53 protein-coding genes (1 of these 53 running past the window's edge) are annotated in these 57,671 nt (G+C 39.6%); 41 read left to right on the top strand and 12 right to left on the bottom strand.

The features are described 5' to 3' along the window. The 23 genes from atpE to spoIID all read left to right on the top strand — a co-directional run. Window positions 1-32: the final stretch of a F0F1 ATP synthase subunit C gene (atpE, locus tag G4Z05_RS04950; protein WP_006838507.1), read on the top strand. 181 nt of this gene lie to the left of the window's left edge; 32 of the gene's 213 nt are visible here — the last part of the coding sequence; the start codon falls outside the window, past its left edge; its stop codon occupies window positions 30-32. Window positions 33-211: 179 nt separating this feature from the next. Then, a complete protein-coding gene (locus G4Z05_RS04945; RefSeq protein WP_163250813.1) occupies window positions 212-739 on the top strand; it encodes a F0F1 ATP synthase subunit B in 528 nt (175 codons plus the stop codon). Next, window positions 736-1,272, top strand: coding sequence for a F0F1 ATP synthase subunit delta (locus G4Z05_RS04940; RefSeq protein ID WP_163250738.1), 537 nt, complete (start codon window positions 736-738; stop codon window positions 1,270-1,272). Before G4Z05_RS04945 ends, G4Z05_RS04940 begins: the two co-directional genes overlap by 4 nt. A 25-nt stretch (window positions 1,273-1,297) precedes the next feature. Beyond that, a complete protein-coding gene (atpA, locus tag G4Z05_RS04935; protein ID WP_163250737.1) occupies window positions 1,298-2,806 on the top strand; it encodes a F0F1 ATP synthase subunit alpha in 1,509 nt (502 codons plus the stop codon). Between the two features lie 122 nt (window positions 2,807-2,928). Beyond that, window positions 2,929-3,789 (top strand): ATP synthase F1 subunit gamma, encoded by an 861-nt coding sequence (gene atpG / locus G4Z05_RS04930; RefSeq protein ID WP_163250736.1) that lies wholly within the window; start codon window positions 2,929-2,931, stop codon window positions 3,787-3,789. Between the two features lie 99 nt (window positions 3,790-3,888). Next, window positions 3,889-5,310 (top strand): F0F1 ATP synthase subunit beta, encoded by a 1,422-nt coding sequence (gene atpD / locus G4Z05_RS04925; RefSeq protein WP_038537770.1) that lies wholly within the window; start codon window positions 3,889-3,891, stop codon window positions 5,308-5,310. 21 nt (window positions 5,311-5,331) lie between these two features. Continuing rightward, a complete protein-coding gene (locus G4Z05_RS04920; protein ID WP_038537768.1) occupies window positions 5,332-5,736 on the top strand; it encodes a F0F1 ATP synthase subunit epsilon in 405 nt (134 codons plus the stop codon). A 528-nt stretch (window positions 5,737-6,264) separates the two neighbouring features. Next, window positions 6,265-6,639 (top strand): NADH-quinone oxidoreductase subunit A, encoded by a 375-nt coding sequence (locus G4Z05_RS04915; RefSeq protein WP_163250735.1) that lies wholly within the window; start codon window positions 6,265-6,267, stop codon window positions 6,637-6,639. After that, a complete protein-coding gene (locus tag G4Z05_RS04910) occupies window positions 6,630-7,142 on the top strand; it encodes a NuoB/complex I 20 kDa subunit family protein (RefSeq protein WP_038537763.1) in 513 nt (170 codons plus the stop codon). The genes G4Z05_RS04915 and G4Z05_RS04910 overlap by 10 nt, the downstream gene beginning before the upstream one ends. 3 nt (window positions 7,143-7,145) lie before the next feature. Next, window positions 7,146-8,429 carry an NADH-quinone oxidoreductase subunit C gene (locus tag G4Z05_RS04905; protein WP_163250734.1) on the top strand — a complete coding sequence of 428 codons (1,284 nt, stop codon included), beginning with the start codon at window positions 7,146-7,148 and terminating at the stop codon, window positions 8,427-8,429. Between the two features lie 3 nt (window positions 8,430-8,432). Then, the gene (locus G4Z05_RS04900) at window positions 8,433-9,533 is read left to right on the top strand and encodes an NADH-quinone oxidoreductase subunit D (protein ID WP_163250733.1); all 1,101 of its coding nucleotides are present in this window, start codon (window positions 8,433-8,435) and stop codon (window positions 9,531-9,533) included. Beyond that, window positions 9,533-10,537 (top strand): NADH-quinone oxidoreductase subunit NuoH, encoded by a 1,005-nt coding sequence (gene nuoH / locus G4Z05_RS04895; protein ID WP_038537754.1) that lies wholly within the window; start codon window positions 9,533-9,535, stop codon window positions 10,535-10,537. Before G4Z05_RS04900 ends, nuoH begins: the two co-directional genes overlap by 1 nt. A 120-nt stretch (window positions 10,538-10,657) precedes the next feature. Further along, window positions 10,658-11,077, top strand: coding sequence for an NADH-quinone oxidoreductase subunit NuoI (gene nuoI, locus G4Z05_RS04890; RefSeq protein WP_038537750.1), 420 nt, complete (start codon window positions 10,658-10,660; stop codon window positions 11,075-11,077). Then, a complete protein-coding gene (locus G4Z05_RS04885; protein WP_038537748.1) occupies window positions 11,074-11,595 on the top strand; it encodes an NADH-quinone oxidoreductase subunit J in 522 nt (173 codons plus the stop codon). The genes nuoI and G4Z05_RS04885 overlap by 4 nt, the downstream gene beginning before the upstream one ends. After that, complete coding sequence (nuoK, locus tag G4Z05_RS04880; RefSeq protein WP_038537745.1) at window positions 11,592-11,906, top strand: NADH-quinone oxidoreductase subunit NuoK; 315 nt, start codon at window positions 11,592-11,594, stop codon at window positions 11,904-11,906. The genes G4Z05_RS04885 and nuoK overlap by 4 nt, the downstream gene beginning before the upstream one ends. A 47-nt stretch (window positions 11,907-11,953) precedes the next feature. Then, the gene (locus G4Z05_RS16605) at window positions 11,954-12,079 is read left to right on the top strand and encodes a hypothetical protein (RefSeq protein WP_276207627.1); all 126 of its coding nucleotides are present in this window, start codon (window positions 11,954-11,956) and stop codon (window positions 12,077-12,079) included. 4 nt (window positions 12,080-12,083) lie between these two features. Then, window positions 12,084-13,952 carry an NADH-quinone oxidoreductase subunit L gene (gene nuoL, locus G4Z05_RS04875; RefSeq protein ID WP_163250812.1) on the top strand — a complete coding sequence of 623 codons (1,869 nt, stop codon included), beginning with the start codon at window positions 12,084-12,086 and terminating at the stop codon, window positions 13,950-13,952. Continuing rightward, window positions 13,949-15,454, top strand: coding sequence for an NADH-quinone oxidoreductase subunit M (locus G4Z05_RS04870; RefSeq protein WP_163250732.1), 1,506 nt, complete (start codon window positions 13,949-13,951; stop codon window positions 15,452-15,454). Before nuoL ends, G4Z05_RS04870 begins: the two co-directional genes overlap by 4 nt. Before the next feature lie 6 nt (window positions 15,455-15,460). Beyond that, window positions 15,461-16,972 carry an NADH-quinone oxidoreductase subunit NuoN gene (gene nuoN / locus G4Z05_RS04865; protein ID WP_163250731.1) on the top strand — a complete coding sequence of 504 codons (1,512 nt, stop codon included), beginning with the start codon at window positions 15,461-15,463 and terminating at the stop codon, window positions 16,970-16,972. A 556-nt stretch (window positions 16,973-17,528) separates the two neighbouring features. Then, window positions 17,529-17,768, top strand: coding sequence for a DUF1146 family protein (locus G4Z05_RS04860; RefSeq protein WP_163250730.1), 240 nt, complete (start codon window positions 17,529-17,531; stop codon window positions 17,766-17,768). A 247-nt stretch (window positions 17,769-18,015) separates the two neighbouring features. Continuing rightward, a complete protein-coding gene (locus G4Z05_RS04855; RefSeq protein ID WP_163250729.1) occupies window positions 18,016-18,915 on the top strand; it encodes a YwmB family TATA-box binding protein in 900 nt (299 codons plus the stop codon). Window positions 18,916-18,947: 32 nt separating this feature from the next. Beyond that, a complete protein-coding gene (gene murA, locus G4Z05_RS04850) occupies window positions 18,948-20,258 on the top strand; it encodes a UDP-N-acetylglucosamine 1-carboxyvinyltransferase (RefSeq protein ID WP_163250728.1) in 1,311 nt (436 codons plus the stop codon). A gap of 404 nt (window positions 20,259-20,662) precedes the next feature. Next, a complete protein-coding gene (gene spoIID, locus G4Z05_RS04845) occupies window positions 20,663-21,706 on the top strand; it encodes a stage II sporulation protein D (RefSeq protein ID WP_163250727.1) in 1,044 nt (347 codons plus the stop codon). Between the two features lie 274 nt (window positions 21,707-21,980). Here the strand turns inward: spoIID and G4Z05_RS04840 are convergent, their stop codons facing one another. After that, window positions 21,981-22,409, bottom strand: a complete 429-nt coding sequence (locus G4Z05_RS04840) for a VanZ family protein (protein ID WP_163250726.1) — start codon at window positions 22,407-22,409, stop codon at window positions 21,981-21,983. 159 nt (window positions 22,410-22,568) lie between these two features. Here G4Z05_RS04840 and G4Z05_RS04835 point away from each other — a divergent pair, with 159 nt between their 5' ends. The 7 genes from G4Z05_RS04835 to G4Z05_RS04805 all read left to right on the top strand — a co-directional run bounded on the left by G4Z05_RS04835 (window position 22,569) and on the right by G4Z05_RS04805 (window position 29,667). Then, window positions 22,569-23,468: a stage II sporulation protein SpoIIQ gene (locus G4Z05_RS04835; protein ID WP_163250725.1), complete on the top strand. Its 900-nt coding sequence runs from the start codon at window positions 22,569-22,571 to the stop codon at window positions 23,466-23,468. 436 nt (window positions 23,469-23,904) lie between these two features. Continuing rightward, complete coding sequence (locus G4Z05_RS04830; protein WP_338036745.1) at window positions 23,905-25,902, top strand: penicillin-binding transpeptidase domain-containing protein; 1,998 nt, start codon at window positions 23,905-23,907, stop codon at window positions 25,900-25,902. Window positions 25,903-26,492: 590 nt separating this feature from the next. Next, window positions 26,493-26,768, top strand: coding sequence for a sporulation transcriptional regulator SpoIIID (gene spoIIID / locus G4Z05_RS04825; protein WP_038537714.1), 276 nt, complete (start codon window positions 26,493-26,495; stop codon window positions 26,766-26,768). Window positions 26,769-26,972: 204 nt separating this feature from the next. Further along, on the top strand, window positions 26,973-27,974 hold the full coding sequence (mreB, locus tag G4Z05_RS04820; RefSeq protein ID WP_163250724.1) for a rod shape-determining protein: 1,002 nt from the start codon (window positions 26,973-26,975) through the stop codon (window positions 27,972-27,974). A gap of 316 nt (window positions 27,975-28,290) precedes the next feature. Next, window positions 28,291-28,608 (top strand): DNA-directed RNA polymerase subunit beta, encoded by a 318-nt coding sequence (locus G4Z05_RS04815; RefSeq protein WP_163250723.1) that lies wholly within the window; start codon window positions 28,291-28,293, stop codon window positions 28,606-28,608. A gap of 102 nt (window positions 28,609-28,710) precedes the next feature. Then, on the top strand, window positions 28,711-29,145 hold the full coding sequence (fabZ, locus tag G4Z05_RS04810) for a 3-hydroxyacyl-ACP dehydratase FabZ (RefSeq protein WP_038537708.1): 435 nt from the start codon (window positions 28,711-28,713) through the stop codon (window positions 29,143-29,145). 198 nt (window positions 29,146-29,343) lie between these two features. After that, complete coding sequence (locus G4Z05_RS04805) at window positions 29,344-29,667, top strand: hypothetical protein (protein WP_163250722.1); 324 nt, start codon at window positions 29,344-29,346, stop codon at window positions 29,665-29,667. Window positions 29,668-29,712: 45 nt separating this feature from the next. Here G4Z05_RS04805 and G4Z05_RS04800 read toward each other — a convergent pair whose 3' ends face one another. Both G4Z05_RS04800 and G4Z05_RS04795 read right to left on the bottom strand, forming a co-directional pair. Beyond that, window positions 29,713-29,964: a hypothetical protein gene (locus G4Z05_RS04800; RefSeq protein WP_163250721.1), complete on the bottom strand. Its 252-nt coding sequence runs from the start codon at window positions 29,962-29,964 to the stop codon at window positions 29,713-29,715. A gap of 56 nt (window positions 29,965-30,020) precedes the next feature. After that, window positions 30,021-30,455 (bottom strand): YwpF-like family protein, encoded by a 435-nt coding sequence (locus G4Z05_RS04795; protein ID WP_163250720.1) that lies wholly within the window; start codon window positions 30,453-30,455, stop codon window positions 30,021-30,023. 390 nt (window positions 30,456-30,845) lie between these two features. Here G4Z05_RS04795 and G4Z05_RS04790 point away from each other — a divergent pair, with 390 nt between their 5' ends. Continuing rightward, window positions 30,846-31,238 carry a single-stranded DNA-binding protein gene (locus G4Z05_RS04790; RefSeq protein ID WP_038537697.1) on the top strand — a complete coding sequence of 131 codons (393 nt, stop codon included), beginning with the start codon at window positions 30,846-30,848 and terminating at the stop codon, window positions 31,236-31,238. A 19-nt stretch (window positions 31,239-31,257) separates the two neighbouring features. Next, on the top strand, window positions 31,258-31,410 hold the full coding sequence (locus G4Z05_RS04785) for a hypothetical protein (protein WP_158332812.1): 153 nt from the start codon (window positions 31,258-31,260) through the stop codon (window positions 31,408-31,410). A gap of 605 nt (window positions 31,411-32,015) precedes the next feature. Here the strand turns inward: G4Z05_RS04785 and G4Z05_RS04780 are convergent. The 3 genes from G4Z05_RS04780 to G4Z05_RS04770 all read right to left on the bottom strand — a co-directional run bounded on the left by G4Z05_RS04780 (window position 32,016) and on the right by G4Z05_RS04770 (window position 34,273). After that, window positions 32,016-32,753, bottom strand: coding sequence for an amino acid ABC transporter ATP-binding protein (locus G4Z05_RS04780; protein ID WP_163250719.1), 738 nt, complete (start codon window positions 32,751-32,753; stop codon window positions 32,016-32,018). A gap of 14 nt (window positions 32,754-32,767) precedes the next feature. After that, window positions 32,768-33,415 (bottom strand): amino acid ABC transporter permease, encoded by a 648-nt coding sequence (locus G4Z05_RS04775; RefSeq protein ID WP_163182646.1) that lies wholly within the window; start codon window positions 33,413-33,415, stop codon window positions 32,768-32,770. 75 nt (window positions 33,416-33,490) lie between these two features. Then, window positions 33,491-34,273, bottom strand: coding sequence for a transporter substrate-binding domain-containing protein (locus G4Z05_RS04770; RefSeq protein ID WP_163250718.1), 783 nt, complete (start codon window positions 34,271-34,273; stop codon window positions 33,491-33,493). A gap of 1,043 nt (window positions 34,274-35,316) precedes the next feature. On the opposite strand from G4Z05_RS04770, the gene G4Z05_RS04765 reads away from it, so the two are divergent. Continuing rightward, the gene (locus G4Z05_RS04765; RefSeq protein ID WP_163250717.1) at window positions 35,317-36,444 is read left to right on the top strand and encodes a 3D domain-containing protein; all 1,128 of its coding nucleotides are present in this window, start codon (window positions 35,317-35,319) and stop codon (window positions 36,442-36,444) included. A 272-nt stretch (window positions 36,445-36,716) separates the two neighbouring features. Here G4Z05_RS04765 and G4Z05_RS04760 read toward each other — a convergent pair whose 3' ends face one another. The 3 genes from G4Z05_RS04760 to G4Z05_RS04750 all read right to left on the bottom strand — a co-directional run bounded on the left by G4Z05_RS04760 (window position 36,717) and on the right by G4Z05_RS04750 (window position 42,384). Beyond that, window positions 36,717-37,487, bottom strand: coding sequence for a TatD family hydrolase (locus tag G4Z05_RS04760; protein WP_163250716.1), 771 nt, complete (start codon window positions 37,485-37,487; stop codon window positions 36,717-36,719). 174 nt (window positions 37,488-37,661) lie between these two features. After that, on the bottom strand, window positions 37,662-40,589 hold the full coding sequence (locus G4Z05_RS04755) for a DEAD/DEAH box helicase (protein ID WP_163250715.1): 2,928 nt from the start codon (window positions 40,587-40,589) through the stop codon (window positions 37,662-37,664). Window positions 40,590-40,758: 169 nt separating this feature from the next. Next, the gene (locus tag G4Z05_RS04750; RefSeq protein WP_338036744.1) at window positions 40,759-42,384 is read right to left on the bottom strand and encodes an SWIM zinc finger family protein; all 1,626 of its coding nucleotides are present in this window, start codon (window positions 42,382-42,384) and stop codon (window positions 40,759-40,761) included. A gap of 194 nt (window positions 42,385-42,578) precedes the next feature. Between G4Z05_RS04750 and G4Z05_RS04745 the strand changes: the two genes are divergently transcribed. Then, complete coding sequence (locus tag G4Z05_RS04745) at window positions 42,579-43,130, top strand: cupin domain-containing protein (RefSeq protein WP_163250714.1); 552 nt, start codon at window positions 42,579-42,581, stop codon at window positions 43,128-43,130. A 49-nt stretch (window positions 43,131-43,179) separates the two neighbouring features. Here G4Z05_RS04745 and G4Z05_RS04740 read toward each other — a convergent pair whose 3' ends face one another. Further along, window positions 43,180-43,596, bottom strand: a complete 417-nt coding sequence (locus G4Z05_RS04740; RefSeq protein WP_163250713.1) for a DUF1284 domain-containing protein — start codon at window positions 43,594-43,596, stop codon at window positions 43,180-43,182. 231 nt (window positions 43,597-43,827) lie between these two features. Between G4Z05_RS04740 and G4Z05_RS04735 the strand changes: the two genes are divergently transcribed. Next, complete coding sequence (locus G4Z05_RS04735) at window positions 43,828-44,013, top strand: YwzD family small protein (RefSeq protein ID WP_163250712.1); 186 nt, start codon at window positions 43,828-43,830, stop codon at window positions 44,011-44,013. A gap of 126 nt (window positions 44,014-44,139) precedes the next feature. On the opposite strand, the gene G4Z05_RS04730 is transcribed toward G4Z05_RS04735, so the two are convergent. Continuing rightward, window positions 44,140-45,195: a C40 family peptidase gene (locus tag G4Z05_RS04730; protein ID WP_163250711.1), complete on the bottom strand. Its 1,056-nt coding sequence runs from the start codon at window positions 45,193-45,195 to the stop codon at window positions 44,140-44,142. 915 nt (window positions 45,196-46,110) lie between these two features. On the opposite strand from G4Z05_RS04730, the gene G4Z05_RS04725 reads away from it, so the two are divergent. The 6 genes from G4Z05_RS04725 (at window position 46,111) to G4Z05_RS04700 (ending at window position 55,319) form a co-directional block, all read left to right on the top strand. After that, a complete protein-coding gene (locus tag G4Z05_RS04725; RefSeq protein WP_163250710.1) occupies window positions 46,111-47,295 on the top strand; it encodes a glycosyltransferase in 1,185 nt (394 codons plus the stop codon). Window positions 47,296-47,319: 24 nt separating this feature from the next. Then, window positions 47,320-48,645, top strand: coding sequence for a glycosyltransferase (locus tag G4Z05_RS04720; RefSeq protein ID WP_163250709.1), 1,326 nt, complete (start codon window positions 47,320-47,322; stop codon window positions 48,643-48,645). A 12-nt stretch (window positions 48,646-48,657) separates the two neighbouring features. Beyond that, entirely contained in the window at window positions 48,658-49,806 is a 1,149-nt protein-coding gene (gene wecB / locus G4Z05_RS04715) for a non-hydrolyzing UDP-N-acetylglucosamine 2-epimerase (protein ID WP_163250708.1), read from the top strand. Between the two features lie 104 nt (window positions 49,807-49,910). Further along, window positions 49,911-51,188 carry a nucleotide sugar dehydrogenase gene (locus G4Z05_RS04710; protein WP_163250707.1) on the top strand — a complete coding sequence of 426 codons (1,278 nt, stop codon included), beginning with the start codon at window positions 49,911-49,913 and terminating at the stop codon, window positions 51,186-51,188. Between the two features lie 91 nt (window positions 51,189-51,279). After that, window positions 51,280-52,620 (top strand): methyltransferase domain-containing protein, encoded by a 1,341-nt coding sequence (locus G4Z05_RS04705; protein WP_163250706.1) that lies wholly within the window; start codon window positions 51,280-51,282, stop codon window positions 52,618-52,620. A 2-nt stretch (window positions 52,621-52,622) separates the two neighbouring features. Next, complete coding sequence (locus G4Z05_RS04700; protein ID WP_163250705.1) at window positions 52,623-55,319, top strand: glycosyltransferase; 2,697 nt, start codon at window positions 52,623-52,625, stop codon at window positions 55,317-55,319. Between the two features lie 330 nt (window positions 55,320-55,649). Here G4Z05_RS04700 and G4Z05_RS04695 read toward each other — a convergent pair whose 3' ends face one another. Then, a complete protein-coding gene (locus G4Z05_RS04695) occupies window positions 55,650-57,452 on the bottom strand; it encodes a hypothetical protein (RefSeq protein WP_163250704.1) in 1,803 nt (600 codons plus the stop codon). Window positions 57,453-57,671: the final 219 nt, after the last annotated feature.

Genomic DNA, 57,671 nt, shown 5'->3' with positions numbered 1-57,671 from the left:
TTGTAATTGCATTCATGGTACAAGGTCAATAATCAATAGTAATTGACGTCAAAAGATGGCGAAGATCATTCATGAGAACCTTCGCCATTCGTTTATGTCTAAGGTGGTACTTAACACCTAAAATAGATACAAGTAACTTATATTATCTTTTAACAATGAAAATTAATGGATTGGATATAGAGGAATGACTCTTGAAGGGAGTGATCTCGAGGTGTTAACAAGCGGATTATTACTTGGGGCTGCAGCAAGTCACGAGGGTATTAATACTGGTGATATTGTATTCCAGCTACTTATGTTTATCATTTTGATGGCATTACTTAAGAAGTATGCTTGGGGTCCATTAATGGGCATCATGAAGCAACGGGAAGAGTACGTGGCAGGAGAAATTACTGCAGCAGAAAACAGCCGTAAAGAAGCAGAGAAATTACTAGAAGAACAACGCAATCTATTAAAAGAAGCGCGAACTGAAGCGCAAAACCTTATAGAAAATGCGAAAAAGCAAGGCGATGTGCAGCGTGAAGAAATCATAGCTGCAGCTCGTGCAGAAGCTGAGCGCTTAAAAGAAGGTGCGAAGCTGGAAATTGAGCAACAGAAGGAAAGAGCGGTTGCAGCCATTCGTGAACAAGTGGCTCACTTATCTGTATTAATTGCCTCTAAAGTGATTGAAAAAGAGTTGAGTGCTGAAGATCAGGACAAGCTCATTAATGAATACATTCAAGAGGCGGGAGATATCCGATGAGTAACTCCATGGTAGCGAAGCGCTATGCATCAGCACTTTTACAAATTGCGAAAGAACAGCAGCTTCTTGGAGTGATTGAGGAGGAACTTCGCGTCGTCAAAGAAGTGATTCAATACACGCCGGAGTTAAGGGCCGTTCTAAAATCTTCTAGACTAACAATAGAGAAGAAAAAAGAAGTAGTCAAGCAGGCATTTGCAACAGTTAATCCGTATGTACTTAACACGCTTTTACTACTTATTGACCGTCACCGTGCAAATGAAATTGTGGAAGTGGCGAATCAATTTATTGAGTTAGCAAATGAAGAAATGGGTATTGCTGAAGCAAAAGTTTACAGCACACGTGCGTTAACGGATGAAGAACGTGAGGCATTATCAGCTGTTTTTGCTGCAAAAGTAGGCAAAAGCTCACTTAAGATTGAAAATATCGTAGATTCCGATTTGCTTGGCGGATTAAAGCTACGTATCGGAAATCGTATATATGACGGATCATTGCGCGGTAAGCTGGAACGTCTAGAACGTAAACTGCTAGGTTAAGATTTTTGAGATAGGGGTGAAACTCATGAGCATCAAAGCTGAAGAAATTAGTGCCCTGATAAAAAAGCAGATCGAAAACTATCAGGCAGAAATTCAAGTATCTGATGTTGGTACTGTTATCTCTGTTGGTGACGGTATCGCACGTGTTCATGGCCTTGACAATGTCATGGCAGGAGAACTTGTTGAATTCTCAAACGGCGTTATGGGTATGGCACAAAACCTAGAAGAAAATAACGTCGGTATTATCATCCTTGGACCTTTTACGGACATTCGTGAAGGTGACGAGGTTCGCCGTACAGGACGCATCATGGAGGTTCCGGTTGGTGAGGAACTAATTGGACGTGTAGTAAACCCATTAGGACAGCCAATCGATGGCATGGGTCCAATCAATACAACAAAAACTCGCCCAGTAGAGCAAATTGCTCCAGGCGTAATGGCTCGTAAGTCCGTTCATGAGCCGCTTCAAACAGGTATTAAAGCAATTGACGCACTTGTGCCTATTGGCCGTGGTCAGCGTGAGTTAATCATCGGTGACCGTCAAACAGGTAAAACATCTGTTGCGATCGATACCATTTTGAACCAAAAAGGCCAAGACATGATCTGTATCTATGTTGCCATCGGTCAAAAGGAGTCTACTGTTCGTAATGCGGTTGAAACCCTTCGCAAGCATGGCGCATTAGAATACTCCATCGTTGTATCTGCATCTGCATCACAACCTGCACCGCTATTATTCTTAGCACCATATTCAGGTGTTGCGATGGCAGAAGAATTCATGTACCAAGGTAAACATGTCTTAATTGTATATGATGATCTATCTAAGCAAGCGGCAGCATACCGTGAGCTTTCCCTATTACTTCGCCGTCCTCCAGGTCGTGAAGCTTACCCAGGGGATGTATTCTACTTACACAGCCGCTTACTTGAGCGTGCAGCGAAGTTAAATGATTCACTTGGTGGTGGTTCTATCACAGCACTACCATTTATTGAAACACAAGCAGGGGACGTTTCTGCTTATATCCCAACAAACGTAATCTCTATCACGGATGGACAGATCTTCTTACAATCTGACCTATTCTTCTCCGGTGTTCGTCCGGCAATCAACGCAGGTCTTTCCGTATCTCGTGTAGGTGGTTCTGCACAGATCAAGGCGATGAAAAAGGTTTCAGGTACATTGCGTCTTGACCTTGCTTCCTACCGTGAGTTAGAAGCATTTGCTCAGTTCGGTTCTGACCTTGATAAGGCTACTCAAGCAAAACTTGCTCGCGGTGCACGTACAGTTGAAGTTCTTAAACAAGATCTTCACAAACCGCTTCCTGTTGAAAAACAAGTAGCAATCCTTTATGCATTAACACGCGGTTTCCTAGATGACATTCCATTACAGGATATTCGCCGTTTTGAATCTGAATTCCTAAATTGGTTAGACCACAACCGCAAAGATCTGTTAGACCATATCACCAAAACGAAGGACCTTCCGTCCGACAAAGACATGGCTGAAGCAATTAACGCTTTCAAAAAGACGTTTGCTGCTTCTGAATAATTGATGGTCTGACAATTGGAACGGTATCGGTGTCAGCACCTCCATCGGGGATCGAAATATTCCTGATGGGGGTGCACAGCCGCCGAAACCAGACATTCTTTGAATGAGGGTGGTGAGAACCTATGGCTTCATTACGTGATATAAAAACTCGTATCAATTCGACGAAAAAGACGAGTCAAATTACAAAGGCGATGGAGATGACTTCGGCTGCTAAGTGGAACCGCGGTGTCATGAAAGCGAAAACGTTTGTTCCTTATATGGAGAAGATCCAGGAGGTAACAGCGTCTATCGCAGGTGGAGCAGGTGGAGCTGTTCATCCGATGCTCATTTCACGTCCAGTCAAGAAGACCGGATATGTCGTCATCACATCTGACCGAGGATTGGCCGGTGCTTACAATAGTAACGTCATCCGCCGTGTCTATCAAACAATCCAAAGCCGACACAAATCGAATGATGAGTTTGCAATTATCGCCATCGGACGTGTGGGTCGTGACTTCTTTGTCAAGAAAGGCTATAACGTGATCAAGGATATCATCGGGATTTCTGACCAGCCGAGCTTTGCTGATATTAAAGAACTTGCTAGCTCAACCGTTGGGATGTTCACAGACGGCACATTCGATGAAATTTATATTTACTACAGTCACTATATTAGTGCGATTTCCCAGGAAGTAACCGAGAAAAAGCTTCTCCCATTAACGGATTTACGCACATCGGAGCAAAAGCTTACTTCCTATGAATTTGAGCCAAGTGCGGAAGAAATTCTTGATGTTCTCCTGCCGCAATACGCAGAGAGCTTAATTTACGGTGCGCTTCTTGACAGTAAAGCTAGTGAGCACGCCGCTCGCATGACAGCAATGAAAAACGCAACCGATAACGCAAACGAACTTATTCGCAACTATACACTTAGTTACAACCGTGCGCGCCAAGCAGCGATTACACAGGAAATCACTGAGATTGTTGGCGGTGCCGCAGCGTTAGAATAGTTTTATCGTGCCTGACACCTTTTTATATTTATTGGTTGAAGGTGCCTGACACTTATGTCCGGTTTTTTTGTTTTATAAAGTAAGTTAGGAGGGAAAATGATGAGCAAAGGACGCGTTCTTCAGATCATGGGTCCGGTTGTTGACGTTAAGTTTGAAAATGGTCATCTGCCAGAGATCTATAATGCATTAAAAGTTGTCCGCAAAGCGCAAAATGCGTCAGAAGTTGATATCAACTTAACCCTTGAAGTAGCCCTTCATTTAGGTGATGATACAGTTCGTACAATCGCGATGTCCTCAACTGATGGATTAACTCGCGGTTTAGAAGTTATTGATACAGGTAAGCCGATTTCAGTTCCAGTTGGGGAACCGACTCTAGGCCGTGTATTTAACGTATTAGGTGAACCAATTGACTTAAAAGAGGATGTACCTGAAACGGCACGCCGAGATTCCATTCACCGTGAAGCACCAAAATTTGAAGATCTTTCTACTGAGGTAGAAATCTTAGAGACAGGTATTAAAGTAGTTGACCTTCTTGCTCCATACATTAAAGGTGGTAAGATCGGTCTGTTCGGTGGTGCTGGTGTAGGTAAAACCGTATTAATTCAGGAGTTAATTAACAATATCGCTCAAGAGCACGGTGGTATTTCCGTATTTGCCGGTGTAGGGGAGCGTACTCGTGAAGGGAACGACCTTTACCATGAAATGAGTGATTCAGGTGTTATCAATAAAACAGCGATGGTATTCGGTCAGATGAACGAACCACCAGGAGCACGTATGCGTGTTGCTTTAACTGGTTTGACAATGGCTGAATATTTCCGTGATGAAGAAGGTCAAGACGTATTGCTCTTCATCGATAACATCTTCCGTTTCACACAAGCAGGTTCAGAGGTTTCCGCATTACTTGGTCGTATGCCATCTGCGGTAGGTTATCAGCCAACACTTGCTACAGAAATGGGTAAGTTACAAGAACGTATTACCTCTACGAAAAAAGGTTCTGTTACATCTATTCAAGCGATTTACGTACCAGCTGACGACTACACTGACCCGGCACCTGCTACGACATTCGCACACTTAGATGCAACAACAAACCTTGAGCGTAAGCTTTCTGAGATGGGTATCTATCCTGCGGTGGACCCTCTTGCATCAACTTCTCGTGCATTAACACCTGAGATCGTTGGTGAAGAGCATTACAATGTTGCACGTAGAGTACAGCAAACATTACAACGTTACCGTGAATTACAGGATATCATCGCGATCCTCGGTATGGACGAGCTTTCTGAAGAAGATAAGTTAGTCGTTGCCCGTGCGCGTCGTATCCAGTTCTTCTTATCTCAAAACTTCCACGTTGCTGAACAATTCACAGGTCAGCCAGGTTCATACGTACCTATTAAAGAAACTGTTCGTGGATTTAAGGAAATCCTTGAAGGGAAATATGACCATATTCCTGAAGATGCGTTCCGTCTTGTTGGTCGCATTGAAGAAGTCGTTGAGAAAGCAAAACGCATGGGCGTAGAGGTATAATCTGAGCCAGGAGGGTAAAAAATGAAGACGATCAAAGTCAATGTTGTTACTCCCGATGGCCCGGTGTATGAATCAGATGTGGAAATGGTAAGCACGAAAGCCAAAAGCGGTGAGCTAGGGATTTTACCTGGTCACATTCCTTTGGTTGCCCCGTTAGAAATTGGTTCTGTACGTTTAAAAAAGGGCGGAAATACTGAAATTATAGCTGTGAGCGGTGGATTTTTAGAGGTCCGTCCGGATACAGTAACCGTTTTAGCGCAGGCTGCTGAAAAAGCATCTGATATTGATGTGGAACGTGCTAAAAGAGCAAAAGAACGAGCTGAGAAGCGCCTTCGAGCCCAGCAGCAAGAGAATATTGACTTCAAACGTGCTGAGCTTGCACTGCGCCGAGCTATCAATCGCCTCGCCGTATCGGAAAAGAAATAAATTTTTATAAGTAATGCAATCCCCTTTCTGGGTAGTCTTTATTTGGCTATCTGGAAGGGGTTTTTTCATTTTTATTAAAAACTTAAGATATAAAAATAAAGAGAACGTGGGATGAATATGATGGTAAGGAAATGACCATTCAAAAGTGAAGGTGAATGAAAAATTTTTTTCAAAAAATTCTTTGAATGATTTATGACAAATCTCACTGACATTTGTCTAGTTTTATTATTTAATATTGCTTGCTATGAATTCGTTGGCATGGATGATGAGAAAGGGGATGGGGATTTCGTTCAATCTGTGTCTATAAAAATAAAAATTATTGAAATACTAGTCCCATGCCTCTAAAGTTCGAAAAATTCACTACTTTATATTTGAGGTTAGTGGTAAGGGGGAAAATTGGAAACTTTAGGAGTATAGAATTCCAATAAATAGTTATTGCTTTGTCGACACAAGATTGTAACAATGCTATAATGTATTCGGTTACAGTTTCATTAGTATGAAAATTTTTAACATTGGAGGGGGATAGACATGGAACTTTTGAATATATATCAGAATAATTATCTGATTGTTTTTGTGTTCCTATGTCTTGGGGTATTGCTGCCAGTGGTAGCGTTATATTTAGGGAAGCTACTGCGTCCTCATAAGCCAAGTGAGGCGAAGCTAACCACATATGAGAGCGGTGTTGAGCCATTTCACGATTCACGTGTACAGTTCAATGTCCGCTATTATATTTTTGCCCTTATGTTTGTCATTTTTGATGTAGAAACCGTGTTTTTATATCCATGGGCGGTTGCCTATGACAAGCTTGGTGTGTTTGCACTGATCGAAATGTTAATTTTCGTAGTCATGCTACTCATTGGCTTAGTGTATGCTTGGAAGAAGAAGGTGCTACGATGGATTTAAAATTAGAAGGAATTTCCCCTCAAGAAATGGAAGAGTTAAAGCAGAATGTATTTTTGACTACGTTAGAGCAAGTGAAGGCCTGGGCGCGAAGTAGTTCACTGTACCCCGTAACATTTGGTCTGGCCTGTTGTGCAATAGAAATGATGGGTGTAGGGGCCGCCCACTATGATTTAGACCGTTTTGGCTCGTTTTTCCGTCCTTCGCCAAGACAATCGGACTGTATGATTGTTTCAGGTACAGTGACGAAAAAAATGGCACCGATTTTACGTCGTCTATACGATCAGATGCCGGAGCCGAAGTGGGTCATTGCCATGGGTTCCTGTGCAACGGCAGGAGGTCCTTATATAAAGTCCTATTCCGTTGTTAAGGGTGTTGACCAGATCGTACCTGTTGATGTATACATTCCTGGCTGTCCTCCAAACCCAGCAGCTTTAATTTATGGAATTAATAAATTAAAGGAAAAAATTCGATATGAAGCGAAGACTGGGAAGAAGGTGACATAATAAATGAGCGAGGAGAAAGATCTCGAACAGTTAAAGCGAGAGGCTGCAGAAAAGGCGAAAGCAGCAATGGCAAAGCGCAAGGCGAAGGAAATGGCCGCAAAGCAGGAGGAAGCGCCGAAATCAGAAGAGCCAACTCAAGCGCAAACGCCTGATGCTGATGATTTGGCTAAAAAGAAAGCGGCAGCCGCAGCGAAAGCAAAGGCGGCAGCGTTAGCGAAGAAGAAACGCGAAGGAATGGTTGATGAGGCGGCAGTAGAGTCGGAATCACCAGTAGCAAAAGAGGCGACAGAAGCTGATGACCTTGCGAAGAAAAAAGCCGCGGCCGCAGCAAAGGCAAAAGCAGCAGCGTTAGCGAAGAAGAAACGCGAAGGAATGGTTGATGAGGCGGCAGTAGAGTCGGAATCACCAGCAGCAAAAGAGACGACAGAAGCTGATGACCTCGCAAAGAAAAAAGCCGCAGCCGTAGCGAAAGCAAAAGCGGCGGCAGCGGCAAAACGGAAGGCGATGGAACTTGCTGCAGGCGGAGGAAAAACGGAAGGAGCAGTAGCAGATGATGGAGATGATGCGAAAGCAAAAGCAATAGCCGCAGCCAAGGCAAAGGCGGCCGCAGCAGCGAAAGCGAAAGCGGCGGCAGCAGCAAAAGCAAAGGCAGCTCGTGAGGCTGGTGGAGCAACTTCGGATGATGAAAAGGCAAAAGCCATTGCAGCGGCGAAAGCGAAAGCAGCAGCTGCAGCCAAGGCAAAAGCAGCCTTAGTGGCAAAAGGAGGAAAGGCAGCTGGAGCTGAACCAGAAGCGGAAGCAACGCCTTCACCAAATCAGAAATATTTAGATAAGTACTTAAAAGTCATTGAAGAAAACATGGGTACGGAAGTTTTGGAAGATTCCTATATTAATAAATTATCCAAAGATGTTCCGACCCTTGTGGTAAAGAGAGAATACTATTTTAAACTGGCACAATTTTTAAAATATAATGAGCTTTTAGGGTTTGATTACCTGTCAGAGCTTCATGGAACGGACTTTGAAACCCATATGGAAGTGTATGTTCACTTGTATTCATACCGAAACCGACAATCGGTCGCTTTTAAAACGAAGATTGACCGTGATGACCCGACAATCGAATCCTTGCAGCCAATTTGGGCGGGGGCTGACTGGCCTGAATGTGAAGCATATGATTTACTTGGCATAAAGTTTATCGGACATCCGAATTTACATCGAATTTTTCTTGGAGAAGATTGGGTTGGCCATCCACTGAGAAAAGATTATGAGCCGTATGATGTGGAGGTGTAGCCAATGATCAGAACAGAAGAAATGATACTAAACGTCGGTCCCCAGCATCCAAGTACCCACGGCGTATTCCGGCTCGTGGTAAAACTGGATGGAGAAATTATTACCGAAGCAACGCCAGTCATCGGCTACTTGCACCGCGGGACAGAGAAAATAGCTGAGAACTTGCAATACACACAAATCATTCCTTATACCGACCGAATGGACTACCTATCAGCAATGACCAACAATTATGTCATCTGCCATGCAGTGGAAACAATGATGGGGATTCAGGTGCCGGAACGGGCAGAATACTTGCGTGTCATTGCTATGGAACTTGGGCGGATTGCAAGCCACCTTGTTTGGTGGGGTACATACCTGCTGGACCTTGGGGCGACGAGTCCATTCATTTATGCGTTCCGTGAACGTGAGATGATTATCAATATGTTAAATGAGCTTTCAGGCGCTCGTTTGACCTTTAACTATATGCGTGTCGGTGGCGTGAAGTGGGATGCACCAGATGGTTGGATTGAAAAAGTTAAAGATTTCGTCCCTTATATGCGTGAACAGTTAAAAGGGTACCACAACCTTGTAACAGGAAACGAAATCTTTTTAAATCGCGTAAAAGGGATAGGAAAGTATACAAAAGAAGAGGCCATTCAATATTCATTAAGTGGAGTCAACTTACGCTGTACGGGCGTAAAATGGGATCTTCGCAAAGATGAGCCATATTCAATCTATGATCGTTTTGAATTTAATGTACCGACAAGAGAAACAGGAGATGCATGGGCTCGTTACCAATGCCGTCTTGAGGAAATTGAGGAGTCTTTAAAAATTTTGGAGCAGGCGTGTGAGCAATTTCCGGCAGAAGGTGACATCATGGCGAAGGTGCCAAAAATTATTAAACCTCCAAAAGGGGAAGCCTTCGTTCGCATTGAGTCGCCACGCGGGGAAATCGGCTGCTACATTTACAGCGACGGGAAAAAAGAACCGTATCGCTTAAAGTTTAGAAGACCTTCCTTCTATAACTTGCAAATCTTACCGAAGCTGTTAGTCGGTGAAAATATCGCTAACATGATCGCGATTTTAGGAGCAATTGACATTGTTCTAGGAGAGGTGGATGGCTAATGATTCAAGATATGCTGCAGTCGAGTCCCGGTTTGGGCAACTTTGTCATCTTCTTCATCTTAGGACTTGTCTTACTCTTAATCGTGTTAGGGTTTGTTACCTTTTCCATTTTGGCGGAACGGAAGGTGATGGGGTACATCCAACTCCGTCATGGACCAAACCAAGTCGGTGGCCGTTGGGGTTTGCTTCAAACCGTTGCTGACGTTCTAAAGCTTTTATTAAAAGAAGATATTATTCCAAAATTGGCTGACCGTCCACTATTTATTCTGGCACCAATAATTGCCTTTGCACCATCGTTTATGGTTTTGGCAACCATTCCATTTACGGAGAATTTCCAATTTGCTGATTTAAATGTCGGATTGCTCTATTATGTTGCCATTTCCGGCATGACTGTATTCGGTGTTTTGCTAGGTGGATGGGCTTCAAACAATAAATATTCCCTATTGGGGGGCGCTCGTGCAACCGCGCAGATGATTTCTTATGAAATCCCGCTAGTCATGTCAGTTCTTGGGGTTATTCTTCTGTCAGGAAGTTTAAATTTAAATGAGATTGTAGAGGCACAGAAAAATGGCTGGTTTATTTTACTACAGCCAATTGGTTTTATTGTATTCTTTATCGCATCTGTTGCTGAATTGAGCAGGACGCCGTTTGACCTTCCAGAATCAGAGTCTGAACTGGTTGCTGGATACCATACGGAATATACCGGTTTCCGTTGGGCATTCTTCATGCTAGCTGAATATGTATATCTTTTTGCCATGTCAGCATTAATTACCGTACTATTTCTTGGTGGATGGATGGCACCATTCGGATTCTTGGACTTCATCCCAGGATCAGTTTGGTTCTCAATTAAATTCTTCTTCGTACTATTTGTCTACTTATGGCTACGAAGCACATTCCCGCGGATGCGTGCCGACAAACTCATGGAATTTGCTTGGAAAGTACTCCTTCCAATTGCGTTAGGAAATATTTTCTTAACGGCATTGATTAAGTCCTTGTTCTTTTAAAAAGTGTCAGGCACCATTATGGACATTGTCCGTAAGAAGTGGACGTGGTAAACGTATTTTGATTTACTAGGGCATCCGCTATGTGTTTGAATGGAAACCTAATTTAAAGGGGTGAAAAACGTGCTTGGATTAGCTAAAGGTTTGAAGTATACCCTAAAACAGTTATCGCGTGAGAAGGTAACATATGATTATCCGAATGAGCCGTTACCACTGCCGGATCGGTTCCGTGGGATTCAAAAGTTTTATCCGGAAAAATGTATCGTTTGTAATCAATGCATGAACATTTGTCCGACTGAATGTATCAATTTGACAGGTAAAAAACATCCAGACCCGACGAAAAAAGGGAAAATCATTGACACCTATGATATTAACTTTGAGATTTGTATCCTTTGTGACCTATGTACGGAGGTTTGTCCGACAGAGGCCATCGTCATGACCAACAACTTTGAGCTTGCTGAATACAGCCGGGACATGTTATTTAAAAACCTTGAATATTTGGATGAAAATGATGAAAACGTACGGCAGGTGAATAAACCGTGACAATTTCAGGCGAATTTTTCGCATTTATGGGCCTGGCGCTTGTGGCAATTATTGGCGGTGTTCTCTTGCTCAACCTGAATAAAGTCGTACACATGGTCGTGGCACTCATCTTTACGTTTGTCAGCATTGCAGGCATATATATTCTTTTATCAGCGGAATTTGTTGCGGCTGTACAGATATTAATTTATTCAGGAGCGATCACCATCATCATGTTGTTCGGAATCATGCTGACGAAACCATATGATGATGAGAGTGAATCAAAGGGAGGCAAGTGGAAAAAAATTCTGCTGTTTTTAGGGGTTATTGGATTTGCCTTTGCGGTATACGTAGGCATTTATAATTTTCCAATTGAACAGGTACCATCCGCTTTACATGAAAACAATACGATGGAAATAGGGAAAGCCATTTATACGAAATTTATTATTCCGTTTGAATTAGTATCAGTATTACTTTTAGCCGCGTTAGTCGGCGCCATTATCTTGGCCAAACGAGAAGATAAGGAGGCAGATAAGGAATGAGCTCAGTTCCAGCTTCAGCCTTCTTGGCACTAGCACTCATCTTATTCTGTATCGGATTATTCGGTGCATTGACAAAGAAAAATACAGTGATTGTTTTGATCTCCATTGAATTGATGCTGAACGCAGTGAATATCAACCTTGTCACCTTCAGCAAATACGGCATGGCACCATCCATTACCGGGCAAGTCTTTGCCCTATTCGCAATGGCCGTTGCCGCCGCCGAAGCAGCAGTTGGTCTCGCCATCCTCATGGCCCTGTACCGCAACCGCAAGACCGTCAACATTGACGATATGGACACTATGAAAAACTAAAGTGTTAATAATGTTCAAGTTCATGGCTATTTAGGGCGGACATGAAGATGGTGAGGATTTGGCAAGGATTGTTTGCCGTAGAATCACTAATTTGGGTGGTGTCAGGCACCGCCTTAAATCAAATTTCGGGTGGTCAGGCAGACGTTGCCTGCACTGCTCGCAACAAAGGATGATAATTTGATGGAAAATGCATGGCTTATACCGCTTTTCCCGCTATTATCGTTTTTGATTCTTCTTCTTATCGGTAAGCGATTAAGGGAGGCGAGTGCGTATGTGGGTATTCTTCTTACACTTGCGTCACTGGTTTTCTCGATTTTAGTATTAGTTGAACGCTTTTCAGAGCCGACTTATTTAGAACAATTTACTTGGCTCACGATAGGAGATTTTCATCTAACAGCGGGCTTTGAAGTGAATCAATTAAATGCATTGATGCTATTTATTGTATCGCTTGTCAGCTTCTTGGTACATACATACTCCAAGGGCTATATGCATGGTGACGAGCGGTTCCCGGTATTCTATGCTTATTTAGGACTGTTTACGTTTGCAATGCTTGGCCTTGTTCTTTCGCCTAACCTATTGCAAACCTACATTTTCTGGGAGCTTGTCGGTGTCGGTTCCTTTCTATTAATTGGTTTCTATTATTACAAAGAAGAAGCGAAGGCAGCCGCTAAAAAGGCCTTCATTATGACTCGGATCGGGGATGTGGGCCTTTTGATCGGGATGATTCTTCTATTCTGGCAAACCAAAAGTTTTGAATACAGCGAAATTTTTGCCAGCATTGAAGCAGGCGCTGTATCACAAACCATGATTACATTAACGGCAATCTTAATCTTTATCGGGGCAATCGGTAAATCCGGTCAATTTCCGCTTCATACATGGCTTCCGGATGCGATGGAAGGTCCAACACCTGTATCGGCCCTTATCCACGCCGCCACAATGGTTGCAGCCGGTGTCTACTTGGTTGCTGCACTCTTCCCGTTGTTCTCTGCGAGCGAAACAGCCCTTTTAACTGTTGCGACAATTGGTGCCTTTACGGCCATTTTTGCAGCTAGTATTGGTCTTGTCCAAACGGACATTAAACGAGTTCTAGCCTATTCTACCGTAAGCCAGCTTGGTTACATGATGCTTGCACTTGGTTCGGCTGGTTATGTCGCTGGGGTGTTCCATTTGATGACGCACGCATTCTTCAAAGCGCTCTTGTTCTTGGCCGCTGGTTCTGTTATCCATGCGGTACATACCCAGAACATCGAGGAAATGGGTGGACTTTGGAAAAAATTGAGGCTGACAGGACCATTATTCTTAATCGGAACATTGGCGATTGCCGGGGTACCGGGACTATCCGGTTTTTTCAGTAAAGATGAAATTTTAGTTGCTGCATGGGAAGGGGGCCATCCGGTTCTATTCCTACTTGCGCTCATTGCGGCATTCTTTACCGCGTTTTATATGTTCCGCTTGTTCTTCCTGGTATTTACTGGTGAAGCTCGCGGTTTACAAGAAAATGTCCATGAATCACCAACAGTCATGACATTACCAATGGTTGTTCTTGGCATCCTTGCCATTGTTGCCGGTTATGTCAACACACCATGGTTCGGTACATTCCTTGGTGACTGGCTTGTAGACGGCAATGAAGTGCTTGGTCATGGCCATATGGAAGGCCCATCTTGGATTATGATTGCGGCCACTGTTATCTCTTTATTGGGAATCTATTTGGCATGGTTAATCTATGGTAAACGCACGATTGCTCGCGACTGGCTTAGTGGTCAAGGTGGCATGTTGCATACTGTTCTTTACAACAAATATTACATTGATGAATTTTATCAATTGACGGTTATCAGTGTAACACGTGGCATCAGCTACTTCCTGCGATTCATTGATACGTTCCTTGTTGAGGGCGTCGCCAAAGGAATGGTCGGATTCGTTCACGGGCTAGGAAAAACAGGATCGAAATTACAGAACGGCCAGACACAAATGTACGGTACTGTTGCCTTTCTTGGACTTGCGCTGCTCGCTTTCATCTTTGCATTAACAGGGGGGTACTTAAAATGAATTTGAATTGGGTTCTTTCAACATTAGTATTTTCCCCTTTGCTAGGCATTATCCTGTTGGCTTTTTTACCGAAGACGCAGGAAAAATTAATTAAACTTGTCGGCTTATTGGCTACTTTACCGGCATTGGTTTTATCCTTAGCAGCCTATTTTCATTATTTAGCTGGTAAAAAATTATCTGATTTCTCGGTATCAGCTGAGTGGATTCAATTCCGTGGGATGAATGCGAACGAGCCTATTTTCTCGGTGTATTACGAGCTAGGCTTAAGTGGATTTCAGCTGTTGCTCGTCGTTCTGACAGCGATTGTTGCAACACTATCCGCTATTGCTGCCCGATATGTGAAAAAAGAATGGAAAGGCTTCTTTATGCTGTTCCTTCTATTAGAAGTGGGTATGCTTGGCGTATTCACAGCGGAAAACTTAATTTTATTCTTCCTATTTTTTGAGATTACCTTAATCCCAACGTTTTTCCTCATTGGAAAATGGGGTTATTTTGAAAAAGAAAAAGCAGCTTACAGCTTTTTAATTTATAACGGTCTAGGCTCAGCGGTTCTGTTAATTGTCATCATGATTCTTTTTGCGAAAACGGGTACGACTAATGTGGAGCTATTAAGCCAAATGATCGCAGATCCAACAGCACCGCTTTCTGCAGACTTAAAACTAGGACTATTCATTGCATTACTCATTGCTTTTGGCGTAAAACTACCAATTTTCCCACTGCACAGTTGGATGTTGCGCGTACACGTACAAGCGCCGCCGGCAGTGGTTATGATCCACTCTGGAATTCTATTAAAAATTGGAGCATACGGATTAATTCGTTTTGGGATGGGAATTTTTCCAGAGCAGTTTGAAATGCTTGCTGTTTTACTGGCAATTCTTGGCGTCATCAACCTTCTTTACGGGGCGTTCTTGGCGTTTATTCAGTCAGACTTTAAGATGGTATTGGCTTATTCCTCAATATCACACATGGGAATTGTACTAATTGGACTAGCTGCGATGAATGAAGCAGGTATTCAAGGTGCCATTTTCCAAGTGATTTCACACGGCTTAATCTCAGCGCTATTATTCTTCCTTGTTGGGGTTTTATATGAGCGCACCGAGACTTCCATTATTGATCATTTGGGGGGACTTGCCAAAGGGATGCCGATTGCCGCTGGTTTCTTGTTAGCGGGGGCAATGGCATCGTTAGGATTACCAGGCATGTCTGGATTTGTCAGCGAATTTATGGCGTTCTTAGGTCTGTTTAAGGTTCAGCCATGGATTGCCGCTGTCGGAACAATCGGTATTATCATGACAGCCGTCTACTTACTCCGTGCCGTTCTTGGTATGACGTTTGCTCAAGCTCATCGGAAGTTTGACGCGATCGTCGACCTTAAAGGTGTGGAATATGTTCCAGTAATTGTTCTCATGTTGTTAATCGTGTTAATAGGTGTTTACCCAAGTGTCCTTAGCTCACCGCTTCAAGCCACACTTGAGACTATCATGCTTGGGTTAGGAGGGTGATGAAGGATGAGTCTTGATACATTACTATCATACAACTGGGGCATCATGACACCGGAGTTCATCATCCTAGTTGTGATCGCTCTTTTAACCATCTTTGATTTATTTATGCCAAAAACAATGGATCGAAAAATTCTAGGTTGGATCGGTTTGGCAGCGATTTTTGCTGCAATGGTTACCACTGCTAGTTTGGCCGGCGGATCGGTTGAATCGATACTCGATGATACGTTCCGTTTGGATAGCTTTGCTATTGCCTTTAAATTGCTCTTGTTGGCAGGCGCAGGATTAGTGATGTTTCTTGCGGTCAGCCACGAGGCGAAGGAAGGATTAGAAAATTACAAAGGTGAGTTTTACTATTTGTTCTTAACGGCCTTGCTTGGCACGATGATCATGACTTCCAGTGGTGATCTTATTACTCTTTATATCGGCTTAGAATTGCTATCTATTTCTTCTTATATATTAGCTGGTATTCGTAAAAACAACCTGAAGTCCAACGAATCTGCAATGAAATACGTCATTAATGGTAGTATTTCCTCTGCTATTGCGTTGTTCGGGATGAGCTATGTTTATGGGTTAACAGGTACAACAAACTTGTTAGATATCGCTGCACAGCTATCTGTATTAATGGACAGCCAGCACGTCTATTTACTAGGAATTTCGTTTTTGATGATTTTAGTAGGTTTAGCGTTTAAACTAGCGGCGGCACCATTCCATATGTGGGCACCGGACGTATATCAAGGTGCACCAACACCGGTTACAGCATTCTTAAGCGTAGTTTCCAAAACGGCCGGCTTTGTCATAGTCATTCGAATTTTGTTAACCGTCTTTGGGGCTGCAGCGACAGAGGGCCCTGGTTCAGTTCCACTCTTATTGGATATGCAGGACTATATTGCGGTAATTGCGGGGGCAACGATGATTATTGGAAATGTGGTGGCCTTGAAGCAGACAAATATTAAACGCTTGTTTGCCTATTCCAGTATTGCACACGCAGGATACTTGCTTGTAGCTGTAACTACATTATCATCTAATATGTTCTATTCAATCTGGTTTTACCTGCTTGCTTACTTACTCATGAACCTCGGTGTGTTTGCGGTGATACAGGTAGTGGCAGGAAAAACAGGATCAGAAAAAATCACAGATTTTGCGGGGTTATATAGACGATCACCATGGCTTGCTGTAGCAATGGGGATCTTGTTGATTTCCTTAGCGGGATTCCCAGGCACAGCGGGCTTTATTGGTAAGTTGAACATCTTTATGGGGGCATTTGCTACGGAAGGACATTATGTGCTTGCTTCCATTATGATAGCGACTACGGTCATATCCTACTTCTACTATTTTGGCGTGATGACTCAAATATTCTTCCGTCCGGCAGCTGATACAAGCAAATTCCATATACCATTCGGAATTTTAGTTGTTTTAATTATTACCGTGGTCGGCTCGATATGGTTTGGAATTTTTCCAAATACGGCCCTTGACTTTATGCATAACAACTTAAACATTATTGATGACTTTTTTAGTTAGGTGTCAGGCACTACTCATGGGCAATTTGGGGGATTTGTCCTTGTAATGTGGACAGTGCGGCGATTTGGAACATGGGGGGGTTCTCGATATCGCCGCAGTGCTAACACTACGGTTCAATATAGGGATATTTAATATGAAGAAAGAAGGGGTTTCATCCCTTCTTTTTGTTTTATGTGCTTGATATAGGGCTATTTTTTAGGTGGAAGAAATGGAATTTATTAGAAGAGAAAAGGGGGAGGTTTCATACAGCGGAATGGAACACTCATGTCAATGAAGAGAATTGCGTCTATGATTTTTTAGTGAAAAAATAAAGCTAGAATTTCATTAACATAAAGAATGCTATTGTGTAAGAGGGAACTAGGTGGTACTAGACAAGTGGTTTCAACGCTTAGAATGCTTCACCATCGAAGTGACAAGGATGAGAAAATCTCTTTAAGAATGCTATTTTTCATTGTGAAAAATTGGAAAAAAATCTTTGGATAACTAGTATGAATAAGTTACCTTTTTCACTTGTCTGTGATACAATAAGAATGGTTTGCAAAAGGAGGGCAAGTGGATGAATGAATTCGGCCAAATTGCGTTAGTAAGCATATTGATGCATCTTGTGACAATCGCCATTTCTTGGTGGGCGTTGCAAGCCTTGAGACTCGACAAACTGCTGAAACCAAACCATGTGTTTCAAGCACGTTTGTTGTATGTATTATTAGCCATTGTCATTGGATCTTTGGTTGGTAATTTTTTTCTTGATTATCTGCAATGGTCGAAACAATTACCATTCCTTTTACAAAACACCTAACTGGAAAAAATTTAGTACTTGGTACATATTCCAAACTTAGCGGATATTGAGTACAATCTACCTTATGTGAACCAATTTTCTTTACTTGTCAGACGTATTACTGCATAGCTGTCAATGTGAAATCTATCACGTAAACCGAAAAAAGAACATCTCTTTTTGGTGCTTGAAAATGTCTAAAAGTGACGACATTTCCCAAGTATGCTCTCCTTCTCCTTGGAAACAATGGTAGTAAGGGGGAGAAGAGACGATGAAAAGAGATTGGACAACATATTTTTATTTTATTGCAGTTATTTGTTTTTTTCTGGTTGTGATAGGGAATAGAGCTACTGAGGCACATACCGGCCTAGATTTATCAACAAAACTTAGCGGCTTGTTTGCTGCAATGCCTGAAAATACAGATAGTATTGAAAATGGTGACTCGGCAAGGAATGGAGCCTTTCATTCCAATACACTTCATGAACAAGACATCCGCGGGGAGTTTATCCAAAAAAAATCGGACTTGGCCAAAATTGGTGCCATCATGCAAGCCGAAAATATTTTACCCGAGGAATGGTCTTTCTATGCACGTGAAGTTGTGACAGGCCTGAAAAATGAAAAGGACGTTAAGAATTTAGCAGATGAGCTTAAGCGAAAGTTTCCTGATTGGAATTGGACGTTCACATCCACCAATCAGAAATGGGAAGTGACAGCAGTATCTCCAGCATCTAATCACCACACGGAAAAGCTTCAATTCTTGGCGACCCACACAAAACAACCAATCAATGCGTATATCATATATAGTGTGACAGGAAAGGACTGGAATGAGTCTTCAGCGGCCTTTTTAGAGGATGATACTTGGAAAAATAGGCTAGAAGACATATTTCAAGGAAATCCTACAGTTTTTTCTTGTATGAAAGGCATTGCAGGTGATAAGATTGATACGGTTTTATCATCAAAACTGGATCAGTTATTATCTCGTTTTGATGCTAAAGAGATCGAAGCGTTAAAAGAGGAGAATTTCATGTCTGTTTCGGCAACGTCGCCATGGTTCTCAGACATCATAGATACAAAAAATAACATAAATTTGCAAATTGGCATACGCTCCGAACGATTGGGTGGTCAGACTACAGTGGTTGTAGGAACCCCTATCATTACGATTGAATATTAATATAGAGAAAATGGACGCGGAGGGGAATACTCTTGGAAAAGATTATCGTCCGCGGCGGAAAAAGGCTTTATGGAACGGTTAAAGTGGAAGGTGCAAAGAACGCCGTCCTGCCTGTTATCGCTGCAACATTATTAGCAAGTGATGGAAAAAGTGTGATACGTGATGTGCCTACGCTTTCCGATGTATACACAATAAATGAAGTTTTACGCCATTTGAACGCTGATGTTCAGTTTGACAATAATACAGTGATTGTGGATGCATCTCGAGTGCTGAAAGAGGAGGCACCATTTGAATATGTTCGAAAAATGAGAGCTTCTGTACTTGTGATGGGATCATTATTGGCACGCAATGGCCGTGCCCGTGTAGCCCTACCTGGTGGTTGTGCGATTGGATCCCGCCCAATTGACCAGCATCTAAAAGGCTTTGAGGCTATGGGTGCAAAGGTGAAGGTTGGAAATGGCTTCATTGAGGCGGAAGTCGAAGGTCGCCTTCAAGGAACAAAAATTTATTTAGATTTCCCAAGTGTAGGGGCTACAGAAAATATTATGATGGCGGCGACTCTAGCTGAGGGTACGACGATCATCGAGAATGTGGCAAAAGAACCGGAAATTGTAGATTTAGCAAATTTCTTGAATAAAATGGGCGCGCGGGTAAAAGGTGCTGGCACTGGAACTCTTCGGATTGAAGGTGTCGACAAGTTGACTGGCGCGGAACATACAATTATTCCTGACCGAATCGAAGCGGGAACGTTTATGGCGGCTGCAGCGATTACGGGCGGAAATGTACTTGTGAGAGGAGCTGTTCCGGAGCACCTATCTTCATTGATTGCAAAAATGGAGGAAATGGGTGTAACGATTATCGAAGAAGAGGATGGTATTCGGGTTATCGGGCCTGAACGTTTAAAGGCAGTAGATATTAAAACAATGCCACATCCTGGTTTCCCAACGGATATGCAATCACAAATGATGGCGTTATTGCTTTGTGCAGAGGGAACTTCGATGATTACGGAAACGGTATTTGAGAATCGCTTCATGCATGTAGAAGAATTCCGTCGCATGAATGCTGATATTAAAATTGAAGGCCGTTCGGTAATATTGAATGGACCTTCTAATTTACAGGGAGCTGAAGTGGCTGCAACAGACCTTCGTGCAGCGGCTGCCTTAATTTTGACCGGGCTAGTTGCTGAAGGTGTTACACGCGTGACAGAATTAAAGCATCTGGACCGTGGCTACGTGAACTTCCACGAAAAGCTAGCAGCTCTAGGTGCCGACATTGAACGCGTGAACGATGTGGAAGAATCATTTGTCGAACTACCAAAATACGTGACAGATATGAATGCTTAAATGAATGTCGTTATGATGGGTGATGACTCCTTCATGAAGAAGGAGGTCCTGACCTATAACGGAGATCCATATAATACATCATATTTGAAAAATCCGAAGCAACGGGGCCTGGTATACGGGTCCTGTTTTTATTTGCTTAGAAATTTCAAAAATAGATTTGTGCAAGCGTCCTATTAGCAAGATATCTTCGAGTAACAAAAGCTTGGTGGTCAATTTTTTGGGACGTCCCGTAAATGCATGGCTGCCCATTCCACATAGATAAAATGAGTGATTTCTCTATGAGTTGTGCCTGACACCATTTTATAAAAATCTGTAATAAATGCTTGTCCCCTTCCATATGTTGTTAGTGAGAACGCAACCCGGATTATGGTGGGCTGTGAATTTGACATACTGGAGGCACAATCATGAAGAAAATCAAACCATTCATCGTACTAGTATCTTTTCTTATTGCCTTGACCTTAGTGATTCCCGCTGTGCTTGTTCTGCCGTTTTCGAGTGAGAAGGCGAGTGGCAAATTGGGTGAGGATCTTTCGAAGTCTCAAGCATCTGAAAAGGCGGAGCCTATGGCAGATCAAGCGGTGGAAGTGGCCGTCTTTCGATCGGAGACATCGAAGATTGAAAATGTCCAATTAGATGAGTATCTCGTGGGAGTAGTTGCAGCCGAAATGCCGGCTGAATTCAATGAGGAAGCGTTAAAGGCTCAGGCTCTAACAGCAAGAACGTATATCGTAAATCGATTGATGACCAATAATAATAAAGGTGTCCCAAAAGCAGCCCAAGCAAAAGGGGCGCAAGTGACGGATACGCAAGCCCATCAAGTGTATATGAGCGATGATGATCAGCGCAAAGCATGGGGGAAGGATTATGAATGGAAAAGGAAAAAGATCGTAGAGGCGGTCCAAGCGACAAGCGGGCAAATCATTACTTATGAAGGCAAGCCGATTGATGCTGCGTTCTTTTCTACTAGTAACGGCTACACGGAAAATTCGGAGGATTACTGGCCAGGCACGATTCCTTATTTGAGAAGTGTGGCGAGCCCGTGGGATAAAAACTCACCAAAATTCAACAGCCAAAAAGTAATATCTGTTAAGGATTTTGAAGCGAGATTAGGGGTAAAAGTAGGTTCTGGTAACACGATTGGAAAAATTATTGCCCGCACCAAAGGGAAGCGTGTGGCAAAGGTGAATATTGGTGGCAAAGTTCTCACTGGAAGGGAAATCCGTGAAGCACTTGATTTACAGTCAACCGATTTTTCATGGGAACGTAAAGGGAACAATATCATCATCACCACACGTGGGAATGGTCATGGCGTGGGTATGAGCCAATATGGAGCCAATGGTATGGCGGAGGAAGGAAAGAGCTACAAGGAAATCGTGAAGCACTATTATCAGGGTGTAGAGATTACGTCAGCAGAGACGATGCTTGCTACGTTAACAGCGAAAAAATAGGAAGGATTTAAGCCAGGTGTGGAGCCTGGCTTTTAACTATGTAAAAAGAATAGGAAAATAAAAGCCCTACCAGTTGCCTTGGAATGTAATATCATTCGAATGGCATTTAAACTCTAAAGATTCCTAATATATTGAAACCTTTACTAAATTTCCTCCTTTTAGAAGAAAAAATCCTATCAAAATAAACCATTATGTTTTTATATTTAAAGAAATTGATTCCTATCTACTATTTGAAAAACTAAAAGAACCGCCGTAATAAAGGTTGACGAGCGGTTTAATGGATCTTCGCAATTCGGTCTAGTTTTTTCCTCAGCCAAACAAATTTCCCTTTATACAGTGCCCTGCTGATGAAGTAGTAGGAGACTAAAATTCCTGTGAAGTCTTTGACTAAGTCAAAGAGAGAGGCCGATCGATAGGAATAGAACGATTGGTGAATTTCGTCGCTAATCCCATAAAGAGCAGCAAATATCGCGCAAGCCACATTCCATTTTGGGGTGAAAGAGCGGCGTAATGTAAGGCTCGCAAGAACGAGTAAGACATATAAAATCGCAAATTCAACTAAATGGAGCGATTCTTTAATCGTTTTGTCGAGGGACGAGTCAGGTAACTCTACGAAATGATTAGACGGCAGGCTAGACTGGATCCAAATAGCAGCCATATATAGAAACGGTAACAACCGTAGTGTATATGTAACAAATTTCATGGTCATTCCTTCTTTCATTTATTGATTCATGTTGAACAGGACTATTTTTCAAAAAAATATTGCATAAAATGGCTGGCAATAACAAATAATAAAAAATTTTTTCAGACTAGTGTATATAATTCTAGTTATCTGTTCAGAATGATTGCTGAGGTGATGAAAATGAGAGAGGAAGAAAACAAACGATCTTCTCAAAGTTCCAGCTTAAAGCGCTTATTCAAAAAGCGTTGGGTATTTCCAGCCATTTATATCGCTAGTGCAGCAATCATTCTAACCGGTGTTCTTTGGTATCAATCTAATGCCAGTGACACAGATAAGTATGAATACAAGTCTTCAGATCTCGCTGGTAAAAAGGATCAGACACCAGCAGTAGAAGTGAACACTGCTTTCGAAAACTTCAAAATGCCAGTGAAAAATGCGGATGAAGCTGTCATTAAAACAAAATTCTATGATTTCAATGCCAAAGCTGAAGACCAGGAAGCCGCATTAGTATTCTACAATAATACGTATCAACCAAGCACAGGTGTAGACATTACAATGAAAGACGGCGAAACATTTGATGTAACGGCGTCACTTAGCGGTACAGTCACTCGTGTTGAGGAAGATGCAGTCCTGGGGAATGTGATTGAAATCGAGCATGATAAAGGTATTGTAACACAATATCAATCGGTGAAGGATATTCAAGTTGAGGTTGGCGATAAAGTGAAGCAAGGAGATGTCCTTGCAAAGGCTGGACAAAGTTTATTCAATGAAAAAGTTGGAACACACGTCCATTTTGAAATTCGCAAAGATGGCGTCGCGGTAAATCCATCAAGCTATTTTGATAAACCATTAAGCGCTTTGCAGGAAGAAGTATCAACAGGGGATGTAGAAGAATCTCCGAAAGTGAAGCAACAAGAGAAAATGGAAGGTGAAGATGGAGCTGAGAATGCTGATGATCAGTCCTCTGAAACCGAATCTGGTGAAGATAAAGACCAGTCAAGTGATAAAGGATCAGACGATGACAAGTCTTCTTACAATGAAGAGGAGTCTACCCAATCAAAAGAAAAATCTAATTCATAATCTTTCATAATCAAAGGGAAGAGGTAATACTTCCCTTTTTTTGTGTGTACATCAGGATTGTACGACTGGGCAAAAAGTGTTTTTCATATTTTTACAGCCATTATGAGCTTCTCTTTTATCTATCTATCTCCCCAAACAAAGCCACAAAGTCCCCTTTTCATTCAAAGTTTTTGATAAAAAAATATCCGGCTAAATAAGCCGGATTGCAAAACTAAAATCTATTTAAAAGGGGGATGAAAAGTGTGAGATTATCCTTTTCATATGTTAGTATAACGCGTAAATATGAACAAACTATGAACAATTAATGAAGGTTTAGGTAATAAATAGGCCATTTATTTGATTCATGACTTATATAAACAGTCATATGACAAAAAATGGGGTGAGGACCTAACTGTGATATAATGGAAATAAAGTAGTTAAACGGGGGGAAGAAAAATTGAGGATAAAGCATGTTGCTGGGGCGCTGCTTTTTATGGTTTTGGCTATCGTGTTAAGTAGCTGTAGTAAAGAACCAACACCAGAGGAGCGTCTGTCTTCGTACATAGCACTGTGGAAAGAAGAGAAGTTTGATCAGATGTATGATTACCTCTCAAAGGATGCGAAAAAGAAAATCTCCAAAGAAGAATTCACCAACCGCTACGAAAAAATCTACAAAGATCTACAAATAACTGATCTCAAGATTAACTATCAAAAACCAAAAAAAGAAGAACAGGCTAAAAAGAAGCTTGCTGAGTATCCAATGACAGTGAAAATGAATAGTATTGCAGGACCGATCAACTTTACACTCAAAGCACAATTGAAAAAAGAAGAAAAGAATGACAAGGAAAACTGGTTTGTTGATTGGAATACAAGATTCATTTTTCCGAGCATGGAAGAGGGAGACACGATCCGCTTGAGTACGCTGCCGGCCCAACGTGGTGAAATTCTTGATCGAAATGGAACGGGACTAGCAGTAAATGGGCAGGTGTATGAAGTGGGTGTCACCGCCGGAGAGTTGACACCGCCAGTAAAAGAACAATTATCCTCACTTTTAAAAATAAAGCCAGAGCAAATAGAGAAGGCGCTTAGTGCGAACTGGGTGAAACCGGGAATGTTTGTACCGCTGAAGAAAATTTCGATGGATGATCAGGAACGAATCTCGCAGTTGATTGCTCTTGACTCGGTAAAAACTCGGAAAGTAGATGCCAGGATTTACCCGTATAAAGAGGCCACGGCTCATTTGATTGGCTATGTTGGACCAATCACGGCAGATGAGTTGAAAAAAAGAAAAGATAAAGGGTACACAAGCCAAGATATCATTGGAAAAAGAGGCCTTGAACAAGTACTTGATGAGCAGCTGAAAGGTGAGAATGGAGTTAAAATTTTAATCAAAAAGAAAAATGGTGGCGAGGAAGTATTGGCGGAAAAACCAGTAGTTAACGGAAAAGATGTAAAGTTGGCCATTGATGCCAATCTACAAATAGTCATATTTGAGGAGATGGGGACAGAGGTAGGGACAGCAGCAGCGATGAACCCATTGACAGGTGAAACCCTCGCCCTAGTTAGCAGTCCTTCTTTTGATCCGAATCAGGCTTCACTGGGATTGACAGCAGATGAATGGAAAGTTCTGAAAGAAGATCCTGGCCAACCGCTCTTGACGCGGTTCAAACAAGCCTTTGCCCCAGGTTCGGTGTTAAAACCACTCATCGCATCGATTGGGTTGGAGAGTGGGAAGATAACACCAGAACAGGCTGTAGAGATAAAAGGTCTGAAATGGCAGAAGGACTCATCTTGGGGCAGCTATTTTGTCACACGGGTTCATGAGGGAAGCCCGATCAATCTGGAAAAAGCACTAGTAAATTCCGATAATATTTATTTTGCACAGGCCGCGCTCAAGATGGGGAAAATGGTGTTTACGGACGGTTTAAAAGGATATGGCTTTGAGGAGAAGATCGATTATCCTTATCCGCTGGAAACTTCCCGAATAGGGGATTTGAAAAACGAAATTGCACTTGCCGATTCAGGCTATGGTCAAGGACAGGTGCAAATGAGTATTGTTCATTTACTGGCTACCTATACGCCATTTATGAATAACGGAAATATGATGAAGCCGATTCTTTTGGATGAGCACGAGAAGAGCCAAGTGTGGAAAGAGTCGGTTGTTTCCAAAAAGAATGCCGAATGGATTGCAGCGGATTTAAGAAAGGTCGTCAGCGATAAAGACGGTACCGCTCATGAAGCAGAAATGGCCGATTATCCACTAGCTGGAAAAACCGGTACGGCAGAGATGAAACAAAAACAAGGCACAACTGGAACGGAAAATGGCTGGTTTATCGCATGGAACCAACAAACACCGAACCCTATGATCGCCATGATGATTGAAAATGTTCAACAACGCGGCGGCTCCAAAGTGCCTGTCCAAATCGTCAAAAACATCTATACGAAATGGAAATAATGTAATGGTGTGAATGAGGGTCTTTATCGATCCATTGGGGAATGGTCGACTTTTGAAAGACCATTCCCCATTTTGTTTTTTGATGGTGTCTGACACTTGTCGAAAAAAGGGATAGGTTTAATTTTGGGAAAAATTATTTTAAATACCTTGTCCTCTTTGTCTAAATTGTGCATAAACTCTTATCCAAGCTAATACAATGTTACAAACCTTTTATATAAAGAGAGTGTTTGAGGTGAGGAGTCGTTTGAAGTTAACGGATATTCAGCCGGGGACATGATTATTCATCGTATGATCAGAAAGTAGGTTACTTTCTGCCGCGTGCATATATTAGGGTCCATTCATGCCGTTCATTACGGCATTTTGGTGACACTAACCATAGTCTCGGAAGAGGATCAGGAAGGAATGACCACAAGTAGGTACATGCTATGAGTGAGGCTGGGTTCACAAGTAGTGATCCTGTGTGGTTTTGCCTGCCTAAAGGGTTCCTATACCTGTTATAACGAGACAAAGCAACGCGGAAGCAGTATTTCGTCGAAGTGATAAGCGAGTCTCATTTCACACTCCACATCCAATTTAGGGAGGGCGAGAGTGTGCACGATTACATCAAAGAGAGGACTATCAAGATTGGAAAGTATATCGTGGAGACGAGGAAAACGGTTCGCGTCATTGCGAAGGAGTTTGGCGTATCCAAATCTACAGTCCATAAGGATCTAACAGAAAGATTACCTGAAATCAATCCGGAGCTTGCAAACGAAGTAAAAGAAATACTAGATTATCATAAATCCATACGCCATCTAAGAGGCGGAGAAGCAACGAAAATGAAATACCAAAAGGAGGAAAAACAAGGGGAAACAATTCAAAAATAAGAACCAAAACAGGCGAATGGTGGTCAGCACCATTGCCTTTTTTAGTAAGTAGGAGCCTAATATCTCTTTCTTATTTTCTCCCATTACAGCGAATATTTTTTTGTTGTATTTGTATAAAAATGTTATGGATTTTGTAATGAATGTGTTACAATTGAAAATTAGGAAATGTATTGGAATCCGTTTGGAGGAGGAAAGGAAAGAGACATGTTTGCAAGGGATATAGGGATTGATTTAGGGACGGCTAACGTGTTGATTCACGTAAAAGGCCGTGGGATTGTGTTAAACGAGCCTTCAGTCGTGGCCATCGACAAAAATACAAATAAAGTTCTTGCGGTGGGAGAGGAAGCTCGCCGCATGGTTGGACGTACACCAGGAAACATCGTCGCGATTCGTCCATTAAAAGATGGGGTGATCGCGGATTTTGATGTAACAGAAGCTATGCTGAAGCATTTTATTAATAAGCTGAATGTCAAAGGTTTTCTATCCAAGCCACGCATTTTGATTTGCTGTCCGACGAACATTACAAGTGTCGAACAAAAAGCGATTCGTGAGGCAGCGGAAAAGAGCGGTGGTAAAAAAGTATACTTAGAAGAAGAACCAAAAGTGGCTGCCATTGGGGCAGGAATGGACATCTTCCAGCCTAGCGGAAATATGGTCGTGGATATTGGTGGAGGAACAACCGATGTAGCTGTTCTTTCAATGGGAGATATCGTTACTTCTTCCTCCATTAAAATGGCCGGCGACAAGTTCGATATGGAAATCCTGAACTATATTAAGCGCGAATACAAGCTCTTAATTGGGGAGCGCACAGCAGAGAATATTAAAATCAACATTGGTACTGTTTTCCCTGGTTCACGTTCAGAGGAAATGGAAATTCGTGGCCGTGATATGGTTAGTGGATTACCGCGTACGATTACGGTTCGTTCGGAAGAAATTGAGCAAGCATTGCGCGAATCGGTGACCGTTATTGTTCAGGCAGCAAAAAGTGTTCTTGAACGTACACCACCAGAGCTTTCTGCTGACATCATTGACCGCGGCGTCATTTTAACAGGCGGAGGCGCATTACTTCACGGTATCGATATGCTCCTTGCAGAAGAGCTGAAGGTTCCTGTACTAGTAGCGGAAAATCCAATGGATTGCGTAGCGATCGGAACAGGGATTATGCTTGATAACATTGACAAAATTCCGGGACGCAAGCTTGGATAAATTTCCTATTCACAATATGAGAGCGCATCTTTTTTATGACGGGGTTACTTATATTCCCTGTGGTATGACATCTTACCAATAAGGTCGATAACAAGTCTAATGATTGTGGCTGATAGGAAGCTGCAAAACATTAGGCTTTTTTTCATGAAATGACCATTTACTATAAAAAACTAATGTGTCTTATTGAATAATTTTTTATAATAGAAATTACATTGATAAATTTCAATGAGTGCCAATGGAAAAATGGTTATAATATGTATAACTCTCGGTCCGGTGTTTTTATACGAAAGGCCGGAATTTAAAGGGGAATAAAAGTATGTCTGTCAATCATCTGAATCAACAAGTACAATCGATTGAAGAAAATAAGGATGAGCTAAAGCAAGGAAAAGATGGCGAAGTGGAGATGGCCGAGACGAAAGAATCCATATGGCCCAAAGAGAAAATTCGCATCCGATTGCTTCCCATATGGCTTAGGCTTGTCTTACTGGTTGTTTTTACGTTCATCAGTTTAATGGTGGGCGCTGCAGTAGGATACGGAGTGATTGGCGACGGAAAAGTGACTGATGTTTTTAAAACATCAACATGGACTCATATCATCGATTTAGTCAATAAAGATGACCGCCCAAAAGAATAATGGAAAATAATTTGGGAAGGGAAGGGAAATCCCTTCCCTTTCATGTGTTTTTAATAGTAGAATAGGAAATAATATCTGTTATTAGTAGGAGGTACTAAAAGAATGTTGGATATTAATGAAATCAAAGAAATCATTCCACATCGTTACCCATTTTTGCTAGTAGATCGGATTGTTGAAGTCGAGGAAGGAAAAAGAGCAGTTGGTATTAAAAACGTTACCGCTAACGAAGAGTTTTTTAATGGACATTTTCCAGATTATCCGGTGATGCCTGGCGTTTTAATCGTGGAGGCACTTGCACAAGTCGGAGCGGTGGCGGTTTTGAAAAAAGAAGAAAACCGCGGTCGCTTAGCCTTCTTTGCAGGAATTGATAATTGTCGATTTAAAAAGCAAGTGAAACCTGGTGACCAACTGCGGATGGAAGTGGAAATGGTACGGCTTCGCGGACCGATTGGGAAAGGAAAAGCCGTTGCAACGGTTGACGGCGAAATTGTCTGTGAAGCGGAAATCACCTTTGCATTAGGGGATAAAAAAGAGTAAAATGAGGCTTCATGATGGATGGGATCGAATTCCCATCCCTTTTTTATTTCTAACGCAAGCATCTATGGGGATTTACCAAAAATTGTATGGTATTTCATTTGCTATTATTCCGTTTTTCTGACATTAAAGTAAATATTTTTTTCATCAGTGGGAAATCTATAATTGTTCGTATTCTATAATTTGAAAGGAGTTTTACGGTTGAAAAAGAAGCTATTTCTATTGCTTTCTGGGTCCGTCCTATCTGCTATACTGTTAGCAGGGTGTAATGTAAATGATGATGATCAAAATCCTCCACCACCAAATGTAACGGATGAAGATCGGAATGACGTGAATGACGATATGCTAGAAAATGACGTGAATAACCGTTTGGATACCGATCGCGATATGATTGACAACAATAATCGTTCCCGTGATATTAATACAGATACGGACAAAGACCCAGGAAAAGATATTAACACCGAACGAGAGGAAATCATTGAAGACGACCTTGATGTTCGTGACAAAGACAGAAAAGACCGCTAAAAAATAGGGACAAGCACAAATCGCTTGTCCCTTTCTCGTTCCACTTTATAACAAACTAGCAAAAAGAATACCGAGGATGACGATGATAAAGAAGATAATATAGATCAATATAGAAAGAATGGTAATAATCCATCCGAGGACTTTCCGATTGGTTTGGATCAAATAAATCCCTAAGGCAATCGGGCCGAAGATGAAACCAAGGATGGCCCACAGCCAAGGACGCTTATGATGCTTTGGAGCATCGATCGCTAAATAAATCGCAATGATAAGACCAAGCAAAAAATTACTGTATTCCATATGTTCCCCCTAAAATTAAAAAATAAATGCCAGCCATGGCTGGTTTCCCACTCTACCTAATTTTTTTTCACTTTCAGCTTTGGTTTACTTTTCATTTTTTCTTTAAACTCGGTAAGAAGGGTTTCTCCCTGAAGGCCTTTTTGTAATAAATTTTCAAGCAGAAGCTCGGAATAGTCGCTTTTGTTGCGACGTAAATGACCTTCTAGCAAGACGCTCATTTGATGTTCAAATTTATTCAACGTGACAATTTTTGTTTGGAAAAAAGCAGGATCATTTTCGCGCTTTGTGATGACAGTTTCAACGATAATTTCGCGGTTTTCTTCTTCAATTTTTTTAAAATAATCATATAAAGTAAGGTCTGTGTAGGCCTCAATTAACCAAGTGGAACGTTCGTCTTCTTTATTAATAATTAATCCATCTTCAAGCGGAACCTCTACGGATTGGCCGTCCTCTTCCACGACTTCTAAAGAAAATAACTTAAATGTCTTCATCCCGAACCTCCTGCGTGTTTTTTCGAAAAGATTATCACATTGAGATAATCTCATTACAGCGTCTACTCCTTCGAATACTTAAGCACTCCTTCTTATGAGAGGATGACTTAAGTGGGCCAAGGCGTTTGCATTTTCCTCATTATACCATATTCTCATCACGGGACGCACAACATAAGGAAGAAGCATTTTTAATAAGATTGTCGAAAAATCTTTGTCGAAATGACCCAAATGCAAATGGATCTTCCATTTGGGGAGTCGTACTGGACAAAAATTCCCTTAAACGATTCATTTCTTAAAAATATGGTAGTAAAACAGGCATTTTCTCCGTTTTACAGGAATAGAACTTTTGAACTATGATAAAAGCAACAAAACGTGAAGGAGTTGGTAAGAGTGATCAATCAAGTTACCCTGGTAGGCAGGTTAACTAGGAATCCCGAGCTGAGAGCGACTTCGGAAGGAACGGCTGTCACCCAAATTACCTTGGCCGTTAACCGAAATTTTCGCAATCACAACGGAGATATTGATGCAGATTTTGTTCAATGCACACTTTGGAGAAAAGCAGCTGAAAATACGTGCCAATATTGTCGAAAAGGGTCGATAGTCGGGATCACCGGCAGGCTCCAAACCCGTTTTTATGAGAAAGAAGGAAAACGGGTGTATGTCACAGAGGTCATCGCTGAATCCGTTCGTTTCCTCAGTAGTAAACCACATGAACAATCCAATATCACTGTCCCTTCCCCGGAAGCTGAACAAAAGAAAGGAGAAGAAGTCATTGCATTTTAAAGAGAAGGAGGCGCCCCAATTGGAGGAGTTGCTTGAGAGCTTAATTAAAATGGTTGGGCGAGCGAACCAAAAGGTGGACTGTCTGCAAGTTCGTGTCAGACAGCTTGAAAGGTTCATTAGTGAAAATCATTTGGAAGTACGGGAGAGAAGTCCTTTTCAAATGTATTCATAAAGAGGATCTATGGTAAATGGTTGCGGCACCACGGTTGTTGAAAATGAGCATTGTTAAATGACGATGAACAATGAAATACTCCAATCTTATTTCCTCTATTTTTCCCCATCTAGAGAGAATCAATCATCGCCTCATACATTTCCCCATCTTTGACTCCTGGCCATAGCTGCCAGGTTTTTTTGTCATGACTTTGAAAATGGAGCAAGTGACAGCATTGCAAGATCAATGGATACAGCTTTTGCCAGAGTAGAAAGGAAGTGAGTTGAAAGGTAAAGCGTTTGTACCAGGGGGTTAAGGGATCAAGCTATAAAAAAGTAAATAAATTTTACGAAATACGGAAAGACGAGTAAAAGTATCACGTTCTTTAAAGGAATTTACCTACTTTTTCAAAAAGTGGTATGAAATACAGATGAGTGGCAACACTATATAGTAAAATCCCCCTGTTTATATTTAGAAGCCGCTGATCGAATGGTTGGCGGCTTCTTGGTGTGCTCGGCATAATGAAAAGTCCTGAGAAGTGATGGTAGAAGTAACAGTTCGCATAACGTAAAGATCTGGAATCTAAAGCAAGCAGGCAGCCAATTTCCGGTTTGGGCAACACGAACTTACAAAACGGAATCCAAGAAATCTTTGGTTCGTTTTTGGGTAGGTGTGTGAAACAATTGATCAGGATGGCCGACTTCCACAATTCGACCATCGTGCATATAGATGACCGAGTCGGCGACTTCGCGGGCGAAGCCCATTTCGTGGGTAACAACGATCATGGTCATGCCTTCTTGAGCTAATTTTTTCATTGTGACAAGGACCTCTCCGACCAGCTCTGGATCGAGTGCCGAAGTTGGTTCATCGAACAACATCACCTCCGGCTTCATCGCAAGTGACCGGGCAATCGCTACACGCTGCTTTTGCCCACCAGACAGTTTGCCAGGATATACGTTCGCTTTGTCACTTAAACCGACCTTCGCCAGAAGCTCTTTGGCCTCCTCGTAGGCCTGATCCTTAGGGATCTTTTTTACATGAACCGGGGCCTCCATAATATTTTCAATCACTGTCATATGGGGGAACAAGTGAAAGTGTTGAAACACCATTCCAACTTTGGCACGTATTTGATTCAAGTCATGTGTATGTTCTTCAATCTGTTCGCCGCCAATAAAAATCTTTCCGCTATTTTTGATTTCGAGGAAATTGAGACAGCGTAGCAGTGTGCTTTTTCCAGAACCACTCGCGCCAATTAAACAAACCACTTCGCGTTCTCTAACAGTCATATCAATATCTTTTAATACATGGAGATCTCCAAATGATTTATTCAATTTTTCAACCTTTACCATGATGGCTTCCTTCATCGTATATCTCCTTCCTAATCGCTGATGGCCAGACGGTTTTCGGCATATCGGGCCAATAGGGAAATAAGAAACACAAGCACGAGATAGTAGACAGCGACGATTAACAGATAGGTCAGATAGTCGAATGTATTGGAGCCAAAGGTGGTGGCCACATTAAATAGCTCGTACATTCCAATGAATGCCGCCAGCGATGAATCTTTTAGGGCAATAATAAATTGATTGCCAAGAGGCGGCATCGCGCGTCTTAATGCCTGCGGTAAAATGATTCTGCGATAAGTTAGACTCACGCTCATACCGAGGGAACGGCCTGCTTCCATCTGGCCATGGTCAATCGATTGAATGGAACCCCGAAAAATCTCAGCGATATAGGCTCCATTGTGGAAGGCAAGTCCAAGTACGACTGCCATAAACTGTGACATATTAAGCGAAGTCAATCCATAGTAAAACACGAAAATCTGTACAATGAGAGGCGTGCCTCGCACGAGAAAAATATACGCATCTGAAAGCCACACAAGAATGTTGATTTTGGATATTTTTAAAAAAGCAAAAAACAATCCAATAATAATGCCAATCATAATGGCTACGACCGTAAGTTCAAAGGTCAGCAGCATGCCTTTTAGAAAAACGGGGTAGGTATCAATCAACTTATTAAACCAATCCATAATTCCCTCCTTATGTGTGGATGGGGAAATTTGTAGATATTCCCCGAGAAATATTTAGGGAAATTTGTAGATCCGTTACTGCTTTTCCGGGAGGACCGTTATGTCTTCTCCAAAATACTTTTGGCTGATTTTCGTTAAGGTACCATTTTCGCGGAGTTTATCGAGCGCTTTGTTAATTTCCTTTAGGAGCTTGTCGTTATCCATTGCGACTGCAATTCCTTGTTCACTGCGACCAAGCATTTCTTTTCCGACAATTTTCATTCCTGCTCCGATCGCTTCCTTCCCTGTGACAAAATCGGTGATTACCGCATCGTGTTTCCCTTTACTGAGAGCTTCGAGTGCCACTACATCACTATCGAGCAAGATAATTCGATCGGTAACTTGTTTAGCTAACTCTGCAAAGGTGGTACCTTTTGAAACAGCAATTTCCTTTCCTTTAAGATCATTTAAGGTTTCCACTTTACTATCGGGACGAACAAAAATTTGTGGTCCTGAATAGTAGTATGGAGTGGAAAAATGAACGACCTTTAAACGTTCTTCTGTAATCTCATGGCTAGCGACGGCTGCATCAAATCGTCCTGACTTGACCCCTTCAATAATTCCACCAAACTTAAATTTTTTCTGAACTGGTTTTAGTCCGAGTTCCTTGGCGATCGCTTCTGCTACTTCAATATCAAAGCCTGTCATCGTTCCATCTTCCTTCATGTAGCTAAACGGCTTATATTCGCCAGAGGCGGCATAGATAAACTTCCCTTCTTCTACCAGTTTCCTTTCATTGGTGGAAGCTTTTTCCGTTCCGCAGGCGGTCAAAAGAATTATTAAAGCGAAGATAAAACACCCTTTTCTTAATAAGTTCACTAGAAAACCTCCTCTTTGTTTTTTTGGACGACCCTTCTCTTCATATGTTATTAAGAATTTTCAGAAAAATGATTGAAAATTGGTTTTTAAGAGAGAACCATCCTATGGAATGGAGGACAAGCAGGAAAATAATCGTTATTGTCGAATAATAATGGAGAATGATGTCTAAATTTGGGGGGTGTACAAATGGGAGAGGTTTATATTGTTTTTATAGGGGAGAAAATAAAAGAGAGAGAATGGTTGCTAAGGAGAAAACCTCGTTTTAACGATATGATTATACTTTCACATCAGTCACCTCGTATGAATCAGAACTCTCTTTTCCACTACATACCTCTTAACCAAAGTGAAAATAGTTGTTTCTACATCAAGGATCAAGACATTCAAATTAATTTCCACCATAGAACATTACAAATTTTTTCAAGTAAACATGAATTAACTGAAGTAGAAGTGTATGAGATTTTAAGCCATTTTGTACTTATAGAAGGGGGGAGGGTGAAGCTCTTGGGCAGAATGCCTATGACTAAACCGTCCCATATGAAAAGGATTAGGTGGCGAACACGTCCTCGAAGGATACACTTACACATAAATGAGGGGAAGGAAATGTATTTCATTAATAGGGAAACAAACCAAATGGAATGAAATTTAATTTATGAAACTAGAAGAATAAGTTCCCAAAAAGGAAGTGGTGAAAAATGACTCGTTTTTCTTCACTTTCTTTTATGTTCTTTAGGTCTAGCAATGATGACAGATCATTTCATTCAACAGGCAAATTCCCAAAAAACTAAATCTTTGCCCCACTTTTTAGGACAACAGTTATAGGGATTGCCCCTAACAAAAGTCCCCATCCATGATGTCTACCCACATGGATATTAGGTGAAAATTCCTCGTATGAAATACCACTTTTTCCCTTAAAATGACAGAGATATTCCAATATTTGTTTATTTTTTCTACTTATGTGACGAATTGTGATAGTCTTTTAATATTTTTGTAACATTTCTGGTACATTGATCTGTTATAACATTGGTATATAAGGAGGAGAAAATATGCAGAAATGGTTGAAGCGTATTACTCTTGCAGTACTAGTTCTAATAATGTGTGTTTCTGGTACGATTGTTACATATGCAGAAACAGACGATCTGCAAAGTCAGCTTCAAGAGAAAGAAAATCTACTTGAACAGCAGATGAAGGAAAAACAGTCTGTACATCAAGAAATTCAGCAAATTAAGCAAGAATTAGAGTCTATATATAATGAAATTGAACAAAACAAAAAAGAGATGGCAGTCACTCAGGCCAAAATTGATGAGGTAAACAAGCTCATCCAACAAAAGAGGGAAGAGATTGTAATATTAGAGGATAAAATTCTTGGCCGAAAAGAAGTGATGAAAAAGCGGGCCGTTGCTCTCCAGCATAATAGTAATGTTGGTCTCATTATTAACATTTTCTTTGAGTCTGATAGCATCTCAGAATTTATCCAGCGCGCTTCTGCGGCATCCACTCTTATGGACGCTGACAAGGAAATCTTAATCGCGCAAAAGGAAGATCTTCAACAAATTGAAGAAGATAAAAAAGAAATTGATAAACAAGAACAACTTTTAAAAGAACAGCAAGCGACTCTTGCTAATCAGCAAGCTAAGCTTGATCAAAATCTGCAAAAACGTGAAGAATCATTAACGGCGATGCAGACAAAATATGATCAAATCGTTCAGCAAATGGCCATAGCTGAGCAGGAAAAGAAGGAAATTACTTCAAAAATGGAAGCTATTAAGGCTGAAGCTATGAAGGCAGAAGCAATGAAGGCAAAGGTAGCTCAATCTACAGCACCTGCACCCGCTACTGCTTCTAAATCTGCACCTGCGCCAACTAAAGAGTCAAGTTCAGCACCTAAAGGACGTGAACTTTACGTTACCGCAACTGCTTACAGCCATGAAGAATCTGGTTCCATTACGGCTTTAGGCTATAATATTAAAGCAAATCCAAATATGAAATTGATTGCCGTGGACCCTCGTGTGATCCCACTTGGTTCAAAAGTATGGGTTGAGGGATATGGAACAGCTATCGCTGGGGACACTGGCGGAGCGATTAAAGGTCACAAAATCGATGTTCTGATGCCAAACAAGGCAAGCGCACTTGCTTGGGGCAGAAAAACCGTAAAGGTTATCATTTTAAACTAAACGATAAATCGATAGTCCGGCCGAAATGGCTGGGCTATTTTTTATTAGTTGAGTTCCCTTGATTCTCCATCTTATCATCTATCACCCTTTATCTATGTATTCCTTCATATAAAGCTAGAGCCATCCAACCTCTCCATCGTTAACCAATTAACCTGTGCTTACGAATGTAGTAGAAGAGAATATAGTGGCTATATACAGGTTTGGAGATTTCTTGAAATCTCATACGTATTCTTTCATGAGTGGGCAGATCTATTCCACGGAATGATAGGTTTTTATAGGCGATAAAAGACTCGAGTGTTTTTATATATTTGTTCGGAAACTTCTTTTTCGGATTGTTTTTTTATTTTTGCTAGAGTGGAGATAGAGTATTTAATCATGTTTGGGTGTGTTTTTTGTCCGGTAAAAGGGCCATCGAACGGCCAAGGACCATCGGTTTCCACCATGATTTGCTCTAATGGGTAGGATTTCGCTAATTGTTGAATTTTTTCTTTATATAAAATTTCGGGTGTAACGGAAATATAGTAGCCATTGGATATCATTCTTTTGACCGTTTTTTGGCCACCTTTGAACCAATGAAAATGGGCTTTCGTTATATTATGTTTCTCTAATAAATCACATACAATCGGGGCATCGTCGTAGACAGCATGTAAAACAATCGGTTTTTCCCATTTTTTCGCTAGCACGAGAAAAGTCTCAAGGAGTTCGAGATATTGACCATACTCAGGGGCGGAAACTTTTCCGTCTTTTCGTAAATAATAGGGAAGACCTACCTCTCCTACAGCAATCATTTCTTCTTTATGCTGAGTCATCCACTCCATCAGTTTGGTTAACTCGCGTTCATTTGGCAGAGACTGCTCGGGATGAAATCCAAAGGCTGGTTTTACCTTCGAATAGGTTTTATTTAAGCGAAGATTCCGTTTACAGGAATGAAGGTCAAACGAAACAGACACCAAAGCTTCAAGCCAATCCGCTTTTTTTAACATCGATTCGATTTCTTTATCCTCGTAACGATCTAAATGAATATGTGCATCAATGATTTTCATGTTTTTCACATCCTAAATCTATTTTACACCTTAAAGAACCATACCGCATCATCCATCATGTAGACGTATGGTTGCTAATTTGGGGAAATGTGGAAGGAGATAACTCTCTTCCACCGAAGAGTCATCAACAGCAAAAAACAGCGGCGAAAAGCCGCTGTTTCTTTATGGTCCCATTTATCCAAGATAGACCAATTCTTTTAGTTCCTCTGTTGAGAGCTCCGTGATCCAGTTTTCGCTTTGGATAATTTGATCGTTTAGGTGTTGCTTTTTTTCAAGCATCGTGTCGATTTTTTCTTCGAGTGTGCCAGTGCAGATGAGTTTGTGTACATGGACAAAGCGGGATTGCCCAATGCGGTAGGCACGGTCTGTTGCTTGGTTTTCAACAGCGGGATTCCACCAGCGGTCATAGTGGATGACGTGATTAGCCGCGGTGAGATTCAAACCTGTTCCACCTGCCTTCAGTGAAAGCAAGAATACAGGGAACTCTTGGTTTTGGAACTGCTCGATCATCCTATCTCGCTGCGCTTTTGATACACTCCCATTTAAAAACGGCACCTCAACACCAAATTTTTCCTTCAATGTCCTTCGAATGATTTCGCCCATTTCGATATATTGGGTGAAAATAAGACAGCTTTCGCCCTGTTCTAAAACCGCATCTACCAGTTCAACCAGCTTCTCTAATTTATTGGACCGCTTTAAAAGCTCACGATCGGCCACTTGTTCCTTCAAATATAAAGCAGGATGGTTGCAAAGCTGTTTTAAGCGGCTTAACATTTGCAGAATTAATCCCTTGCGTTCAAAACCGGTCAGTTTTTCAATTTCCGCAAATGTATCGTGAATCAATTGTTCATATAATGATGCCTGTTCGGCTGTAAGTGGACAGTATTCTTTTTGTTCCAGCTTATCAGGTAGGTTCAGTGCCACTTCTTCGTCTTTTTTCGTACGACGAAGCAGGAATGGCTTAATTAACTGCTGTAGTTGCTGGATTTTTTCCTTTTTCTCCTCTTTTTCAATCGGAAGAATGAATCGTTTTTGGAACTGTCCGAGGCTACCGAGGTAACCGTGGTTCGTAAAATCAAAAATCGACCATAATTCAGACAAACGATTTTCCATCGGTGTTCCGGTTAGGGCGATGTGGTGGCGTCCTCTTAACTTGCGCACCGCCTTTGACTGCTTCGTTTGTGCATTCTTAATATTTTGCGCTTCATCAATGGCAATCGTGCTCCAATGAAGTGCCGCAAATTCCTCTGTATCAAGATGGCTCAAGCCATAAGAGGTAAGTACGACATCCACCTCTTGAGCTTCCTGCACGAAGGCTTCCTCTTTCAGCCGCTTTGAACCATAATGAAGATACACCTTCATTTTAGGTGCAAATCGCTCTAATTCCTTTTGCCAATTTCCAAGAACGGAAGTAGGGCAGATGATTAAGGCCGCTTTTGTAGGGACTTTAGTAGAAGAAGTTTTCGAGTCAGTCACCGTTTCGTGATTTTCTATGGTGTCTGCTTCTTCTTTTACCTTCAATAAATACGATATGAGCTGAATGGTTTTTCCTAGTCCCATATCATCAGCGAGGATGGCGCCAAATCCATATTGTCGCAGGAACCAGAGCCAGCTCATTCCTAGTTGCTGGTATGGCCGAAGTTCTCCGTTCAATTCTTCCGGCGCTTGGACCAATGGGATGTCCTTCAGCTCTGATAGTTGCTTAATCATCTGCTTCCATTGCCGGTTCAGCTCAATCTGAATCTTCATAAACGCCTTCGGATTTTCAATCTCTTCTTCGTCTCCCCTAGAGTCCACCAGTTCTTGCTCAAGCAAATCACGGACATGCAATCCTTCTTTTTCGGCCCGTTTCATCAAATCTTGAATTTGTCGAATAAACTGCGGGTCAAGCTTTACCCAGCGACCGCGAATATAGACAAGCCGCCGCTTTTCCTCGACAAGTCGGTTAAACTCTTCCTCGGACAACTCGACATTATTCATGGAAAAACGCCAATTGAAATCAAGCATGGCATTCAAACCGACAAATGATGGACGGTACGCCGTTGTCCCTTTCAGCGATGCTTTTACTCGCAAGTTGGCCTGTTTCATTGCCTGCCACCAGGAAGGTAGGAGGATTTCGACATCAAGCGCCAATAGGGTTTCGCTTGCCTCCGTCAAAAACATCCATGCTTCTTCCTCTGTCAGCTCGGTTTTCAAAGGGGCAATTCCGTTTTCTTCAATGTCCCCGTCGCCTAGCCAAGGGAAAAGCCTTACCCAGCGGGCTTGCTCACGGTCGACTTTATCCAAATAAGAGCGCCACCTCGCTGGAATCCGTTTTACATCTTCGACATCCACTACCTCATCAACATTTTTTTTACCTCGTAAAAAAACATCTAAACTCCAGTTGCCTTCCCCGTTTTCTGGTTCATCCAAACGAAGCCCGATCGAAAATGGCGCTTCATTTTCTTTGATACCAACCCACTCTAGCCAGCTTTCATCGTCAAAACAACGAGCCAGTTCCATGTTGGAAATGTTTTGCTTTTTCAATAAATCAAGCTTTGGTCCGAATAGTTCCTTCATAGAATTATTTTTTGTTAAAAAAGCATCCAATGCTTGGTTATACAAATCGGAAAGGTAATCACGGGCTGTTGTTGGGAAGGAGTCAGTGTCTACAATAATCTTCGAGTGAATTTTCTGTTCCCAAAATGAGGGATTGAACTCATTCTCGACTCGATCCGGCAGTTTCCAGCGAAACTCGCCATGTGGCCCCCATACCGAAAAATCCGGAAGCCAATCTTTTTCGACAATTCCTTCATACATCGATGCCGCGGCTGCTAGACAAATTTCGGCTTCTTCATTCCAATCCCACTCTATAAAGCGATTGAATGATTCCTTAGCAAAAAGCGATACGAGCTGCCAGCCGTTCATGGCAATACCTTTCATGTCTTTGGTTGTCTCCGTATCGAGCAGTGTTCCGTAAAAACTTTCAGCATGATTGCTAAAAACAAGATTCTTCCATTGAGAGGGATCGATGATGTTGCCCTCCTTGTCTTGAGCGGAGAGGAGGAAGCGATCATCTTCTAATTTTGTGATTAGCAATTTCAAAAACCTAGTCATAAGCATGGTAAAACGGCTCCTTTAAAGTGGAGTGGAGGAGTCAGAACGACGATTTCGTACCGATGCTGAATCCTTACGATCGTTAGAAATACTATCTCCATACAGATAAGGGAACTTCTCGTGAATCTGCCCAAAAGATCGCGCGGGCACGTTTTTTATCAACCAAGCCTGTCATCTAAATCAATTTGCTTCGTTGGCATTCTTCTTGGAAGGCGCGCAGTCGTTTGGTTCGTTCGAGTAATTGGGTGAGGAAGTATTCCCAGTCTTCCATTCGTTTTAGTTTTTTGTACAGGGTTCGGAGTTTTTTTAGGTGGCGCACGGCCATGCGGTAGCTGCCACGGTTTTTCTGATCGATTTCATGTTGGGCTGCTTGATGGAGCATTCCGAGTAGCAGTTCAGGTCGCTCTTTCTCGAGCCGTTTTACTCGATCATTTCCTAGATCATCGTATCCCAATCCGACCAAGGCGTACAGCTCGGCCCACCGGTCCCAATCACCGCGTTCCAACAATAAATGTTCATAATCCGCAAAACTGTACGGCAGCATCACTAGCAATGCCCGCTCAAACAAATCGACCCGGCCATTTTCCGAACAATAGGGCGTAATGGCCCGTAGTGCTTTCCGGATAAAGACGGAACTACTATGATACGAACCGAGCCAATCGGTATATTTTTTTAGTTGTTGTAAAAATAGCTCGATCAATGGTTCCACCCGGCGCCACATTCTGGCTGCGGAAAAATCTTCAATCCACCACAACATATAAGGCGTGATGAATTTTTCTGGAACACTGTTTGCTAGTTCCAGTGCCTGTTCATCATTCCCGAGTAAGAAAAATAAATGAATCCTCGTGACTAAATAGGGGACAGGATTCTCTCCGTCCTCAAGCTGCTTTATATGATCGCCAATTTTCCGTGCTTCTTCCTGCCGCCATTCTTTTTTTCGAAAGAGTTCCGTCCACAATAGGCGGTGTAGTTGGATGCGTTCTTGCTCCAGCCCTTTTCTCGTGCAGGTAAGTAGTTCAAACACCTCATCCTTCAAATGCCCAATGAACTCATCAAAGGAAAAGGGAAGGGTTTGTACCCCCATTTTTTCAACAATCTCTTCGACCTCTCCTAGTAAATTTTCAAAAGAGTGATGATAAGCTCGCCGTACGGTCTGTTCATCAAATCCCAGTTCATTGCTTAGGACTACGAGGTTTCGAAACGATACTACTGCGGCCACCAGTTCATAAATGAGACGCCACTCTTTTTCGACCGGAGCACTGGCCCTAATCCGTTTCAAGTAAATCTCGAACAATTCTGGAATGATAAAGGGGTTTGTATATTTCTTTCCCCCGACTAGTGTATTAAAGCTTACCTCAAACGATTGGACCCAGCGGCTGTAGTCCGGTTTTAGCACCCCCTCTGCTTTGACCAAATCTTTTGCTTTTTTTAATCCCCAGGCGGTCGCTAAATTCGTTTGGTGCATATTCTCCCTTAGTGGCTCGCGCCATTCCGATACCCAGTCTGCCACACTACCTTTTTGCGCATAGGCGCTAAAAAACACGGCCATTTGATGGCGACATAGCCCTTCACTAGGACAGGAGCATTTACTCTGCCCCAAAATTTCTGGGTTTAGCTGTACCTTGGCAGGTGTTACATCTTGTACGGTGGCGCGAAATTCTCCTTGTTCCATACGAAGCTGTGTGACAAGTCCTTGGCGATAAAGCATGAGCCCTTTTTGTACAAGCTTCACATCCTCAGGCAAATACGGACTCAATCTATTCTTTATCTCATCAGAAAGTTCCAGTATCTGTTCGTTCACAGGTATCGACCCCATTACATCAAAAAAATCCATATTCCTTTATTATATCCAAAAAATTTAGATTCGAGGAGAGGGGGACTTAATGGTAAATAAAAATGAGGATTGAAGGAACAGACTTGAATCTTGCCCTCTTGTTCCATTTCTCCTCTATGTGCATAAGATATGGTGAATAATCTAGGAGGGAGCTGAAAAAAATGTACGATGCCCGATCCAATCCTTATTTTCATCCATATTACCGAATGGTACCCCATCCCTATGGAAATCAGCACCTATATTGGACATCACCTCATCAACCTTACCGAATGAGTCCAATGCATTCGACCATCAATGAAAGGAAAGACTTTGGACCCGAACCATTTGTGGTCAACATTAATCAGGCTGCCAAACAAAACGAAACGTTTCGAACCGCATTATGGACAGGAAAACACCTACAAGTAACATTAATGAGCCTACAAGTGGGGGAAGATATTGGATTAGAAATTCATCCGGATTTAGATCAGTTTTTACGTATTGAACAAGGTCAAGGAATAGTTCGAATGGGACAACAACAAGACCAATTAACATTTGAAAGGGAAGTTTTTGATGATTCAGCCATCATGATTCCTGCTGGTACTTGGCATAATGTCATCAATACAGGAACGATTCCCTTAAAAATCTATTCGATCTATGCTCCACCACAGCATCCGAAAGGCACGGTTCACAAAACGAAAGCAGAGGCCATGGCTGCCGAAGAACAGCATGCTTAAAATCCAATGAAAATGAAAAAGGAGCGGTAGTCCGCTCCCAACCTTTTTCTTATTTCACTTCCCGCAATCCTTTCCCTTCAATCATCTCTTGCATTCCTTCTTCACATACCCCATAGGCGCGCCAGGAACAGGATTCGCAGATGGTTGCAAGATCCGAAGGGACTGCGTGTTTACGGATCCGTGATTCAATTTCTGACCAACTTAAGATTTGACCGATTTCAAGCCCAAGTTTCTTCAATATTATAGCATCTTTTTCATATATATTTTGGTTTTCACAATGATAATCGCCCGAGTTAGGGTACTTCTCACACAATTGATCCGGTCCATTTACGAGCTGAATGAATGTGTTTGGCTCGTTTCTTAACGTTTGATGAAGAATGGTCATGTTTTTCACATATTCCTCGGAATAGCCCATTCCCCGGTAACCAAGCAAGCAAAATAGATGATGGCCTCTTAATTTAAACACCTGTAAGCCTCCTTAAATGTTTACTTAATTTACATAAAGGTTAACATATATTCATCATATCATGCTTGACGGAAAAAGAGGTTTTTTCTTTGAGTGAAATTTAATAATAAAAAATAATCCAAAATCTACATTAATCCCAAAAATTTTACAATAAATACCGGGAAAATATTTACAATTATCTATTATCATAGTAAAATATGACTAATTATGTTGATGGGGAGGATTGAACAGTTGGATCAAAAACAAGGGAAGACAAGCCCGGTGATAGCCGATTTTGCTGAGATTTTAAAAAAGGCATATGAGAAGGGCATGAATGAAGCAGAAATAACGGTAGAGAAATTAATCGAAGAATTAAAAGCCGATTTGAAGCATTTACTAGTTAGGGATTCCCAAGCAGTGGTCGAGTCAAGACTTTAGCCGATTTTCCTTATGGTCCATGATGGCTTCCCTCCGCCGAACCGTGATAGCATATAATATCGTTTTACATATAGTAAACGGCACCGCAAATTGCGGTGCCATTTTAGTTTTTAGCGTTTTATCAGATTAATAGAATCGCTTAAAACTATCAAAATGCTGAGTCCAATATGGATTTTTTAAATCAGAAATCGTTACTCCTTTTGAGGAGCTCGCATGGATAAATTGATTATTCCCCAGATAAATTCCCACATGCGAGATTCCTTTTTTATAGGTGTTTTCAAAAAAGACAAGGTCCCCTGGTTTAGGATTGTTGACATAGTAGCTACGATCATAGTAGCCAGCAGCCGAATAGCGGCCAATCTTGTAACCGGCTTGGTTAGCAGTGTAATAAATGAAGCCACTGCAGTCAAAACCTGATTTTGAACTACCACCCCAAACATAAGGCGTACCAAGGACACTTTTTCCTACTGAAATCATTTTTTCAGCCACACTGGACCCGGTAGGAGCAGGAGTTTGTTGCGAAGGTTTTGTTTCGGTCGTAGGTGCATTTCCTGAAACCTTCAATTTTTGTCCTATATAAAGAAGGTTAGATTTTAAGTTATTTAATGATTTCAAATTTGCTACGGTCGTCCCATATTGATTCGCAATTTTCCAGAGCGAATCACCACTTTTCACGGTATGGACAAACACTGTACTGTTTCCAGGCGATGGTGACACCTGATTGGCAGGAGGGTTCTTCAAAGGTGTTGATTTTTTTTCAGATACCTTCAGTTTTTGTCCCACATAAATGATATCTGAAGTTAGACCATTTAGTGATTTCAATTCCTGGATAGTTGTTTTATAATCTCTGGCTAATTTCCAAAGAGAATCACCTTTTTTAACTATATGTACAGTAACGGAATTGCTCGTATTCCCTGTATTTTGTTGCGTTAACCCGCTTGTTGTAGGCGCAGTGGTGGTTGTAGCTGGTGCAGATACCTTCAGCACTTGTCCAGGATAGATTAAGGTCCCTGAAAGATTGTTCCATTTCTGCAGTTCAGTTACTGTCACATTGTAACGATTAGCAATTTTAATAAGGGCATCCCCTTTTACCACCTTATATGTACTGGCATTGGCCGTTCCAGCGTAGGCCATTGAAATGAGTGCCGTTGTCGATAAAGCACGAATAATGGTTTTCTTCATCTAACAAAATCACCTCTTTTTATTTTTTTATTCTATAAATTTTACCATAGTTTCCTAGAATTCGGGTGGGTTTCTATAAATTTTGTGGAAATGATGTAGAAAAATAGGAATAAAATGTTTCTTTTTACCTTCGACATTGATGTCATAATCTATGGCAAATTTTATAGAGCTACTTCGAATATAAAGGATCAACGAAGAACCCTATACCTTCGCCTTTGTCGAAAAAGGGTTTAAGGTGTATAGCTGCAAGCAGTTTATCAAGGAGCTGAAATGTGGCTGATAACTATTGAGGGCTGTTATTAGAAGTTATTTTTTCGAATAAAGTAAATCATTGTATTGAATCACATTTGAATTTCTTTTTATTAGTAAAAAAGTCTTAATTTATATTTAGGATACAACTTTATTAGAAAATTTTTATGTAAATAATACCGACATTAATCGACAATATTTGCTATTTACTGTCAAAATAAAAAGTGGTAAACTATTATAAGTTTTGGTATATGTCTTATTTTGTTAAAAATAAGTCGAAAGTTGTAGTTTTTTATGTAATAAATAGTATTTTGGTAAGATTTTGGTAAAATAGGGAATTTTTCTATTCTTAGGTGATTTTTTCAATTGATTGTGGTGTGAGTCCACTATCTTATCTAAGCATTAATATCTAATGAAAGAATAGTGTTCACGCGCATAATTTTCAATTAGATATTTATTTTTTTGATTTGATAAATTTCGGCCAACGAAATATATACATAAGTCAATAATTTTAATGTGTTTTTGGTAATTGATTGTAAATTGTTGAATTATGTTTTAAAAATTATTATCACCGTGTATTATTGTAACTGCAAACGATTGACATATACTTACAATATTCGTTGAGATATACAGATTTTAAAATGACAAAAAGGTGGTAATCCGTTAGTGAAACGAGTATTAATTATATCTCAGCATTTTTATCCGGAAATAGGCAGTCACGCTAACCGGATTAAGCACCTATTTCTGCAATTGAAAAAGAAAAAATATGATGTAACGGTTTTTACAGCTGAACCTTCTTATCCAAACAAGAAGATCTATAGTAATGCAGACTTTTGGGATGATGAAAGCTTAAATCGTGAAAATAACATTATGAGAATTAATATTTCCAGTAGAAAATATTCAAATAGTATTATTAACCGTTTGTTATATTATATAGAAATTGCTCTAAAACTTATTTTCCTTATTATTAAGGACAAAAAAAGATATGATTATATTTTTGTAACTTCACCGCCGATATTTACTGGGTTAGTTGGGCTGTTTGCCAAATATCGATACAAAACAAAATTGGTTTTAGATATCCGCGATTTATGGCCGGAATCGTTAAAAGGTGTTGAAGTTTTTAACTACCCCATTATATTAAAATTCTTTGGGACATTAGAAAAAACTCTTTATAAAAAATCAGACAAAATAGTCATTAACAGCCTGGGTTTTCAGGATCACATACAAAATAAGGCAGGAATATTAAAATCAAAAATAATCTTTATCCCTAATGGAGCTGTAGAAGAGGAAATAGCTCTTAAAAATAGGGAAAAAAACGATACAAAAAAAATAATTTATGCAGGTAATTTAGGCTTAGCTCAAAATACCCTATTAATTAATCAGCTTGTACCTCTATTGGACGAGCAAGGAATTCATTTAACTATCATAGGGTATGGGGTAAATAAAAAACAATTGATTCATTCAATTAAAGATTATAAGAATGTTACCATTATTAACCCAGTAACTAGAAAAGAAGTTTTTAAGATTATTTCAGAACATGATTTAGGTCTTGTAACGTTAAAAGAAAAAGATGTTTTTAAAACGGTTTTACCAGGGAAAATTATTGATTATATGACTTGTGGCGTTCCTATCGTAGGAGTAGTTGATGGATATGCAAAAGAAATGATTGAAAAAGAACGAGTAGGAATTGTTAGCAATACTCCCGATCCTAAAAAAATTGTATCCATTATAAAGACGTTATTAGAAGATAAAAAACTGTGCAAAGAAATGTCAGAAAGAGCGCAGCAAGTAATTCTTAAAAATTTCAACTGGGATGTCAACATTAATAAGTTAGTAGAATATATGAAATAGAAATTAAAGGGAATGGGGAGAACGATGTCAAAAAGAGTTGGAATGTTTGTTTGGAATCATTTTACCAATGATGCCAGAGTGTTAAGGGAATGCACAACACTATCGGAAGCTGGTTATGATGTAGATTTAATCTGCATACATGACCCTAAAGACGAGACACTTCCAAGGTTTGAACAAAGAAATGAGCATTTCAGGGTATTTAGACTTAGAAGGTACCCAGTTTTATTGGAATTCATTCAAAAAATGTACCGGTTCTCCTTACAACATAAATGGTTTGGAGCTTTTTGTTTTCTTTTATGGGCCATGTTTGTATATATATCACCTGTTCTATTTCTTTCTCTAACTTTTCTAGCAGTAATTTTGTTAAAAACAAAATTAAATGTGATATGGGTTAGAGGGAGTTTAATTTTACGAATGATTTTAATGGGATATAAGGGAAATTACGATATCTATCATTCAAATGATTTAAACACTCTCCCACAAGGATATATTTGTTCTAAATGGAGATTGAAGCCCAAAAGATTGATTTACGATTCCCATGAAGTTCAAACAAGCAGAACAGGATACAATAGTCCCGTTTATGGGAAAATGGAAGCTTTTTTTATAAAAAAAATTGACGAAATGATCGTTGAAAATCATACTAGAGCAAAGTATAACGAAAGTTTATATGGAATTTATCCCCATGTTGTTCATAACTACCCTTTTAAGCAAACAAGTAAAAATACAGAAAAAGTAGATTTACATGGAATGTTGAATATCCCTAGGCATGAAAAAATTCTTTTATATCAGGGTGGAATTCAAACAGGTCGTGGTTTGGACAAGCTAATAAAGGCAGCACCGCTTTTTAAAGAAGGTGTATTGGTATTAATTGGGGACGGGAAAATAAAAAATGATCTCATAGACATGGTTCAACAGATGAAACTTGAAGAAAAAGTGAAATTTCTCCCTAAAGTCCCACTTGCAGATTTACCAAAATATACAAGGAATGCGTATTTAGGATTTCAAGTTCTTAACAATGTGTGCTTTAACCATTACTCGGCATCATCAAACAAGCTATTTGAATATATGATGGCTGGAGTACCTGTTGTTGCATGTGGATTTCCTGAAATTAAGAGAGTGGTAGAAGGAGATCAAACAGGAGTAATAGTTGATTCTCATGATCCTGAATCCATAGCAGATGGAGTTAATTGGCTTATCGATCATCCGGAAAAGCACAGTGAAATGAAAGTAAATGCCATTAATGCCAGCCAAAAATACAATTGGGAAAATGAACAGATTCATTTGCTCAATGTTTATCAATGTAAACAATCTGTTAATGACATAAATGAAGGATTAAAAAAGGCAAATTAATGGGAGGTTATGATGAGTAATCAAATCAAGGTAATGACCGTTTTTGGAACAAGGCCAGAAGCGATAAAAATGGCCCCTCTTGTAAAAGAATTAGAGAAAAATAATGGAAAAATTAAGTCGATTGTCACAGTAACGGCACAACATCGACAAATGCTTGATCAAGTATTAAATATTTTTGAAATTACTCCGGACTATGATTTAAATATTATGAAAGATAGACAAACCTTGGTGGATGTGACTATACGCAGCTTAGAAGGTTTAAACAAAGTATTCCAAGAGGTCAAGCCGGATATTGTCCTTGTTCATGGAGATACAACCACTACTTTTGTTGCAAGCTTAGCCGCTTTCTACAATCAAATTCCGATTGGACATGTTGAAGCCGGATTGCGAACCTCGAATAAATATTCTCCTTATCCAGAGGAGATGAATCGGCAGTTAACAGGAGTATTGGCAGATCTTCATTTTGCTCCAACTAAGCAATCAAAACAGAATCTTTTAGAGGAAAATAAAAGTGAAGAAACAATCTTTATTACAGGAAATACGGCAATTGATGCTTTAAAAACAACGGTAAAAAATAATTACTCCCATCCTGTATTAGATAAATTAGGACAAGATCGGTTAGTATTAATGACAGCACATCGCCGTGAAAACACGGGTGAGCCAATGGAGAATATGTTCCGGGCAATTCGCAGGCTTGTGGAAAAGCACAATGATATCCAAGTTGTATATCCAGTTCATATGAACCCTGTTGTACGCGAAATTGCAAATAGAATTCTAGGTGACAATGATCATATTCATTTAATAGAACCATTGGATGTAATTGATTTTCATAATTTTGCCTCAAGAGCGTACCTAATCTTAACTGATTCTGGTGGTGTTCAAGAAGAAGCACCATCTTTAGGAGTTCCTGTACTAGTGTTGAGAGACACAACAGAGCGACCAGAAGGGGTAGAAGCTGGTACGCTTAAGCTCGCTGGTACAGATGAAGACGTCATATTCAAGCTAGCGGATGAACTTTTAACAAGTAAAGAAGCGCATGAACAAATGGCGCAAGCTTCAAATCCGTATGGTGATGGATTAGCTTCTAAAAGAATAGTGGAAGCCATTCTCTATCATTTTGGTCATAGTGATATGAAACCTGCTGATTTTAAAGTGAAATAATATGAATGTTTGTTTTTAAGAAGTAAAAGGTAAAATTATTTGATTTGGTCTTAATATGAGTTATTAAAATAAAAAACTATCAACACCCCAGGAGGAGAGTAATAATGAAGCTTTGTACTGTTGGATTAGGTTATATTGGACTACCAACCTCTATTATGTTTGCTAAACACGATGTAGAAGTAGTAGGTGTGGATATTAGTCCAAAGGTTATTGATATGTTGAATTCAGGGAAAATTCACATTGAAGAACCAGGCTTACAAGAGGCATTGGAAGAAGTAATTGCAAAGGGTACATTTCGGGCATCATTAACACCCGAAAAAGCAGATGCATTTATTGTAGCTGTTCCTACACCAAATAACGATGATTTATACAAATCTTGTGATTTATCTTATGTTTTAAGTGCTGTAAATAGTGTTATTCCATATCTTGAAAAAGGGAATGTGCTAATTGTTGAATCTACAATTGCCCCAAGAAGTATGGATGATTATGTGAAACCGCTAGTTGAAAAGGCTGGATTTATTGTAGGTAAAGATATTTTCTTGGTGCATTGTCCAGAAAGAGTATTACCAGGCCAAATTTTACATGAGTTAATTTATAATAACCGTATTGTTGGGGGGATTACTCCTGAGTGTACGGAAGCAGGTGCCATGGTGTACAGCACTTTTGTAAAAGGTGAAATCATTAAAACAAATGCTAAAACAGCTGAAATGTCTAAGCTCATGGAAAATACTTTCCGCGATGTGAACATTGCCCTTGCCAACGAGTTAACAAAAGTATGTAATGAATTAGAAATAAATGCATTAGATGTAATTGAAATGGCTAATAAACATCCACGTGTAAACCTTCATTATCCAGGTCCTGGGGTAGGAGGACATTGTCTTGCGGTAGACCCATATTTTATTGTTGCAAAAGCTCCTGAACAAGCAAAAATGATTAATTTAGCACGTTCCGTGAATACTTCAATGCCTGAGTACGTTGTTGAAAATGTAAATACATTAATGGAAAATGTAGGTGGAAAGGTTGTCACATTGTTTGGACTAACTTATAAAGGAAATGTTGATGATATTCGTGAAAGTCCAGCGATGGAAATTCGTGAAATGCTAATTTATCAAGGTAAGTATGAAGTAAAAAGCTTTGATCCACATGTTGAAAGTGACTTTGTCATTGAAGATATTGAAGAAGCTGTAAATAACTCGGATCTAATAGTTATCTTAACGGACCATAACGAGTTTAAAGAGTTAGATTTTGCGAAATTTGAAAAAATGTCTAATAAGAGAATTTTTGATACAAGAAATGTGGTAAAAAATTCTCCTGCTGATTTTGAGTATATTAACTTTGGAAATCTCTACTCATATGTAGGTAAGAAAGAAGTTTTAGTATAGTCCGAACTTATTAGTAAGTGTTGTTATCATTAACAGCACTTACCTTTTTTGAGAGGAAGTTTTTTCTAATCTAAATTAGGAGCGAAACTAAATGAAGAAACCTTTAGACCGAATTACGGATGCCTATTTTGGAGAATTGGGTGAGGAGTTTTCTGAGAAGGTAAGAAACCGAATCCATTGGATTTGTGAAAATGCAAAAGGAGAGACAATCTTAGATGTAGGTTGTTCTCAAGGGATTATATCCATTCTCTTAGGCAGAGAAGGGAAGAAGGTTATCGGGGTAGACCTTCTGCAAGAAGCAATTGATTATGCAAATCAAATGCTATCAAATGAAGAGAATGTTACAAAAAGTTTAGTGGAATTTAGGTCTGCAAATTTCATGCACTTGGATGTTGGAGACCAGACTTTTGATTCTATCATTTTTGGTGAAGTATTAGAACATATTACAGATCCAGAAAGATTTATTAATAAAGCTTATAGCTTACTAAATGACAATGGATCCATTATTATAACATTACCATTTGGTATTAATGATTATTTTGATCATAAAAAAACATATTATTTAATAGATTTATTAAAACTTGCAACAGAGAATCTTGTGGTTCAAGAAATAAAGTTTTTTGGTAAATGGGTAGGTGCAGTATTAAAAAAGAAGGGCAAAGAAACAAGCACTGTATCCATTAACGAAGAGCTTATATCAAGGTTAGAAGGAGCATTCTACTCTGTTGAAAAAGATTTATGGCAACAAATAAGAAACAATGAACAAAAAATTAAGACTTTAGAAGAAAAGCTAAAGTTGGTGTCAGCTGATATCGAAAAAATTAAATCAGCAGCTTCTGAACAAGTAAAGGAAAAAAATACTGAATTAAATACTCTTAAAAATCTAATTATTGAAAAAGATAACAAAATAAATTCTTTAAATATTCAAGTAGAAGAAAGTAATAAAGAGCTACAAATGGTAAAAGAGTCATTCCAAGCTCAGTTAGATCTAAAGGAAAAAGAGAAGGAAGAGACAATAGAGTCGCTCCGTACTAAATTAGATTTAATGGAACAAGAGAAAGAAGAAATAGTAAATACGATTTATTCTCAGATAAATGATAAAGCACAAGAACTACAAAATAGCCAAAAGGATGAAAAAATAAAAGAATTAACGAATCAATTAAAACAAAAAGAACAGATTATAGCTAAATTACAGCAAAAGGATAAAGAAAAAACGAATCAAATTACGGAGTTAGAAAAACAAGTTATTATTGCGAAAAAGGAAAAAATACAAGTTCAAGAAACTCTCTATGAGTCTTATACAAAAGAAGAAAGGTTATTGAAATCTTATCAAACCCTATTAAGAAAATATCGTGCATTAAGTGAATCAAAATTAGGGAAACTTACCTTAACCTATTGGAAAAAAAGAAGAAAAGTAATGGGAGGTAAATAATATTGGATGAAAGGGCAATACAACAGAGATTATCTACTTTGAGTCGATTAAAATTAAAATTAAAACTGGATATTGAAAATGAGAAAAATTTAATAGAAAAAGGTGGCATAAAAAAGCCAGTATCTAATCCAACTCCTCCTCCTGTTGCTAATTCTCAAAACAAATTAGATGTAAATAAAAAGGCAGAATATCTACGGCTGCGTGATAAGCAAAGTGATAAGAATTTCTTTAATAAAATTAAACCCTTACTGGAACAGATTCCAGAAAGTAATGGTAGTAGATATTTTGAAAAACTAAAAGTAAATATTGGTATAATTGCGGATGAGTTTTTATTTAATTCCTATAAAGATATTGCTAATTTTATATATATTACACGTGAAAATTATAAAAAATATTCCAAAAAGCTTGATGTTTTCTTAGTTGTTTCCACTTGGAAGGGACTTAACATGGAGTGGAAGGGTCTTGGAAATCCAAAGATTAGAAAGCATCGTCAAGATTTAAAACAAATTATCGAATTCTATAGATCTCAAGGAACTAAAATAGTTTTTTATTCTAAAGAAGACCCTGTAAACTATGAAATATTTATTGATATAGCTAAAATGTGTGATTATATTTTCACTACTGCTGAAGAGAAGATTAGCGATTATCAGAGAGATTGTAAAAATGAGAACGTCTTTGTTCTTGATTTTGGAATTAACCCTATGTACCACAACCCGATTGGGATTAAAAAGTTTCCAAAGCGTAAAGAGGTCCTATTCACTGGTTCGTGGTATGAAAAATACCCGCATCGTCAAAAGGATACACGAACTTTATTTGACGGTGTAATTGAAAGCAAGCGTGATTTAAAAATTATTGATAGGAATTATGAGCTCAATCTAGAAGCTTATTTTTTCCCTGAAAAATATTTAAAATATGTATCACCATCAGTGGATCATCATTATTTACAAAAGCTTCATAAGATGTTTGATTGGGCAATTAATCTTAATACAGTCCAAGATAGTAATACCATGTTTGCAAACAGGGTTTATGAACTTCAAGCATTAGGGAATGTGTTGCTGTCAAACTACAGTGTTGGCGTGAATAATAGATTTCCGAATGTATTTTTAGTAAATAATAAAAATGAAATTAAAGATATCTTAAACGGGTTTTCTGAGGAAGAGGTTTTTGAACATCAGGTTCAGGGAATCCGTAATGTAATGACAGATCATACAAGCTATCTAAGAATTGAAGAATTATTAGATCGTATAGGGTTTAAACTTCAAATTAAAAAGAAAAAGGTTGCAGTTCTTATTGAGAAGTATACACCTCAATTAAAGGAAATGTTTGAACATCAGACATATCCTCATAAAGAGTTATTTCTTATTAAGGACTTTTCTGAGGAACAAAAGAATGAATATGATTTTATAACGTTCTTTGAGGATCAAAAGTTTTATGGTGAGTTTTATTTAGAAGATATGATTAATGGCTTTAAATATACGAACTCTGATTATATTACTAAGGATGCATATTACGACGGCGATAAATGGATACAAGGGAAAGAGTTTGACTATGTTAACACTGTGACAGATAAATATCGCACAGTTTTCTGGAGCCAATCATTCTCTTTAAATGAACTCCTAGAGTTAAAAGGACCAAAAGAAATACCGAATGGCTTTAGTATCGATCGGTTTGAATTTAATAATCAAATTGTAAAAAAGAAAGAAACAAAACCGGTAAATTATAAGCTATCCGTGATTATTGCTAGTTATAATAACGGAAAACATCTTTTAAATAAATGTTTCAATAGTTTACGAAGAAGCAGTCTATTTAAAGACATGGAAATTGTTATTGTTGATGACGGTTCAACCGACAATTACACTCCAATGATAATTAGAAGATTGGAAAGAGAATTTGCCAATGTGAAATCCTTCTTCTATCAAGATGGAGGAAGCGGAAGTGCTTCAAGACCTAGAAACAAGGGATTTGAGTTAACGACTGCACCATATATTACCTATCTCGATCCGGATAATGAAGCGATTAATGATGGATACTACCATCTATATAAAGAGATTTCTAAGAATCGCTATGATATGGTTGTCGGTAATATGCTTAAATTAGATACGAAAGCTGCAGATTTTGATTACTATAAAACAGCGGTTCATTTTAATGGCAGTGATGTAATCTCAAAAAACGTAAAAGAATATTTAGTAAAAAGTCAGTTTAAAGCAATGAGTATTCAGGCTTTAATATTTAAGCGTGAATTAATTGTAGATCATTCATTAAAGATGGTTGAAGGAGCAGCAGGTGAAGACACATTATTCTTCCAAGAACTATTGTTAAACTCTAAGAAGACAAAAGTAATTAATCTACCTATCCATATTTATTATGCTGCTGTCTCGGGTTCAACAGTAAATACCATTTCAAAAAGGTTTTTTGAAAAATATCTTTTACTTGAAAAAACAAGGGTAAAGGTACTAAAAGAAAACGGCCTTTTACAAGATTTCCTTGATAAGAGGTTTGATTTCTATTTCAAAGGCTGGTACCTTGAAAAATTAAAACATGTAACAAGAGATGAAGCCCTTGATTCAATTAAGATCCTTGTAGAGATATACGATTTATATCGTAATGATTTTAACCCTACCAGTGAACAGGTAATTCGATTTAAAGAGCTAAGTGCTTCCAGGAAGTATGAAGAAATAAAAAAGCTATTTGCTAGTTAAGAAGAATAAGAGTTTGATGATATCCAAAAGTGATATGCTCACCCTTATGGTAAACAGATTAAAAAATCTGTTTACCATAGGGAGAGTTTTTTTGTGTTAAAAATACATTAACTCAAAACAAAATTGTGAGACAATGTGCTATTTCTAGCAGGTCAGTAGATTAATAAGAATAATAGCCATAAAGAACTAAAGGATATGTTACAAGGAAAAATGTTCCTTTTGTTTAAAGGGAGAAAAAGGTACTTGGGATGAACAAGTATAGATAATTTTTGGATTACAAATAAAGTAGGTGTCCTTAAAATTTATACTTTAGGACACCTACTTTATTTGTTATTTATTAATAATGACTGAAAATGGGCTGGTGGCAGTTACTTGAATATTGTTAGAGTCAAGGTTATCACCGTTACGAAGTATAATTTTTTCAACTAAAATCATACCAGCTTTTCCCCATGACCAATCTTCACAATCTTTAATGGATTGTATTCTGATTTTTAGTCTGTTTTTTGGCTCTACTGCTTTCCATTTTATTGATATTTGATTGGTTTCTTTCCAACAGGAAATATCCTCCTCTAGTAATAATTGATTATTAAGATATATTTGATATTTTATTCTTCCCTTTAATTTAATGTTTTCATATGGAGATCGCAAATGGATTATACAATGACTGCTTTTATTAAGTTCTGTTTTAAGTGGAATATCTGCTTCTGCATAATCCCCGTTCTTCGGGTTGCTTTCTTCCAAATTAAACTTAAATCTTCTTGTTTGTACCTTTTTCCTTATCGGAACTGTCCTGTTGTTTAGTAATGACCCGGAAGTAAACCGTGTCGCTGTTAATGGAATACCCACTTCATCGAATTGTTTATCATAAAAAGCTGTTGGATTTCCTAGGGAGTTAATCTCCCAATAATTAAGAATAGGCCAATTTTTATTAATTAGTTCATGAAATACGGTGTATTCATATTTATCAGTGTATGAAACTGATAATAATAACTTAAGAATCTTTCTAACATTAAATAAAATAAATGTATCATGGGCTATGTCGCTTTCTAACAAAACTTGACTAATCCAAGTACCCATCCGGTACTCCCAGTAAAGAATATCGAACGGGTCATAATTATATATTTTGTCCATTTGAATAAGGTCATAATATTTTTGAAATGCTTCTTTCACTTTTTCGTCATCTTTTGCCTGTTTTGAATAGCACTCAGCGAGTGATTTCATCGTAGCAGTTTTAGGCAATTTATGATTTTTACGATAATACATTCTTCCAATTTCATATACATTTGAACGAATATGAAGAATATTTGACGGAAACTGATCGAAATACAGTTTGGCCAATCGTACGTTATGCTGTGAAGTTGTATTGCATTTAACGACTTCTAAAAATTCATTAAAATCCTGGTTTTTAAGATTGTAATCGATGGTTAGAAAATCATGTTTTAATCCAAGATTGTAAACCATCTCTGTAACAATCTTTTGGTCAATAATATAAGCATTTAGCTTATCTGAATTAAAATTTTCCTTAATATAAGTAAAGTAATGAAATGAATCTTTATAATCCTTTGTCAAGGCTAAAGATGTTCTACTATCTAGTCCTGCTGTTAGTGAGAATAAAAATTTCTCATTAATCTTTGATAAGAGATACAATTGTTTTTTTGTAATTTCACTAATCTCTTCCACTACACGTTCTACTGGTAGAATTTCTAAATTTTCTCGTGGGAAAAACCTTCTAATTTTTTTTTCATTTACCTCTAATAACGTATTAGGAGTTAAGAAATAAATGTCTTCGTAAATAGTAAAGTGTCCCGGTAATTGAGAGCTTGAATATTTCGAGAACCATTCCTTATCTACATAAGGTGATTCGTTTGAGTGAGTGATTTCGTTAACCAATAGGCAATGAGAAGAAATAACCGTTTGTTTAGTAGAATAAAATATACTTCTTAAACCAGTGGCATCTGATAAAATCGATGCTGTTTGATTATTACCGTAAAAGATTAAATATCTGCCTGATAGTTCGTCAAGATAATCAAAGAAATCTACTTCAGAGGATATTAGATACTTTAGTAGCTCTGAAGCAATGAATTGTTTATCAGTGGTACCAGAACGAATATCTATCATAGTTCCAAGTAGCAAAACCCATTGATCATTAGTTGTATCGAAAAAAACTTCATTTAAAGGATCATAGTAAAGGTGGTATTTACCAATCTTCATATAATTCCAATGTTTGGACCTACGTCAATATTCCGGACACAAATAAATTAAATTCCAAACCACTTTCTAATTTAAATTACAGTTACCTTTCGTGGCTTGACATGGAGCCTCGGCGGGCATGAGTTCTATGCCAGGAAGCCA

The organism is Neobacillus thermocopriae (assembly GCF_010975035.1).
Classification (GTDB): Bacteria; Bacillota; Bacilli; order Bacillales; family Cytobacillaceae; genus Neobacillus; species Neobacillus thermocopriae.
Note: the sequence above shows the minus strand (reverse complement) of the source record. Positions and strands in the feature narration are given on the sequence as shown.

What these genes read in the sequence shown, in the direction of transcription:
- G4Z05_RS04940 (WP_163250738.1), top strand. Translation starts at nt 736, where the DNA reads ATGAGTAACTCCATGGTAGCGAAGCGCTATGCATCAGCACTTTTACAA.
- atpA (WP_163250737.1), top strand. Translation starts at nt 1,298, where the DNA reads ATGAGCATCAAAGCTGAAGAAATTAGTGCCCTGATAAAAAAGCAGATC.
- atpG (WP_163250736.1), top strand. Translation starts at nt 2,929, where the DNA reads ATGGCTTCATTACGTGATATAAAAACTCGTATCAATTCGACGAAAAAG.
- atpD (WP_038537770.1), top strand. Translation starts at nt 3,889, where the DNA reads ATGAGCAAAGGACGCGTTCTTCAGATCATGGGTCCGGTTGTTGACGTT.
- G4Z05_RS04920 (WP_038537768.1), top strand. Translation starts at nt 5,332, where the DNA reads ATGAAGACGATCAAAGTCAATGTTGTTACTCCCGATGGCCCGGTGTAT.
- G4Z05_RS04915 (WP_163250735.1), top strand. Translation starts at nt 6,265, where the DNA reads ATGGAACTTTTGAATATATATCAGAATAATTATCTGATTGTTTTTGTG.
- G4Z05_RS04910 (WP_038537763.1), top strand. Translation starts at nt 6,630, where the DNA reads ATGGATTTAAAATTAGAAGGAATTTCCCCTCAAGAAATGGAAGAGTTA.
- G4Z05_RS04905 (WP_163250734.1), top strand. Translation starts at nt 7,146, where the DNA reads ATGAGCGAGGAGAAAGATCTCGAACAGTTAAAGCGAGAGGCTGCAGAA.
- G4Z05_RS04900 (WP_163250733.1), top strand. Translation starts at nt 8,433, where the DNA reads ATGATCAGAACAGAAGAAATGATACTAAACGTCGGTCCCCAGCATCCA.
- nuoH (WP_038537754.1), top strand. Translation starts at nt 9,533, where the DNA reads ATGATTCAAGATATGCTGCAGTCGAGTCCCGGTTTGGGCAACTTTGTC.
- nuoK (WP_038537745.1), top strand. Translation starts at nt 11,592, where the DNA reads ATGAGCTCAGTTCCAGCTTCAGCCTTCTTGGCACTAGCACTCATCTTA.
- G4Z05_RS16605 (WP_276207627.1), top strand. Translation starts at nt 11,954, where the DNA reads ATGGTGAGGATTTGGCAAGGATTGTTTGCCGTAGAATCACTAATTTGG.
- G4Z05_RS04870 (WP_163250732.1), top strand. Translation starts at nt 13,949, where the DNA reads ATGAATTTGAATTGGGTTCTTTCAACATTAGTATTTTCCCCTTTGCTA.
- nuoN (WP_163250731.1), top strand. Translation starts at nt 15,461, where the DNA reads ATGAGTCTTGATACATTACTATCATACAACTGGGGCATCATGACACCG.
- G4Z05_RS04860 (WP_163250730.1), top strand. Translation starts at nt 17,529, where the DNA reads ATGAATGAATTCGGCCAAATTGCGTTAGTAAGCATATTGATGCATCTT.
- G4Z05_RS04855 (WP_163250729.1), top strand. Translation starts at nt 18,016, where the DNA reads ATGAAAAGAGATTGGACAACATATTTTTATTTTATTGCAGTTATTTGT.
- spoIID (WP_163250727.1), top strand. Translation starts at nt 20,663, where the DNA reads ATGAAGAAAATCAAACCATTCATCGTACTAGTATCTTTTCTTATTGCC.
- G4Z05_RS04840 (WP_163250726.1), bottom strand. Translation starts at nt 22,409, where the DNA reads ATGAAATTTGTTACATATACACTACGGTTGTTACCGTTTCTATATATG.
- G4Z05_RS04835 (WP_163250725.1), top strand. Translation starts at nt 22,569, where the DNA reads ATGAGAGAGGAAGAAAACAAACGATCTTCTCAAAGTTCCAGCTTAAAG.
- mreB (WP_163250724.1), top strand. Translation starts at nt 26,973, where the DNA reads ATGTTTGCAAGGGATATAGGGATTGATTTAGGGACGGCTAACGTGTTG.
- G4Z05_RS04815 (WP_163250723.1), top strand. Translation starts at nt 28,291, where the DNA reads ATGTCTGTCAATCATCTGAATCAACAAGTACAATCGATTGAAGAAAAT.
- fabZ (WP_038537708.1), top strand. Translation starts at nt 28,711, where the DNA reads ATGTTGGATATTAATGAAATCAAAGAAATCATTCCACATCGTTACCCA.
- G4Z05_RS04800 (WP_163250721.1), bottom strand. Translation starts at nt 29,964, where the DNA reads ATGGAATACAGTAATTTTTTGCTTGGTCTTATCATTGCGATTTATTTA.
- G4Z05_RS04795 (WP_163250720.1), bottom strand. Translation starts at nt 30,455, where the DNA reads ATGAAGACATTTAAGTTATTTTCTTTAGAAGTCGTGGAAGAGGACGGC.
- G4Z05_RS04780 (WP_163250719.1), bottom strand. Translation starts at nt 32,753, where the DNA reads ATGAAGGAAGCCATCATGGTAAAGGTTGAAAAATTGAATAAATCATTT.
- G4Z05_RS04775 (WP_163182646.1), bottom strand. Translation starts at nt 33,415, where the DNA reads ATGGATTGGTTTAATAAGTTGATTGATACCTACCCCGTTTTTCTAAAA.
- G4Z05_RS04765 (WP_163250717.1), top strand. Translation starts at nt 35,317, where the DNA reads ATGCAGAAATGGTTGAAGCGTATTACTCTTGCAGTACTAGTTCTAATA.
- G4Z05_RS04760 (WP_163250716.1), bottom strand. Translation starts at nt 37,487, where the DNA reads ATGAAAATCATTGATGCACATATTCATTTAGATCGTTACGAGGATAAA.
- G4Z05_RS04755 (WP_163250715.1), bottom strand. Translation starts at nt 40,589, where the DNA reads ATGCTTATGACTAGGTTTTTGAAATTGCTAATCACAAAATTAGAAGAT.
- G4Z05_RS04745 (WP_163250714.1), top strand. Translation starts at nt 42,579, where the DNA reads ATGTACGATGCCCGATCCAATCCTTATTTTCATCCATATTACCGAATG.
- G4Z05_RS04730 (WP_163250711.1), bottom strand. Translation starts at nt 45,195, where the DNA reads ATGAAGAAAACCATTATTCGTGCTTTATCGACAACGGCACTCATTTCA.
- G4Z05_RS04720 (WP_163250709.1), top strand. Translation starts at nt 47,320, where the DNA reads ATGTCAAAAAGAGTTGGAATGTTTGTTTGGAATCATTTTACCAATGAT.
- wecB (WP_163250708.1), top strand. Translation starts at nt 48,658, where the DNA reads ATGAGTAATCAAATCAAGGTAATGACCGTTTTTGGAACAAGGCCAGAA.
- G4Z05_RS04710 (WP_163250707.1), top strand. Translation starts at nt 49,911, where the DNA reads ATGAAGCTTTGTACTGTTGGATTAGGTTATATTGGACTACCAACCTCT.
- G4Z05_RS04705 (WP_163250706.1), top strand. Translation starts at nt 51,280, where the DNA reads ATGAAGAAACCTTTAGACCGAATTACGGATGCCTATTTTGGAGAATTG.